Source organism: Modicisalibacter sp. MOD 31.J (assembly GCF_020147985.1).
In the GTDB taxonomy this organism is placed as follows: Bacteria; Pseudomonadota; Gammaproteobacteria; order Pseudomonadales; family Halomonadaceae; genus Modicisalibacter; species Modicisalibacter coralii.
On record NZ_JAGXFF010000001.1, the window covers coordinates 112,613 to 168,702 of the forward strand.

54 protein-coding genes (2 of these 54 running past the window's edge) are annotated in these 56,090 nt (G+C 68.4%); 28 read left to right on the forward strand and 26 right to left on the reverse strand.

What is annotated here, in order from left to right; all coding sequences use genetic code 11:
* A protein-coding gene (gene acnA, locus KGR00_RS00515) for an aconitate hydratase AcnA (RefSeq protein WP_129140658.1) crosses the window boundary here: on the reverse strand, window positions 1-431 show its 5' portion. The gene continues 2,323 nt to the left of window position 1, outside the view; 431 of the gene's 2,754 nt are visible here — the first part of the coding sequence; it begins with the start codon at window positions 429-431; its stop codon lies off the left edge, out of view.
* A 339-nt stretch (window positions 432-770) separates the two neighbouring features.
* Here acnA and KGR00_RS00520 point away from each other — a divergent pair, with 339 nt between their 5' ends.
* From KGR00_RS00520 to trxB, 3 genes are all read left to right on the forward strand, one after another.
* Complete coding sequence (locus tag KGR00_RS00520; protein WP_129140657.1) at window positions 771-980, forward strand: CPXCG motif-containing cysteine-rich protein; 210 nt, start codon at window positions 771-773, stop codon at window positions 978-980.
* A gap of 161 nt (window positions 981-1,141) precedes the next feature.
* Window positions 1,142-1,744, forward strand: a complete 603-nt coding sequence (locus KGR00_RS00525; RefSeq protein WP_129140656.1) for a peroxiredoxin — start codon at window positions 1,142-1,144, stop codon at window positions 1,742-1,744.
* Window positions 1,745-1,928: 184 nt separating this feature from the next.
* A complete protein-coding gene (gene trxB / locus KGR00_RS00530) occupies window positions 1,929-2,882 on the forward strand; it encodes a thioredoxin-disulfide reductase (protein WP_129140655.1) in 954 nt (317 codons plus the stop codon).
* Between the two features lie 96 nt (window positions 2,883-2,978).
* Here trxB and KGR00_RS00535 read toward each other — a convergent pair whose 3' ends face one another.
* Window positions 2,979-3,221 carry a SlyX family protein gene (locus KGR00_RS00535; RefSeq protein WP_224418109.1) on the reverse strand — a complete coding sequence of 81 codons (243 nt, stop codon included), beginning with the start codon at window positions 3,219-3,221 and terminating at the stop codon, window positions 2,979-2,981.
* Window positions 3,222-3,337: 116 nt separating this feature from the next.
* On the opposite strand from KGR00_RS00535, the gene KGR00_RS22390 reads away from it, so the two are divergent.
* Complete coding sequence (locus tag KGR00_RS22390) at window positions 3,338-3,802, forward strand: cold-shock protein (protein ID WP_129140653.1); 465 nt, start codon at window positions 3,338-3,340, stop codon at window positions 3,800-3,802.
* Window positions 3,803-3,871: 69 nt separating this feature from the next.
* Here the strand turns inward: KGR00_RS22390 and KGR00_RS00545 are convergent, their stop codons facing one another.
* The 8 genes from KGR00_RS00545 to map form a co-directional block, all read right to left on the reverse strand.
* Window positions 3,872-4,810: a cation diffusion facilitator family transporter gene (locus tag KGR00_RS00545; protein ID WP_224418108.1), complete on the reverse strand. Its 939-nt coding sequence runs from the start codon at window positions 4,808-4,810 to the stop codon at window positions 3,872-3,874.
* 48 nt (window positions 4,811-4,858) lie between these two features.
* Window positions 4,859-5,245, reverse strand: a complete 387-nt coding sequence (locus KGR00_RS00550; protein ID WP_224418107.1) for a hypothetical protein — start codon at window positions 5,243-5,245, stop codon at window positions 4,859-4,861.
* A 7-nt stretch (window positions 5,246-5,252) separates the two neighbouring features.
* Window positions 5,253-6,419 (reverse strand): succinyl-diaminopimelate desuccinylase, encoded by a 1,167-nt coding sequence (gene dapE / locus KGR00_RS00555; protein ID WP_224418106.1) that lies wholly within the window; start codon window positions 6,417-6,419, stop codon window positions 5,253-5,255.
* A gap of 51 nt (window positions 6,420-6,470) precedes the next feature.
* Entirely contained in the window at window positions 6,471-7,496 is a 1,026-nt protein-coding gene (dapD, locus tag KGR00_RS00560) for a 2,3,4,5-tetrahydropyridine-2,6-dicarboxylate N-succinyltransferase (RefSeq protein WP_129140649.1), read from the reverse strand.
* Window positions 7,497-7,533: 37 nt separating this feature from the next.
* Window positions 7,534-7,881, reverse strand: a complete 348-nt coding sequence (locus KGR00_RS00565; RefSeq protein WP_224418105.1) for an ArsC family reductase — start codon at window positions 7,879-7,881, stop codon at window positions 7,534-7,536.
* Window positions 7,882-7,894: 13 nt separating this feature from the next.
* Window positions 7,895-9,094 carry a succinyldiaminopimelate transaminase gene (gene dapC, locus KGR00_RS00570; protein WP_224418104.1) on the reverse strand — a complete coding sequence of 400 codons (1,200 nt, stop codon included), beginning with the start codon at window positions 9,092-9,094 and terminating at the stop codon, window positions 7,895-7,897.
* Between the two features lie 162 nt (window positions 9,095-9,256).
* A complete protein-coding gene (locus KGR00_RS00575) occupies window positions 9,257-11,932 on the reverse strand; it encodes a [protein-PII] uridylyltransferase (protein WP_224418103.1) in 2,676 nt (891 codons plus the stop codon).
* A 61-nt stretch (window positions 11,933-11,993) separates the two neighbouring features.
* Window positions 11,994-12,782 carry a type I methionyl aminopeptidase gene (gene map, locus KGR00_RS00580; protein ID WP_224418102.1) on the reverse strand — a complete coding sequence of 263 codons (789 nt, stop codon included), beginning with the start codon at window positions 12,780-12,782 and terminating at the stop codon, window positions 11,994-11,996.
* A 278-nt stretch (window positions 12,783-13,060) separates the two neighbouring features.
* Between map and rpsB the strand changes: the two genes are divergently transcribed.
* The 18 genes from rpsB to tilS all read left to right on the forward strand — a co-directional run bounded on the left by rpsB (window position 13,061) and on the right by tilS (window position 34,073).
* Entirely contained in the window at window positions 13,061-13,792 is a 732-nt protein-coding gene (rpsB, locus tag KGR00_RS00585; protein ID WP_129140199.1) for a 30S ribosomal protein S2, read from the forward strand.
* A 176-nt stretch (window positions 13,793-13,968) separates the two neighbouring features.
* Window positions 13,969-14,838 (forward strand): translation elongation factor Ts, encoded by an 870-nt coding sequence (tsf, locus tag KGR00_RS00590; RefSeq protein ID WP_224418101.1) that lies wholly within the window; start codon window positions 13,969-13,971, stop codon window positions 14,836-14,838.
* A 112-nt stretch (window positions 14,839-14,950) separates the two neighbouring features.
* Window positions 14,951-15,712 (forward strand): UMP kinase, encoded by a 762-nt coding sequence (pyrH, locus tag KGR00_RS00595; RefSeq protein ID WP_129140201.1) that lies wholly within the window; start codon window positions 14,951-14,953, stop codon window positions 15,710-15,712.
* Between the two features lie 4 nt (window positions 15,713-15,716).
* Window positions 15,717-16,274, forward strand: a complete 558-nt coding sequence (gene frr / locus KGR00_RS00600; RefSeq protein ID WP_129140202.1) for a ribosome recycling factor — start codon at window positions 15,717-15,719, stop codon at window positions 16,272-16,274.
* Window positions 16,275-16,332: 58 nt separating this feature from the next.
* On the forward strand, window positions 16,333-17,076 hold the full coding sequence (gene uppS / locus KGR00_RS00605) for a polyprenyl diphosphate synthase (RefSeq protein WP_129140203.1): 744 nt from the start codon (window positions 16,333-16,335) through the stop codon (window positions 17,074-17,076).
* Window positions 17,069-17,866 carry a phosphatidate cytidylyltransferase gene (locus tag KGR00_RS00610; protein WP_224418100.1) on the forward strand — a complete coding sequence of 266 codons (798 nt, stop codon included), beginning with the start codon at window positions 17,069-17,071 and terminating at the stop codon, window positions 17,864-17,866. Before uppS ends, KGR00_RS00610 begins: the two co-directional genes overlap by 8 nt.
* 10 nt (window positions 17,867-17,876) lie before the next feature.
* Window positions 17,877-19,094 carry a 1-deoxy-D-xylulose-5-phosphate reductoisomerase gene (gene ispC / locus KGR00_RS00615; RefSeq protein ID WP_224418099.1) on the forward strand — a complete coding sequence of 406 codons (1,218 nt, stop codon included), beginning with the start codon at window positions 17,877-17,879 and terminating at the stop codon, window positions 19,092-19,094.
* A 15-nt stretch (window positions 19,095-19,109) separates the two neighbouring features.
* Window positions 19,110-20,465, forward strand: coding sequence for a sigma E protease regulator RseP (gene rseP, locus KGR00_RS00620; protein ID WP_224418098.1), 1,356 nt, complete (start codon window positions 19,110-19,112; stop codon window positions 20,463-20,465).
* 278 nt (window positions 20,466-20,743) lie between these two features.
* Entirely contained in the window at window positions 20,744-23,077 is a 2,334-nt protein-coding gene (bamA, locus tag KGR00_RS00625) for an outer membrane protein assembly factor BamA (protein ID WP_224418097.1), read from the forward strand.
* A gap of 28 nt (window positions 23,078-23,105) precedes the next feature.
* On the forward strand, window positions 23,106-23,603 hold the full coding sequence (locus tag KGR00_RS00630; protein WP_224418096.1) for an OmpH family outer membrane protein: 498 nt from the start codon (window positions 23,106-23,108) through the stop codon (window positions 23,601-23,603).
* Window positions 23,604-23,638: 35 nt separating this feature from the next.
* The gene (lpxD, locus tag KGR00_RS00635) at window positions 23,639-24,676 is read left to right on the forward strand and encodes a UDP-3-O-(3-hydroxymyristoyl)glucosamine N-acyltransferase (protein WP_224418095.1); all 1,038 of its coding nucleotides are present in this window, start codon (window positions 23,639-23,641) and stop codon (window positions 24,674-24,676) included.
* A gap of 124 nt (window positions 24,677-24,800) precedes the next feature.
* Window positions 24,801-25,244: a 3-hydroxyacyl-ACP dehydratase FabZ gene (gene fabZ / locus KGR00_RS00640; protein WP_129140209.1), complete on the forward strand. Its 444-nt coding sequence runs from the start codon at window positions 24,801-24,803 to the stop codon at window positions 25,242-25,244.
* Window positions 25,241-26,011: an acyl-ACP--UDP-N-acetylglucosamine O-acyltransferase gene (gene lpxA / locus KGR00_RS00645; protein WP_129140210.1), complete on the forward strand. Its 771-nt coding sequence runs from the start codon at window positions 25,241-25,243 to the stop codon at window positions 26,009-26,011. Before fabZ ends, lpxA begins: the two co-directional genes overlap by 4 nt.
* Window positions 26,012-26,025: 14 nt before the next feature.
* Entirely contained in the window at window positions 26,026-27,207 is a 1,182-nt protein-coding gene (lpxB, locus tag KGR00_RS00650; RefSeq protein WP_224418094.1) for a lipid-A-disaccharide synthase, read from the forward strand.
* Entirely contained in the window at window positions 27,204-27,857 is a 654-nt protein-coding gene (gene rnhB / locus KGR00_RS00655; RefSeq protein WP_224418093.1) for a ribonuclease HII, read from the forward strand. The genes lpxB and rnhB overlap by 4 nt, the downstream gene beginning before the upstream one ends.
* A 38-nt stretch (window positions 27,858-27,895) precedes the next feature.
* Complete coding sequence (dnaE, locus tag KGR00_RS00660) at window positions 27,896-31,399, forward strand: DNA polymerase III subunit alpha (RefSeq protein WP_224418092.1); 3,504 nt, start codon at window positions 27,896-27,898, stop codon at window positions 31,397-31,399.
* Between the two features lie 124 nt (window positions 31,400-31,523).
* Complete coding sequence (gene accA / locus KGR00_RS00665; protein ID WP_129140214.1) at window positions 31,524-32,477, forward strand: acetyl-CoA carboxylase carboxyl transferase subunit alpha; 954 nt, start codon at window positions 31,524-31,526, stop codon at window positions 32,475-32,477.
* 294 nt (window positions 32,478-32,771) lie between these two features.
* Window positions 32,772-34,073, forward strand: coding sequence for a tRNA lysidine(34) synthetase TilS (gene tilS / locus KGR00_RS00670; RefSeq protein ID WP_224418091.1), 1,302 nt, complete (start codon window positions 32,772-32,774; stop codon window positions 34,071-34,073).
* On the opposite strand, the gene ppx is transcribed toward tilS, so the two are convergent.
* The gene (ppx, locus tag KGR00_RS00675; protein ID WP_224418090.1) at window positions 34,070-35,593 is read right to left on the reverse strand and encodes an exopolyphosphatase; all 1,524 of its coding nucleotides are present in this window, start codon (window positions 35,591-35,593) and stop codon (window positions 34,070-34,072) included. The two genes, tilS and ppx, sit on opposite strands and share 4 nt — an antisense overlap.
* Window positions 35,594-35,716: 123 nt before the next feature.
* Here ppx and KGR00_RS00680 point away from each other — a divergent pair, with 123 nt between their 5' ends.
* Together KGR00_RS00680 and rho are read left to right on the forward strand one after the other, a co-directional pair.
* On the forward strand, window positions 35,717-36,049 hold the full coding sequence (locus KGR00_RS00680; protein WP_162500853.1) for a thioredoxin family protein: 333 nt from the start codon (window positions 35,717-35,719) through the stop codon (window positions 36,047-36,049).
* 374 nt (window positions 36,050-36,423) lie between these two features.
* Window positions 36,424-37,683 carry a transcription termination factor Rho gene (rho, locus tag KGR00_RS00685; RefSeq protein ID WP_129140218.1) on the forward strand — a complete coding sequence of 420 codons (1,260 nt, stop codon included), beginning with the start codon at window positions 36,424-36,426 and terminating at the stop codon, window positions 37,681-37,683.
* A gap of 293 nt (window positions 37,684-37,976) precedes the next feature.
* Here rho and KGR00_RS00690 read toward each other — a convergent pair whose 3' ends face one another.
* Together KGR00_RS00690 and umuD are read right to left on the reverse strand one after the other, a co-directional pair.
* Window positions 37,977-39,257 (reverse strand): Y-family DNA polymerase, encoded by a 1,281-nt coding sequence (locus KGR00_RS00690; RefSeq protein ID WP_224418089.1) that lies wholly within the window; start codon window positions 39,255-39,257, stop codon window positions 37,977-37,979.
* 8 nt (window positions 39,258-39,265) lie between these two features.
* Window positions 39,266-39,706 carry a translesion error-prone DNA polymerase V autoproteolytic subunit gene (gene umuD / locus KGR00_RS00695; protein ID WP_129140220.1) on the reverse strand — a complete coding sequence of 147 codons (441 nt, stop codon included), beginning with the start codon at window positions 39,704-39,706 and terminating at the stop codon, window positions 39,266-39,268.
* 370 nt (window positions 39,707-40,076) lie between these two features.
* Here umuD and ubiD point away from each other — a divergent pair, with 370 nt between their 5' ends.
* From ubiD to KGR00_RS00715, 4 genes are all read left to right on the forward strand, one after another.
* Window positions 40,077-41,561, forward strand: coding sequence for a 4-hydroxy-3-polyprenylbenzoate decarboxylase (gene ubiD / locus KGR00_RS00700; protein ID WP_224418088.1), 1,485 nt, complete (start codon window positions 40,077-40,079; stop codon window positions 41,559-41,561).
* A gap of 35 nt (window positions 41,562-41,596) precedes the next feature.
* Window positions 41,597-42,403 carry an NAD(P)H-flavin reductase gene (locus KGR00_RS00705; RefSeq protein WP_224418087.1) on the forward strand — a complete coding sequence of 269 codons (807 nt, stop codon included), beginning with the start codon at window positions 41,597-41,599 and terminating at the stop codon, window positions 42,401-42,403.
* Window positions 42,400-43,107 (forward strand): dihydromonapterin reductase, encoded by a 708-nt coding sequence (gene folM / locus KGR00_RS00710; RefSeq protein ID WP_224418086.1) that lies wholly within the window; start codon window positions 42,400-42,402, stop codon window positions 43,105-43,107. The genes KGR00_RS00705 and folM overlap by 4 nt, the downstream gene beginning before the upstream one ends.
* Window positions 43,108-43,656: 549 nt before the next feature.
* Window positions 43,657-44,721: a 3-deoxy-7-phosphoheptulonate synthase gene (locus KGR00_RS00715; protein WP_224418085.1), complete on the forward strand. Its 1,065-nt coding sequence runs from the start codon at window positions 43,657-43,659 to the stop codon at window positions 44,719-44,721.
* A 4-nt stretch (window positions 44,722-44,725) separates the two neighbouring features.
* Here the strand turns inward: KGR00_RS00715 and KGR00_RS00720 are convergent, their stop codons facing one another.
* The 13 genes from KGR00_RS00720 to KGR00_RS00780 all read right to left on the reverse strand — a co-directional run.
* On the reverse strand, window positions 44,726-45,448 hold the full coding sequence (locus KGR00_RS00720) for a type II secretion system protein N (protein WP_224418084.1): 723 nt from the start codon (window positions 45,446-45,448) through the stop codon (window positions 44,726-44,728).
* A complete protein-coding gene (locus KGR00_RS00725) occupies window positions 45,448-45,990 on the reverse strand; it encodes a hypothetical protein (RefSeq protein WP_224418083.1) in 543 nt (180 codons plus the stop codon). The genes KGR00_RS00720 and KGR00_RS00725 overlap by 1 nt, the downstream gene beginning before the upstream one ends.
* Window positions 45,987-47,285 carry a type II secretion system protein GspL gene (locus tag KGR00_RS00730; RefSeq protein ID WP_224418082.1) on the reverse strand — a complete coding sequence of 433 codons (1,299 nt, stop codon included), beginning with the start codon at window positions 47,283-47,285 and terminating at the stop codon, window positions 45,987-45,989. Before KGR00_RS00730 ends, KGR00_RS00725 begins: the two co-directional genes overlap by 4 nt.
* Window positions 47,285-48,391: a type II secretion system minor pseudopilin GspK gene (gene gspK / locus KGR00_RS00735; RefSeq protein ID WP_224418081.1), complete on the reverse strand. Its 1,107-nt coding sequence runs from the start codon at window positions 48,389-48,391 to the stop codon at window positions 47,285-47,287. Before gspK ends, KGR00_RS00730 begins: the two co-directional genes overlap by 1 nt.
* Window positions 48,388-48,996 carry a prepilin-type N-terminal cleavage/methylation domain-containing protein gene (locus KGR00_RS00740; RefSeq protein ID WP_224418080.1) on the reverse strand — a complete coding sequence of 203 codons (609 nt, stop codon included), beginning with the start codon at window positions 48,994-48,996 and terminating at the stop codon, window positions 48,388-48,390. Before KGR00_RS00740 ends, gspK begins: the two co-directional genes overlap by 4 nt.
* Window positions 48,993-49,385, reverse strand: a complete 393-nt coding sequence (locus KGR00_RS00745; RefSeq protein WP_224418079.1) for a type II secretion system protein — start codon at window positions 49,383-49,385, stop codon at window positions 48,993-48,995. Before KGR00_RS00745 ends, KGR00_RS00740 begins: the two co-directional genes overlap by 4 nt.
* The gene (locus KGR00_RS00750; protein ID WP_224418078.1) at window positions 49,382-49,858 is read right to left on the reverse strand and encodes a GspH/FimT family pseudopilin; all 477 of its coding nucleotides are present in this window, start codon (window positions 49,856-49,858) and stop codon (window positions 49,382-49,384) included. Before KGR00_RS00750 ends, KGR00_RS00745 begins: the two co-directional genes overlap by 4 nt.
* Complete coding sequence (gene gspG, locus KGR00_RS00755) at window positions 49,855-50,295, reverse strand: type II secretion system major pseudopilin GspG (protein ID WP_224418077.1); 441 nt, start codon at window positions 50,293-50,295, stop codon at window positions 49,855-49,857. The genes KGR00_RS00750 and gspG overlap by 4 nt, the downstream gene beginning before the upstream one ends.
* 66 nt (window positions 50,296-50,361) lie before the next feature.
* Window positions 50,362-51,570, reverse strand: a complete 1,209-nt coding sequence (gene gspF / locus KGR00_RS00760; protein WP_224418076.1) for a type II secretion system inner membrane protein GspF — start codon at window positions 51,568-51,570, stop codon at window positions 50,362-50,364.
* 126 nt (window positions 51,571-51,696) lie between these two features.
* On the reverse strand, window positions 51,697-53,205 hold the full coding sequence (locus KGR00_RS00765; protein WP_224418075.1) for an ATPase, T2SS/T4P/T4SS family: 1,509 nt from the start codon (window positions 53,203-53,205) through the stop codon (window positions 51,697-51,699).
* Complete coding sequence (gene gspD, locus KGR00_RS00770; protein ID WP_224418074.1) at window positions 53,202-55,412, reverse strand: type II secretion system secretin GspD; 2,211 nt, start codon at window positions 55,410-55,412, stop codon at window positions 53,202-53,204. Before gspD ends, KGR00_RS00765 begins: the two co-directional genes overlap by 4 nt.
* A complete protein-coding gene (locus KGR00_RS00775; protein WP_129140236.1) occupies window positions 55,409-55,915 on the reverse strand; it encodes a hypothetical protein in 507 nt (168 codons plus the stop codon). The genes gspD and KGR00_RS00775 overlap by 4 nt, the downstream gene beginning before the upstream one ends.
* On the reverse strand, window positions 55,912-56,090 hold the 3' end of the coding sequence (locus tag KGR00_RS00780; protein WP_224418073.1) for a hypothetical protein. The gene runs 1,573 nt beyond the window's last position; 179 of the gene's 1,752 nt are visible here — the last part of the coding sequence; its start codon lies beyond the right edge, outside the window — the gene reads right to left on this strand; its stop codon occupies window positions 55,912-55,914. The genes KGR00_RS00775 and KGR00_RS00780 overlap by 4 nt, the downstream gene beginning before the upstream one ends.

A 56,090-nucleotide genomic window follows, 5' to 3' on the forward strand; every position in this document is an offset into this window, starting at 1 on the left:
TCCTTGAACGCCGAGGGGTCGCCGAAGTGGTCGACCATCACCGAGTGGTCGATGACCAGATCGACCGGCGACAGCGGATTGATACGGGCCGGATCCTCGCCGAGCTTGGCCACGGCGTCGCGCATCGAGGCCAGATCGACCACCCCGGGCACGCCGGTGAAGTCCTGCATCAGCACGCGCGCCGGGCGGTAGCCGATCTCGCGGGTCGAACGGGCCTCCTTCTGCCAGTCCACCAGCGCCTGCATGTCCTCGCGCGAGACGCTCTCGTCGTCGGCGAAGCGCAACTGGTTCTCGAGCAGCACCTTGAGCGTGAAGGGCAGGCGCGTCACGTCGCCCAGTGCCCTGGCCGCCTCGGGCAGGCTGTAGTAGTGATAGGTGGTGCCCCCGGCCTCGAGGGTACTCAGGGTCTTCGGCGTTTCGTCAGCGCTCATGGACTCCTCCTTATGCCTTGCATGGGCGTGGCTCGGGCGGTGCGGCGGACGTTCTCGTCGGTTGTCGGCGGCCGTCTTCATTGGCTGCCCGAGCGTCAGGTTCCCGGACTGGCTACGATACTACGCCAAGGGTGGTGATTGTCGACACTTCCATTGTAATCACGCCCTGTGACATGGACATGATAGGCGGTGAATTCAACCGGCGGCCATGTCGAATGGCCGCGCGGGCCGCGGCCGGGAAATTCGGCTACGCTGTGATCGTGTGTCCTGCGCCCCTTGAAAGCCCGTCCGGCGGGCCCCACATCGTGAACAGTCGCCGGGCCGGTCGCGGAGTCGGTCATGAACGAAGAAATGCTGGTCTCCTATCCGACTCACTGCCCCTACTGCGGGGCCGCCTTCGATCTGCTGGTCGACGCAAGCCAGGGCAGTCACGTCACCTGGGAGGATTGCCCGCGCTGTTGCGCACCGATGCAGGTCGGCGTCGAGGTGTCCGTCCTGGCGGACGAGATCGAACAGGTGACGGTGGCCCGCGACGACGACATCGTCTAGCGATCGTTCGTCTTCGCGGGCTGTCATGAATACGTCGCGATAGCCAGGCCCTATGCCGGTCATTGGGCTTATCAAATTGGCAGAATCGAGGGGCAACCTTAGTCTGTCACTGAAATTTTTCCTCGCAACGATCCCTTACCCATCATTCCAAGGAGCGTTACATGAGCGTACTGGTTGGACGTCAGGCACCGGATTTCGAAGCGGCAGCGGTACTCGGCGACGGTTCCATCGTCGAAGACTTCAAGCTCTCCGACAGCAACGGCAAGCTGCGCGTGCTGTTCTTCTGGCCGCTGGACTTCACCTTCGTCTGCCCGTCCGAGATCATCGCCCACGACAACCGCCTGGCGCAGTTCAAGGAACTGGGTGTGGAAGTCATCGGTGCCTCCATCGATTCCCAGTTCACCCACTACGCCTGGCGCAAGACCTCGCCGGACGCCGGTGGTATCGGTGAAGTCGGCTTCCCGGTGGTCGCCGACGTCAAGCACGAGATCGTGCAGGCCTACGGCATCGAGCATCCGGAAGCGGGCGTCGCGCTGCGCGCCTCCTTCCTGATCGACGAGGACGGTGTCGTTCAGCACCAGACCGTCAACAACCTGCCGCTGGGTCGCAACGTCGACGAGATGCTGCGCATGGTCAAGGCGCTCAAGCATCACCAGCAGCACGGCGAAGTCTGCCCGGCCGGGTGGGACGAAGGCCAGGAAGGCATGAAGGACACCGCGGAAGGCGTCGCCAAGTACCTCGGCGCGCACTCCACGGAGCTGTAAAGCCTGCGCGACGTCACGGGGCGGCCTGCGGGCCGCCCTTCGTCGTCCGGGACGGACAAAACGCGGTAGACTGCGATCTGCATTCGACGGGGTGACCGGTGTCGAGTCCAGATCACAGCCCACCCCGACACTTCAACGGCTGGTGTCGTCTCCGACGGCGCCCTTGCGGGAGAGGACTTTTTTCATGAGCGAAGCGCGTCATCAGCGACTGATCATCCTGGGGTCCGGCCCGGCGGGCTATACCGCCGCCGTCTATGCGGCACGTGCCAACCTCGAGCCGCTGCTGATCACCGGCATGGAGGCGGGCGGTCAGCTGACCACCACCACCGACGTCGACAACTGGCCGGGCGACGATACCGGTGTGCAGGGCCCCGAGCTTATGGAGCGCATGCGTCGCCACGCCGAGCGTTTCGACACCGAGGTGGTGTTCGACCACATCGACGAGGTCGAGTTGCGCAACCGCCCGTTCACGCTCAAGGGCAGCAACGGCATCTACACCTGCGATGCGCTGATCATCGCCACCGGGGCCAGCGCGCGCTACCTGGGCCTGGCTTCCGAGCAGCGGTTCATGGGCCAGGGCGTGTCGGCCTGCGCGACCTGCGACGGCTTCTTCTATCGCAATCAGGACGTGGTGGTGGTCGGCGGCGGCAATACCGCCGTGGAAGAGGCGCTGTACCTGTCCAACATCGCCTCCTCGGTGACCCTGGTGCATCGCCGCGACAGCCTGCGCGCCGAGAAGATCCTCCAGGACAAGCTGTTCGAGAAGGTCGACAACGGCAACATCCGCGTCGAGTGGAACCAGACCCTCGACGAGGTGCTCGGTGACGACACCGGCGTCACCGGCGTGCGGTTGCGCTCCACCCAGGACGACGGCACCCGCGAACTCAAGGCTCCGGGGGTGTTCATCGCCATCGGTCACACGCCCAACACCGGCATCTTCTCAGGGCAGCTGGACATGGCCGACGGTTACATCAAGGTGCGCTCGGGGCTCGAGGGCAACGCCACCGCGACCAGCGTGCCAGGCGTGTTCGCCGCCGGCGACGTCATGGACCACGTCTATCGTCAGGCGATCACCTCGGCGGGCAGCGGCTGCATGGCCGCGCTGGATGCCGAGCGCTACCTCGACGATCTGCCCTGAGGGGCCGTCGGTCACGCCGCTAGATCATCGCAACGGCGCCCCTCGTGGGCGCCGTCGGCGTTTTCGTGGTTCGAGGCTCGCGCTTTCCGGAGCTGCTCAGTAGTGCGGCGGACGCTCGTCTGCTGCCTCGGGACCGGAATCCAGGGCCTGCAGGGCCTGATGCTGTTCGCGCAGGCGTTGCTGCATCAGGTCGTTGACCCGCTCGAGCTGGGCCAGCCGACGCTCCTGACCGGCCACCGCCCGGTCGAGCGTATCCAGCCAGTCTTCCTGATGGGCCAGGCGGCTCTCGATGCCCTCGAGCCTGGCTTCCAGGCGGGTAAGCGCGTCATTTTCGATCATGCTAGAATCGCTGCCCTGTGTGTTGCCGTTCATCGCGACACCTTGAATGTGTGTGATATCGCCCGTCGCCGTCGTGCGCGGGCCGTTTCCGGTTACAACAAGAGAATCCGAGGTCCATGAATCGAAAGGTATTGCTACGTTGTAGTCTCATCAGTCTCCTGCTTGCCGCCCCCGCTCCGCTGTTGATTGCCCTGTTTGCCTCGCTGGCCGATGGCGCCCTGACCGGTGCCCTCGAAGAGGCGCTGGCACTCGATGGCATCGAGCGCGTCTACGTGGCCAGTTCGGTCGCCGTCTTCGTGATCCTGCTGGTCGCCACGATCGCCGTTAACATTCTCACCCCGCAACTGGCCAACCTGGCGGAGATCGAGAACGACGACCGTGAAACGGGCGAGGTCAAGTGGTTCAACGTCAACAAGGGGTATGGCTTCATCACCCGCGACAACGGCGAGGACGTCTTCGTGCACTTCCGGGCCATCCGCGGCAAGGGGCACCGCACCCTCGCCGAAGGCCAGAAGGTGCGCTATCACGTCGTCAAGAACGAGCGCGGGCTCCAGGCCGACGACGTCACCGTGATCACCTGACGCCGGGCATCGCCCCGTATCGACCCCATCGCCCCGGCCTCGGCCGGGGCGATGTCGTTGGGCGCCGGTTCACTGGCTGTCGCCATGGTCGGGGCGTTCGTCCACACCGGCCCGGGCCTCGGCCTCGACGAACACCCGCTTGACGGTGTCGACCTCGGCCTTGATGCGGCGATCGAGCTCGGCGATGGAGCCTTCGATGCGTTCGGCGGGCGTGCCGCGGGCGAAGCGAATGCTGATCGTGGCAAGGATGAAGTCCGGCCCCATGTGCATGGTCAGCACCTCGTTGACCGCCTCGACGCCGTCGGCCTCGCCGGCGAGCCGGCGAATCGCCTCGACGACCGAGCGATTGGCGCTCTCGCCGATCAGCAGCCCCTTGGTCTCGACCGCCAGCCAGATCGCCGTGCCACCGAGAATCAGGCCGATGACGATCGAGGCGATGCCGTCGAAGACCGGGTTGCCCGTCCACTCGCTGAGCCACACGCCCGCCAGGGCGGCGAGCAGGCCGAGCAGGGCGGCGGAATCCTCGAACACCACCACGAACATCGCCGGATCCTTGCCGCGGCGTACCGCCTGGACGTAGCTCCACTTGCCCTTGGTCTTGCGGAACTCGTTGAGGGCGAAGGCCCAGGAGGCCCCCTCGAAGAGGATCCCCAACCCCAGCACGATGTAGTTGATCAGCGGCGACTCCATCGGCTTGGGATGGAGCACGTGGCGTATGCCTTCGTACAGCGAGACCCCGGCGCCCACCGCGAAGATCAGCAGCGCGACCACGAAGCTCCAGAAGTAGACCTCCTTGCCGTGGCCGAAGGGGAACTGCTCGCTGGGCGGTCGGCTGGCGCGTTTCAGACCCAGCAGCAGCAGGACCTGGTTGCCGGTGTCGACCACCGAATGGATGCCCTCGGAGAGCATCGCCGAACTGCCGGTGAAGGCCGCGGCCACGAACTTGGTGACCGCGATCAGCAGATTGCCGCCCATTGCGGCATAGATGACCGGTTTGGATTCCGCCATGATCGATCGTCCCTGAGTGGCGTGTGAAGGCTCGACTGGCAGTCTGAATTACTGGCCCGAGTCCGGCCAGGTGATGGCGCCTTCCTGGCCGTCGGCGCGGACCTGCCAGAAGCGGTCCGGATCGTCGCCCGGCTGCCAGCCGCCCAGCGAGCAACGTACCTCGCAGCCCAGCGCCCGGGCGGCGTCGCGGGCGCAATCGATGTCGCGCGGCCAGGGGGTGGCGTCACTGTCGAACCACAGACTGGCGTAGCCGTCGGCGGCGTTCTCGACCAGCATGACGGGGATCGTGCGTGCCTGGCAATGGCCGTCGCTGCGCCATTGACGCTTGCCACGGCGCTGGAGCGGCGGCGCGTCGAGGCGACTGCCCAGCCACTCGTCGAGGGCGGTGATGTCCGCCTCGGCCAGGTAGATCTCGATGTCGGGATAACGTTCCATGGCAACCTCAGGTGAGCAGGCGGGTGACGATCGCTTCGTAGATGCGGCTCAGATCGTCGAGATCCGCCGCCCGGACCCGCTCGTCGACCTTGTGGATGGTGGCGTTGAGCGGACCCAGTTCGACCACCTGACAGCCCAGCCGTGCGATGAAGCGGCCGTCCGAGGTACCGCCGGCGGTGGACAGCTCGGGCGGGCGGCCGGTGACGGCCTCGACGCCGGCCACGGTGGCGTCGATCAGTTCCCCCCGGTCGGTGAGGAAGGGCTCGCCGTTGAGCGTCCAGTCTAGCCGGTAGTCGAGGCCGTGGGCATCGAGGAGCGCCTCGGTGCGCTGGCGCAGTGCCTCGTGGGTGACCTCGGTCGAGTAGCGGAAGTTGAACACCACTTCCAGCTCGCCGGGAATCACGTTGGTCGCCCCGGTGCCGGCGCGCACGTTGGAGATCTGGAAACTGGTCGCCGGGAAGAAGGTGTTGCCGTCGTCCCAGTGCTCGCGGCACAGGGCGTCGAGCGCCGGCGCCGCCTCGTGGATCGGGTTGCGCGCCATGTGCGGATAGGCGACATGGCCCTGCACGCCGTGGACGTGCAGCACGCCGCCCAGCGAGCCGCGCCGGCCGTTCTTGAGGGTGTCGCCGAGCCGCTCGCTGGAGGAGGGTTCGCCGACGATGCAGTAGTCGAGACGCTCGTGGGTCTCGAGCAGGTGCTCGACCACCGCGCGGGTGCCGTCGACCGCCGGGCCTTCCTCGTCGGAAGTGATCAGGAAGGCCAGCCGCCCGGGATGCTCGGGGTGGGCGGCGACGAAGCGTTCCACGGCGGTGACCATCGCCGCCAGGCTGCCCTTCATGTCGGCGGCGCCGCGGCCGCACAACTCGCCGTCATCGTTGATGCAGGGCTCGAACGGCGGGGTCTGCCATTGCGACGAGGGGCCGCTGGGCACCACGTCGGTGTGTCCGGCGAAGGCCAGCACGGGGCCGTGGTGGCCGCGCACCGCCCAGAAGTTCTCGACGTCGCCGAACGGCAGCCGCTGGATGCGAAAGCCCAGCCGCTCGAGGCGCGCGATCATCAGGTCCTGACAGCCGGCGTCGTCGGGGGTCACCGAGGCGCGGCGCATCAGCGCGATGGCCAGCTCGAGGGTCGGCGAATGGGCGGGCGTGGACACGTCGGTATCGGACGAAGACATGAAGGTTCCTGAGGCTGAAAAGCAGGGCGCCCGCGGGGCGGGCGCCGTGGGTCAATCGTTGGCGTGCAGCGCGTCGTTCAGCGCGATGGCGCTCTTGTTGGTGAGGCACTCGATACGCCCGTTGAGCGAATTGCGACGCAGCAGCAGGTCGCTCTGGTTGGCCAGCTCGCGTGCCGCCACGGTACGCACTTCCTGGCCGCGGTCGTCGAGCATCACCACCTTGGCGCCGGCGGTGACGTAGAGCCCGGCCTCGACGGTGCAGCGATCGCCCAGCGGAATGCCGATCCCAGCGTTGGCGCCGATCAGGCAGCCCTCGCCGACCTTGATCACCATGTTGCCGCCGCCTGAGAGCGTGCCCATGGTCGAGCAGCCGCCGCCCAGGTCGGAGCCCTTGCCGACCATCACCCCGGCGGAGATGCGCCCCTCGACCATGCCCGGCCCTTCGGTGCCGGCGTTGAAGTTGACGAAGCCCTCGTGCATCACCGTGGTGCCCTCGCCGAGATGGGCGCCGAGGCGCACGCGGGCGGTATCGCCGATGCGCACGCCCCTGGGCACCACGTAGTCGGTCATCTTGGGGAACTTGTCGACGCAGTCCACCGACAGCGCGCGACCCGCCAGGCGGGCGCGCAGGCGCCGGGCCGGCAGTTCCTCGACGTCGATCGGGCCCTCGCTGGTCCAGGCGACGTTGCGCAGCAGGCCGAACATGCCGGTGAGGTCGACGCCGTGCGGCTTGACCAGACGGTGTGACAGCAGGTGCAGCTTGAGATAGACCTCGGGCACGCTCTGCGGCGGCTGGTCGACCTCGAGGAAGGTGGCGACCAGCGGACGATGGCTGGCGGCCAGCGCCGCGGCGAGTTCGGCCTGCTCGGTGTCGCCGGCGGCCTTCAGGGCCTCGGCCAGGGCGTCGCAGTGCTCGGGCAGAAAGCTCACCGCGGCGTTGCCGGCGGGGGCGTCGAGCGCCTGGCGGGCGGCGTCGACCAGCGCGGCGTCGGGGGCGAACAGCGGCGTCGGATAGTAGACGTCCAGCCAGTCGCCTTGGGTGTTCTGGTTGCCGATCCCGAGGGCGAAACTCAGCATGTGGGGGTCTCCTGAAAAGGGAAGTGGAAAGGGGCGGTCAGGCCAGGCTGGCGTAATCGTCGCGCGCTCGGCCGACGATCAGCGTCTCGCCGGTGTCGAGCAGCGGGCGCTTGAGCAGCGTCGGGTGTGCCAGGATCAGCGCCCGGGCGCGCTCGGCGTCGTCCCGGGCGGCCTGGCGCTCGGTCTCGTCGAGCCCGCGCCAGGTGGTGCTGCGGGTATTGAGCAGCGTCTCGAGGCCGGTGAGGTCGATGAAACGTGCCAGCGTCCCGGCGTCGAGGCCGTCCTCGCGCAGGTCGTGATAGCGGTAGGCGATGCCGCGGGCATCGAGTGCCTTGCGCGCCTTGCGGCAGGTGTCGCAGCTCTTGATGCCGTAGAGCGTGTTCATGGTCGATTTCCGTTCAATAGCGGCGTTCGATGAAGGCGCGGATGCGCCGCGCGGCCTCGGCGGTGGCAGCGGCCTCGGCGACCAGGGCCAGGCGCACCCGCCCCGCGCCGGGGTTGCCGTTCGCGCCGTCCCGGGACATGTAGCGCCCGGGCAGCACGCTGACGTGTTCCGCGGCGAACAGCTCGCGGGTGAAGGCCTCGTCGTCGCCGCCCGGCACCGCCGGCCACAGGTAGAAGCTCGCCCGGGGCGCGGCGAAGTCCATCACCGGGGCGAGAATCTCGGTCACCGCGGCGAATTTCTCGCGGTAGGCGTCGCGATTGGCGCGCACGTGGGTCTCGTCGTTCCAGGCGACGATCGAGGCCTTCTGCACGTGCAGCGGCATGGCGCAGCCGTGGTAGGTGCGAAAGCGCTTGAACGGTTCGATCAGCGCGGCGTCGCCGGCGACGAAACCCGAGCGCAACCCCGGCAGGTTGGAGCGCTTGGACAGCGAATGAAAGACGATGCAGCGCCGATAGTCGTCGCGTCCCAGCCGCGCGCAGGCCTCGAGCAGCCCCGGTGGCGGTGCGGCCTCGTCGAGGTAGAGTTCCGAGTAGCACTCGTCGGAGGCGACGATGAAATCGTGCTCGTCGGCCAGACGGATGAGGGTCTCGAATTCCTCGAGCGGCGTCACCGCGCCGGTGGGGTTGCCCGGCGAGCAGACGAAGACCACCTGGACCTCGCGCCAGACCTCGGCCGGCACGGCGTCGAGGTCGGGACGAAAGGCGTTGTCGGCGTTGCAGTCGAGATACAGCGGCTCGCCGCCGGCGAGCAGCGCCGCGCCCTCGTAGATCTGGTAGAAGGGGTTGGGCATCGCCACCTTTGCCGGGCGGCGGCGGTCGATGGCGGCCTGGACGAAGGCGAAGATCGCCTCGCGGGTGCCATTGACCGGCAGCACGTGGCGCGCTGGATCGAGGCTGCCCGGGGCGAGGCCGAAACGCCGCGTCGCCCAGCCGGCGAGGGTCTCGCGCAGCTCGGGCAGGCCGGCGGTGGCCGGGTAGCGGGCGACGTCGCCCTCGTGGCGGGCGAGCGCCTCGAGCACCTCGGCGGGCGGGGCGTGCTGCGGCTCGCCGATGGTCAGCGCAATGGGCGATCGGTCGGCGGGGCGGACCCCGGCCTTGAGCGCGGCGAGCTTCTCGAAGGGGTAGGGCTTGAGGGCGTCTAGATCGGGGTTCATGAGGTGCCAGCGGCCCGTCTAGCGGGCATCGTGTCGTTATGAGTGCCGTGCGGCGCGAAGCCCTCGATTATAGGGAAGCCGTGGGGCCCCCTCAAATGCCGGGAATGTTTCCGGGACCTGGCTGCACTCGCCGCCTGTCCGGGCAAGTTCATGCCCGGGGCGTCACACGTCGAGGGTCTCGCACAGGCGCTGGCGCAACTGGGTCTGGCGTTCGGGGTCGGTGAGCGGCTCGCCGTTCTTGTCGGTGATGAAGAAGACGTCCTCGACGCGCTCGCCCAGGGTGGCGATCTTGGCCGCCGACAGGGCGATGTGCTGCTCCATGAAGATCCGTCCGACGCGGGCCAGCAGCCCCGGGCGGTCGGGGGCGATCAGCTCGAGCATGGTACGCGCGTTGGCCGGGTCCTGCTCGATCAGCACCTGGGTGGGCACGCGGAAGTGCTTGAGCTGGCGCGGCGTGTGGCGGCTGACGATCTGCGGGTAGTCGTCGGGATCGTCGAGCTCCTCGATCAGATGGTGACGGATGCGCTCGAGCCGGGCGGGTTCGCGGATCGGTTCGTCGTCGTCGTCGAGGACGATGAAGGTGTTGAGCGTCCAGTCGTTGCTCGAGGTGGCGATGCGCGCGTCGTGGATCGACAGGTCGAGCTGGTCGAGCGCCGCGGCGGTGGCGGCGAACAGATCATCGACCGAGCGGGTGTGGATGAACACCTTGGTGCCGCCCTCGCTGGTGTCCTCGGCGGGGGCACTGACCAGGATCATGGGCAGCGGCGAGCCGGCGTGGGCGAGGATGCCCTGGGTGTGCCAGACGATCTCGCTGGGCGTGTACTGGACGAAGTAGTCGTCGCCGAGGGTGTCCCAGAGTGTCTCGACCTCGGCCTCGTCGGCGCCCAGGGTGCGCAGCAGGGCGAGCGCCTCGGTGCGGGTCTCGCGGATCCAGTCGTCGCGGTCGATGGGGTTCTCCAGGCCGCGGCGCAGGGCGCGCTTGGTCTCGCTGTGCAACTGGCGCAGCAGCGCCGCCCGCCAGCCGTTCCACAGCGAGGGGTTGGTGGCGGTGATGTCGGCGACGGTGAGGACGTAAAGGTAGTCGAGATGGACCTCGTCGCGCATCTGGCGGGCGAACTCGCGGATCACGTCGGGGTCCGAGATGTCGCGCTTCTGGGCGGTCTTTGACATCAGCAGGTGATGTTCCACCAGCCAGGCGACCAGCCGGGTGTCGCGCTGGGTGAGGCCGTGGCGTTCGCCGAACTCGGTGACGTACTGGGCGCCGATCAGCGAATGGTCGCCGCCGTGGCCCTTGCCGATGTCGTGGTAGAGCCCGGCGATCCACAGCAGTTCGAGCTTGGGGAGTTGGTGGACCAGGGTGGCGGCGACCGGGAAGTCCTCGCGTCCACAGGGCTCGCGGAAGCGCTGGATGAACTTGAGCAGTCGCAGGGTGTGAGCGTCGACCGTATAGAGGTGGAACAGGTCGTGCTGCATCAGCCCCACCGCCTGACCGAATTCGGGCAGGTACTTGCCGAGGATGCCGTAGCGGTTCATGCGGCGGAGCTGGCGGGGCACGTTGCCGCCGCTGCGCAGCAGTTCCATGAACAGGCTCTGGTGGCGCAGGTCGTCGCGGAAGCCCGCGTCGATGAGATGGCGGTGATCGCGGATCAGGCGAATGGTCTCGGCGCGCACGCCCTCGATCTCGGGGTGCTGGGCCATCAGCAGGAACAGCTCGAGCAGCGCCCCGGGTCGGCGCCGGAAGACCCGCGGGTGGCGGGCCTGGATGTAGCCGCCCTTGATCTCGAAGCGGGCGTTGAGCGGGCGGGTCTCGAGCGCCTCGTCGGCGCGCAGGATCATCTCGTCGAAATGCTGCAGCAGCATGTCGTTGAGCCCGGCCAGGGCGGTGACGTGACGGTAGTAGCGCTTCATGAACTGCTCGACGCCCAGGCGTTCCGGCGAGTCGCGATAGCCGAACAGCTCGGCGACGGCTCGCTGGTGGTCGAACAGCAGGCGATCCTCGGCGCGGCCGGTGAGCATGTGCAGCGCGTAGCGCACCTGCCAGAGAAAGGCCTGCCCCTGGCTGAGAATCTGCAGCTCGGCATCGTTCATGAAGCCCTGGGCGACCACTTCCTCGTAGCGCAGCGGGCCGAAGTAGCGCTTGGCCACCCAGCCGATCATCTGGATGTCGCGCAGCCCGCCGGGCGAGCTCTTGATGTTGGGCTCGAGCTGGTACTCGGAGTTGTTGTGCTTGTAGTGGCGGGTGATCTGCTCCTGCCACTTGGCCTCGAAGAACTGCGCCGGCGGCCACATGTGCTGGCTCGACAGGCGTTCGGTCATCGCCGCGCGCAGCGGCTCGGGACCGGCCAGGGTGCGTGTCTCGAGCAGGTTGGTGATCACCGTGACGTCGCCCCGTGCCTCGCGCTCGCAGTCGGCCAGCGAACGCACGCTGTGGCCGATCTCCAGACCGATGTCCCAGAGAAAGGTGATGAAGGCGGTCAGCGGTTCGCGGTAGGGCGTGTCGTCATCGTGCTCGAGCAGCAGCAGCAGATCGATGTCGGAGTGCGGGTGCAGCTCGCCGCGCCCGTAGCCACCCACCGCGAGCAGGGCGACGCCGTCGTCCGGCCAGGCGTGACGCTCCCAGGCGATCGCCAGCAGCCGGTCCAGGCACCAGGCGCGGCCGTGGATCAGGTCGCGGATGTCGGTGCCGGCGCGAAAGCGCGCATCGAGGCGCTCCTGAAGCTCGCGCAGCGCCTGCTTGTACACGGGGATCGGCGCACGGCTGGTGTCGAGTTCGGCGCGAAAGGCGTCGACGTCGAACAGGGTTTCGTCGGGGACGAAGCGGTAGTGGTGCAGCAGCATGCGCGATGGCTCTCCGAGGATGGGGCGTGGCCGGTGGGGCGGGCGCAGCCCGGGCGGCGTGTCAGCCGTCGAGAAACGCCAGGTCCTCGTCGTGACGCGCCGTGGTGACGATGCAGCCGTCCTTGGTGACCACCAGCGTATGCTCCCACTGGGCCGAAAGGGACTTGTCGCGCGTGACCGCCGTCCAGCCATCCTTGAGCACCTTGGTCTGGTGCTTGCCGGCATTGATCATCGGCTCGATGGTGAGGCACATGCCTTCCTCGAGGACCAGGTCGTTGTGCGGCTCGTAACCGTCATAATGCAATACCTGCGGTTCCTCGTGGAAATTCTTGCCGATGCCGTGGCCACAGAAGTCGCGCACCACGCTGTAGCCGTTGTCTTCGGCGTGGGCCTGGATCGTCTTGCCGATGTCGGACAGGCGGGTGCCTTCCTTGACGATCGCGAGCGACTTGTACAGGCACTCCTGGGTCACCTGGGAGAGCCGCTCGCCCTTGATGTTCTCGCCGACCACGAACATGCGGCTGGTGTCACCGTAGTAGCCATCCTTTATCACGGTGACGTCGATATTGAAGATGTCGCCCTTCTTCAGCACCTTGCTGAAATCGGGTATGCCGTGGCACACCACATGGTTGAGCGAGATGCAGGTGGCGTGCTGGTAACCGTGGTAGCCGATGGTGGCCGATACGCAGCCCAGCTCCTGCTCCAGGTAGTCCTGGCACAGCTTGTCGATCTCGCCGGTCGAGATGCCCGGGCGGACATGTTCGGCGATCATCTCGAGCACCTGGGCGGCGCAGCGTCCGGCTATCTTCAGCTTCTCGATATCGTCGGGGGTATTGATCGGGACGTTCATGGAATCTCGGGTCGGGAAATGGGGGCGAGAGCCGCCGGGCAAGGCACCGACGGCTTCATCTGAGCATCATTCTATGGTATAAAGCCGCGCGCTTGACTGCAATGCGCTCACGGCCCGGTCGGGCAGCGCGAGCGGCAGGCGGCGATATCATCAACGCCTTGAAAACACACATGCACCGTCACATGGTCCCGGGTGCCGAGGTCGACGCCGACAGGCGTGCCGCGGTCGGATCCATGGGGTGCATGGAGGCCTAACCCGATTCATCAGGAGACATCCCCATGGCGCAAGTCAACATGCGTGACCTGCTCAAGGCAGGCGCCCATTTCGGCCACCAGACCAAGTACTGGAACCCGAAGATGAGCAAGTTCATCTTCGGTGCGCGCAACAAGATCCACATCATCAACCTCGAACACACCCTGCCGGCGCTCAACGACGCTGCCGCCGTGGTCGAGAAGATGGCTGCCGCCAACAACAAGATCCTGTTCGTCGGCACCAAGCGCGCCGCCAGCAAGATCATCAAGGAAGAGGCGTCCCGCGCCGGTCAGCCGTTCGTCAACCATCGCTGGCTGGGCGGCATGCTGACCAACTACAAGACCATCCGTGTCTCGATCAAGCGCCTGCGTGAGCTGGAAGCGATGCGCGAGGACGGCACCTTCGAGAAGCTGACCAAGAAGGAAGTCCTGATGGCGACCCGCGAGCAGGACAAGCTCGAGCGCGCCATCGGCGGTATCAAGGACATGGGCGGCCTGCCGGATGCGATGTTCGTGGTCGACGTCGACCATGAGCGCATCGCCATCAACGAAGCCAACAAGCTGGGCATTCCGGTCATCGGTGTCGTCGACACCAACTCCGATCCGGACGGCGTCGACTACGTCATCCCGGGCAACGACGACTCGATTCGTGCCATCCAGATCTACGTCCAGGCGATCGCCGACGCCAGCGCCAAGGCGAAGGAAGGGCGTCCCGACGAGTTCGTCGAAGTGACCGAGAACAACGAAGTCGCCGAGTGAGCGTGTCGCGCCTATCCTGACTGTCATCTTCGCCGGCTAGTCTGGCGCCGCGATCGGTCGGGGTACGCGAAGGGGGCCGAGGCCCCCTTCGTCGCGCAACCCACTCGTGTTTCGATACCTGGCAGAGGACTCTGCCTTTCGTTTATCCGACGTCGAATTTTCAGAGGTTTATCACTATGGCAGCTATCAGCGCATCGCTGGTCAAGGAACTGCGTGAACGCACCGGTCTCGGCATGATGGAGTGCAAGAGGGCACTCACCGAGGCGGGCGGCGACATCGAGCAGGCGATCGAGGACCTGCGCAAGAACTCCGGCCTCAAGGCCGCCAAGAAGGCCGGTCGTACCGCCGCCGAAGGCGCGATCGTCACTCGCGTCGCTGAAGACGGCACCTACGGCGTGATGCTCGAGGTCAACTCCGAGACCGACTTCGTCGCCCGCGACGACAACTTCAAGGCGTTTGCCGACCAGGTCCTGGCCAAGGTCTTCGAGACCAAGAGCGAGGACGTCGCCGGCCTGATGGACGGCGAGCTCGAGACCGCCCGCGAGCAGCTGGTCCAGAAGATCGGCGAGAACATCAGCGTGCGTCGCGCGGTGGTCGTCGAGGCCCCGGCCGACGGCGTGGTCGGTGCCTATGTCCACGGCGGCCGGATCGGCGTGCTGACCACCCTCAAGGGCGGCAACGCCGAGGCGGCCAAGGACGTCGCCATGCACGTCGCGGCGATCAACCCGTCGGTGGCGCATCCCGAGAACATGCCGCAGGAAGAGCTCGACAAGGAAAAGGCGATCATCCTGGCCCAGCCCGACATGGCCGGCAAGCCGGAGAACATCGCCGAGAAGATGGTCCAGGGCCGTCTCAAGAAGTACCTCGCCGAGAACAGCCTGACCGAGCAGCCCTTCGTCAAGGACCCGAACACCAGCGTCGCCGACTACGTCAAGTCGCAGGGTGGCGAAGTGGTCGGCTTCACCCGCTACGAGGTCGGCGAAGGCATCGAGAAGGAAGAAGTCGATTTTGCCAAGGAAGTGATGGAACAGGCTCGCCGTAGCTGAGGTCCTAGCTTCTGGTTGTCGCATGGCGTGCGCTTAGGGCGCACGCCATCGTGTATCCGGCCGGTGGTCAGCCACCGGCAGTCACATCCCGCCGTTACCAGGAGAATCCCGCATGCCTGCCATTCCCGACCGCAATGCCAAGTCACCGGAGCGTAGCGACAAGTCGAAGTACAAGCGTATTCTGCTCAAGTTGTCCGGCGAAGCGTTGATGGGCGACGGTGAGTTCGGCATCGATCCCAAGGTGCTCGACCGCATGGCGCTGGAGATCGGCCAGCTGGTCGGTATCGGGGTTCAGGTGGGGATCGTGGTCGGCGGGGGCAACCTGTTTCGCGGTGCGGCGCTGCATGCCGCGGGCATGGAGCGCGTGACCGGCGACCACATGGGCATGCTGGCCACGGTGATGAACGCCCTGGCCATGCGTGATGCGCTGGAGCGCTCGAACATCCGCTCGCGGGTGATGTCGGCGATCCCCATGAGCGGGGTGGTCGAGCATTACGACCGGCGCACGGCGATCCGCTATCTGACCTCGGGCGATGTGGTGATCTTCTCCGCCGGCACCGGCAACCCGTTCTTCACCACCGATTCCGCGGCCTGTCTGCGGGGGATCGAGATCGATGCCGACGTGGTGGTCAAGGCCACCAAGGTCGACGGTGTCTACGACAAGGATCCGGTCCATCACGCCGACGCCGTCAAGTACGACAAGCTCGGCTACGACGAAGTCCTCGACCGCAAGCTCGGGGTGATGGATTTGACCGCCATCTGCCTGGTACGGGACCATGACATGCCGGTCCGCGTGTTCGACATGACCAAGCCCGGAGCGTTGCTCAACCTGGTCGTGGGTGGTAAGGAAGGAACGCTGATAGACAGAGGTTGAAACCGTGATCAACGAGATCAAGAAGGATGCGGAAGTCCGCATGAAGAAGAGCCTGGAGTCGCTGCAGGCCAACTTCCACAAGATCCGCACCGGGCGCGCCCACCCGAGCATCCTCGATGCGGTGACCGTGGAGTACTACGGCTCGCAGATGCCGATCAACCAGGTGGCCAGCGTCAACGTCGAGGATGCCCGCACGCTCGCTGTGGTGCCCTGGGAGAAGTCGATGGTGCCCAAGGTCGAGAAGGCGATCATGACCTCCGATCTGGGACTCAACCCGGCCACCGCCGGTTCGGTGATCCGCGTGCCGATGCCGGCGCTGACCGAGGAAACCCGTCGCGGCTATATCAAGCAGGCGCGCAGTGAGGCCGAGAATGCCCGCGTTGCGGTGCGCAACGTGCGTCGCGACGCCAACAGCGACATCAAGGCGCTGCTCAAGGAAAAGGCCATCACCGAGGACGACGAGCATCAGGGCGAGGAGGCGATCCAGAAGCTGACCGACAAGTACGTCGCCGAGATCGACAAGCTGCTGGAAGGCAAGGAGCACGACCTGCTGCAGGTCTGATGCGCGCCCGGGCGGCGGCGCGCCGCTCGGGCAGGGATGGTGCCACGCGCGAGATACCATGAGTTCACAGCAGTCGCAAAACCTGCCACGCCATGTGGCGATCATCATGGACGGCAACAATCGCTGGGCCCGTGCGCACGGGCTGTCGGGCGTGCGTGGTCATCGGGCCGGCGTCGAGGCCGTGCGTGCGGTGATTCGCCGGGCGGCCGAACGGGGCATCGAGACCCTGACCCTGTTCGCCTTCTCCAGCGAGAACTGGAAGCGGCCACCCGCCGAGGTTCGCGCGCTGATGGAGCTGTTCCTGATGGTGCTCAAGCGCGAGGTCAGGAAGCTGCACGACAACGGCATCCGGCTGTCGGTGATCGGCGAGCGTGAGCGGTTCTCCGAGACCATCCAGCAGTACATCGCCCGGGCCGAGTCGTTGACCCGCGACAACACCGGCCTGCATCTGATCGTCGCCGCCAACTACGGTGGCCAGCGCGATATCGCGCTGGCCGCGCAGCGCCTGGCCCGGCGCGTCGAGGCCGGCGAGATGACGGCCGAGCAGATCGACGAAGCCTCGCTCGACGCCGAGATCGGTCGCGCCAGCGCGCCGCCGGTCGACCTGTGCATCCGCACCAGCGGCGAATTGCGGGTGTCCAATTTCCTGCTCTGGCAGCTGGCCTACTCCGAATTCCACTTCTCGTCGTTACTGTGGCCCGATTTCGGGGGTGATGCCTTCGACGAGGCGCTCGACGACTTCCGTCGCCGCCAGCGTCGTTTCGGCATGACCCAGGAACAGATCGAGGCTCAGGGTGCTTAGACAGCGCATCATTACCGCCGTGATTCTGGCGCCGCTGGTGCTGGCCGGGCTGTTCGGCCTTTCCGGCGGTGCCTTCGCCGTGTTCACCGCCGCCGTGATCCTGCTCGCCGGCTGGGAGTGGACCAATCTTGCCGGGGTCGCCGGTATCGCCGGGCGGCTCGGCTATGTTGCCTTGCTGGCGCTGCTGATGCTGGCGGGCTGGTACTCGGACGCCGTGAATGCCGCCTGGCCGCTGTGGGTGGCCTGTGCGGGCTGGTTGGTGAGCATCTACTGGGTCGCCGGCTATCCAGACCGCGGGCGCCAGTGGCGCAGCGTGACGGCCCGACTGGCGATCGGACTGTGGGTGCTGCTGCCCTGCTGGGCCGGTTTCGTGCAGCTGCGCGACAGCGGCGCCCAGTGGCTGCTCTATGTGCTGCTGCTGGTCTGGCTGGCGGACATCGGGGCCTACTTCGCCGGCCGTCGCTTCGGGCGTCGCAAGCTCGCACCCCGGGTGAGCCCCGGCAAGTCCTGGGAGGGAGTCTACGGCGGCATGGCGGTCACCGCGCTGCTGGCCCTGGGCTATGCCCTGGGGTTCTCGCTGTCGCCGGGCGACGGCCTGTGGCTGGTGGTGACCACCGTGGGGGTCACCCTGGTATCGGTACTCGGCGATCTGCTTGAGAGCATGTTCAAGCGCTGGCGGGGCATCAAGGATTCCGGGCGGCTGTTGCCGGGCCATGGTGGCATACTCGATCGTATCGACAGCCTCACCGCGGCGGTACCGCTGTTCGCCCTGCTCCGGCTGTGGCATTGAGGAGACCCCGATGAGTGAGCTTTCCACCGCGCGGGGCCCGCAGACGGTCACCGTGCTGGGGGCCACGGGCTCGATCGGCGCCAGCACCCTGGACGTCATTGCCCGCCATCCCGAGCGTTATCGCGTTCATGCCCTGACCGCCGGCACCCGACGCGAGGTGCTTCTCGAGCAGTGCCGTCGTCATCGCCCGGCGGTGGCCGTCCTCTCCCGCGAGGTGGATGCCGCCTGGTTGCGCGAACGCCTCGCCGAGGCGCGTCTGGCGATCGAGGTGCGTGCCGGTGAGCCGGCTCTGGTCGAGGTGGCCGAGGCCGGCGAGGTCGATGTGGTGATGGCGGCGATCGTCGGTGCGGCGGGGCTGTTGCCGACGCTGGCGGCGGTGCGCGCCGGCAAGCGTGTGCTGCTCGCCAACAAGGAGGCGCTGGTGATGTCCGGTGCCCTGTTCATGGACGAGGTCGCCCGCTGCGGTGCCCGGCTGCTGCCGATCGACTCGGAACACAACGCCATCTACCAGTGCTTGCCGCCCCCCGACGCCCGGACGAGCCTGGGGGGCGTGGGCGTGACCCAGTTGCTGCTGACCGCCTCGGGGGGGCCGTTTCGTGGCTGGACGGCACAGGCGCTGCGCGCCGTCACCCCCGAACAGGCCTGCGCGCACCCCAACTGGTCGATGGGCCGCAAGATCTCGGTGGACAGTGCCACGCTGATGAACAAGGGCCTCGAACTGATCGAGGCCTGCTGGCTGTTCGCCGCACGCCCCGAGCAGATTCAGGTGGTGGTTCACCCGCAGAGCGTGATCCACTCCATGGCGGCCTACAGCGACGGCTCGGTGATCGCCCAACTGGGCAATCCCGACATGCGCACGCCGATCGCCTACGGGCTGGCCTGGCCCGAGCGTATCGCCGCCGGCGTCGAGCGTCTCGATCTGTTCCAGATCGCTCGGCTCGACTTCGAGCCGCCCGACGAGGGTGCCTTTCCGTGCCTGCGGCTGGCTCGCGAGGCAATGGCTGCCGGCGGCACGGCCCCGGCGGTACTCAACGCCGCCAACGAGGTCGCCGTGGCCGCGTTCCTCGACGGGCGGCTGGGGTTTGCCGGCATCGCCGAGGTCGTCGAGTCGGTGCTCGAGGCGAGCCACGTACAGCCCGCGGACGAACTGGAGCGGATTCTCGCCGAGGACGCCCGCGCCCGGCGGCTTGCCGGCCAGCGCATCGCGTCGCTGGCGATGGCGCGTTAACGCGAGGAGAAACGGATGGACGCGATTCAGAACATCCTGGCGGCCATCGTGGTACTGGGCCTGTTGATCACCTTCCACGAGTTCGGCCATTTCTGGGTCGCCCGGCGTTGCGGGGTGAAGGTGCTGCGCTTCTCGGTGGGCTTCGGCAAGCCGCTGTGGTCGCGGGTCGACCGCCAGGGGACGGAATACGCGATCGCCGCGATCCCGCTGGGCGGCTACGTCAAGATGCTCGACGAGCGCGAGGGGCCGGTCGATGCCGGCGAGCGGCACCGGGCCTTCAACCGCCAGCGTGTCTGGAAGCGCATCGCCATCGTGGTGGCCGGACCGCTGGCCAACTTCCTGCTGGCGGTTGCCGTCTACTGGCTGCTGTTCATCATGGGCACCAGCGCCGTGGCGCCGGTGATCGGCGAGGTGACGCCGGACTCGCCGGCGGCGCGCGGCGGCCTGGCTGGCGGTCAGGAGATCGTGTCGGTCGAGGGCGACGCCACCCCCACCTGGGAGGCGGTCAACCTCGAGCTGCTGGCCGCCATCGGCACCGACCGCCCGCTCGACATCGCGGTGCGCGATGCCGACGCCGGCGGCGAGCCGCGCCTGCATCGGGTACCGGTCAGTCACTACCTGGTGGGCCAGGACCCGCCGCAGCCGCTGTCGAGCCTGGGGGTCACCCCGTGGCGCCCCGATACGCCGGCGGTGCTCGGGCGGATTCTCGATGAGGGCGCGGCGGCCCGGGCCGGACTCCAGGCCGGCGACCGCATCGTGGCCATCGACGGCCGGCCGGTCGCCGACTGGATGGCCTTCGTCGAGACGGTCCGGGCCCATCCCGGCGACTCGCTGACGCTGGACGTCGAGCGTGACGGTCACCACCGTCAGGTGACGCTGACCCCGGCGAGCCACGCGCAGGACGGGGAAACCATCGGTTACATCGGTGCCGGCGTGGCGCCGGTGAGCTGGCCCGAGGCCTATCGTCGCGAGATCCGCTACGGCCCGCTGGCGGCGGTCGGTCAGGCGCTGAACAAGACCGGGGAGATGACCTGGCTGACGCTGGATTCGATCCGCAAGATGCTGCAGGGGCTGATCTCGCCGAGCAATCTGTCGGGGCCGATCACCATCGCGCGAATCGCCGGCGACACCGCGCGCAGCGGTCTGGAGAGCTTCATCGGGTTCATGGCCTACCTGTCGATCAGCCTGGGCGTGCTGAATCTGCTGCCGATCCCGGTGCTCGACGGCGGCCATCTGGTCTATTACCTGATCGAGGCGGTGCGCGGACGTCCGGTGTCGGAGCGGGCCCAGGCGGCGGGGCTGCGTATCGGCATGGCGCTGGTCGGGACCCTGATGCTGATGGCGTTGTATTTCGATCTGATGCGGCTCTAGGCAATGCCTGAAAAGTACTGCGCTCGCCCATACGGCGTTAAAAATCGGCTCAAGATGCTCATTTACACCCCCGTAAACTCCGCTCTTTCGCCGATTTTTGCCTTGTCTGGCCTTCGCTCGTCGACTTTTCAGATAAAGCCTAGCGCCGTCATGAAGCGCTTGGCGTCGCTGCGCCGCGACAAGAGACACGCGTCGTGGCCAACCTTGTCAGCGGCCCAAGTAAATGTATAAGGTGCCTGTTCAGCGAGCTGGCGGAACAACTCGAGCGAAGCGATTGCATGAAACTCAAGATCATCGGATTGGCGGCACTACTGCTCTGTAGCACCCAGACGGCCCTGGCGGAATCGTTCACCGTGTCGGACATTCGCGTGGAGGGGCTGCAGCGCGTTTCCGCCGCGTCCGTCTTCAACGCGTTCCCGATCGCCGCCAGCGAGCGCGTCGATGACCGTGAATTGGCCGACGCAGCCAAGCAGCTCTTCGATACCGGGCTGTTCGAGGACGTCCGTCTGGCCCGCGACGGCGACGTGCTGATCGTCCACGTCGTCGAACGCCCCTCGATCTCGGAGATCGACATCGAGGGCAACTCGCAGATCTCCGACGATGACCTGCGCAAGGGCATGAAGGACACCGGGCTCGCCGAGGGCCAGGTCCTGCAGCGCGCCACGCTCGACGAGGTCCAGCGTCAGCTCGAGCAGCTCTATCATGCCCAGGGACGCTACAGCGCCACCATCGACACCGAGGTGGAGCCGGTGAGCCGCAACCGCGTGCAGGTGGACATCAAGGTCAACGAAGGGGCGGTGGCCAAGATCCGCCAGATCAACATCGTCGGCAACCAGGCCTTCTCCGACGCGACCCTGCGTGACCAGTTGCAGCTCGAGGATCGTCCCGGCTGGTTCTTCGGCTGGTTCTCCGACGATGAGTATTCTCGCGAGAAACTGTCCGGCGATCTGGAGTCGCTGCGCTCCTGGTATCTCGATCGCGGCTACGTGAACTTCGCCATCACCTCCACCCAGGTGGCGATCAGCCCCGACAAGTCGAAGATCTTCGTGACCATCAACGTCAACGAGGGCAAGCGTTACCGCATCGATCAGATCAAGTTCGCCGGGGACTTGAAGATTTCCGAAGCCAAGGCGCGCGAGCTGATCACCGCGAAATCCGGCGACGTCTATTCGCGCAGCACGCTGACCGCCTCGGCCGAGGCGCTGCGCCAGAAACTCGGCGCCGAGGGCTTCGCCTTCGCCAATGTCGAGAGCGTGCCCGAGGTTGACAAGGACGGCGACACCGTCGACGTGACCTTCCTGGTCGAGCCGGGTGACCGGGCCTACGTGCGGCGCATCAATTTCGAGGGCAACACCACCACCCAGGATGAAGTGCTGCGCCGCGAGATGATTCAGCTGGAGGGCGCGCCGGCGTCCACCGACAAGATCAGCCAGTCCAAGCAGCGCCTCGAGCGGCTGGGCTTCTTCAAGCAGGTCGATGTCGAGACGCGCCCGGTATCCGGCGAGCCCGATCAGGTTGACGTCACCTACAACGTCCAGGAACAGCCGTCCGGCTCGATCTCGGCGAGCGTCGGCTTCTCGCAGACCGCCGGGGTGATCTATGGCGCCTCGCTGTCGCAGAAGAACTTCCTCGGGACCGGCAATCAGGTGGATATCGGCGCCCAGCGCAGCGACACCTACACCAGTCTCAACTTCGGGTTCACCGATCCGTACTGGACGCTGGACGGCATCTCTCGCGGCTTCAACGTCTACTACCGCGAGACCGACTACGAAGATTCCGATATTTCGACCTATTCCACCGATACCTTCGGCGGCGACATCAACTTCGGTTATCCGATCAACGACATCACCCGGCTGAACTTCGGGGTGGGCCTCGAGAATCTGTCTGTCAAGACCTATGACGACACGCCCTATGAGATCGTCGAATACGTCGACAGCCAGGGCAAGGATGCCGCCAGCTACAAGCTGACCAGCAGCTGGACGCGCAACAACCTCAACCGCGGCATCCTGCCCACCGACGGCAGCTATCAGCGCGTCTCGCTGGAGACGGCGGTGCCCGGCTCCGATGCCCAGTACTACAAGCTGCGCTATCGCGGTCAGAAGCTGTTCGAGCTCTCGCCCGACTGGTCGCTGAAGTTCGCCTCGACGCTGGGTTACGCCGACACCATCGGCAACGATCCCTATCCGTTCTACGAGAACTTCTACGCCGGGGGCCTGGGCTCGGTGCGCGGCTTCTCCGGCAACACCCTGGGGCCGAGGACCACCAAGCGCAACGACGGCGACGACGATACCCTCGGCGGCAACGTGCTGCTCGAAGGCTCCGTCGAACTGATCTATCCCTTCCCGTTCGTCGACGATCATCGCTCGCTGCAGACCAGCGTGTTCCTCGATACCGGCAACACCTTCCTCACCGAGTGCTATGACGTGCCCGACGGGGAGAGTTCCAACTGTGAAAGCGGGGTCCACCTCGACGAGCTGCGCTACAGCGTCGGTCTGGGCCTTTCCTGGCTGACCCCGGTGGGGCCGTTGACCTTCAGCGTGGCCAAGCCGCTCAACGACAAGAGCGGTGACGATACCCAGGTCTTCCAGTTCTCCCTCGGCCAGACCTTCTGAGGCGGTGAGACCCAACAAGGAGAAAAGCATGCGCAAACTGACCGGGGCCCTGTGCCTGCTCGGTGCCCTGGCGGCGGTGCCCGCCTACGCGAGTGACGTCGCCGTGCTCGACTGGCGCGAGGCGCTGATGCAGTCCGATGCCGCCCAGCGCTCGATGAACGAGTTGCGTAACCAGACCAGCGCCCAGCGCCAGCAGGCCGACGACCTCGGCAAGCAGCTCCAGCAGCTCCAGCAGAAGCTGCAGAAGGACGGCGCGGTGATGTCCGACAACGAGCGCCAGAAGGTCCGGCAGGAACTGAGCGAGAAAGGGCAACGCTTCCAGCAGTTGCGTGCACAGATCCAGCAGACCCAGCAGGAGAAGCAGCAGGCCTTCCTGCAGTCCGCCAAGCCGCGGCTCGACAAGGCGATCCAGAAGGTGGTCGACGAGCACCACGTCAAGGTGGTGCTCGACCGCGATGCCGTGGTCTACCGCGACGACAGCCTGGATCTCACTCAGGAAGTGACCCGCATCCTCAATGCCAACTGATACGCCGGGCGCTCGCCGCCCGTCTCGCCGATGACATGAAGACAGCCAAGCCCTTTTCCAGCTCCCTCGCCGATCTGGCCCAGCGTCTGGGAGCGACCCTCGTCGGCGACGGCGAGCGCCGCGTCAGCGGTCTCGCCACGCTCAGCGATGCCGGCCCGGAGGACATCAGCTTTCTGGCCAACAAGGCCTATCTGAAATACCTGCCCCGGACCCGGGCCGCCGCGGTGCTGATTCATCCGGCGCATGCCGCGGAGTGCCCGGTGCCGCGGCTCGAGCTCGACAATCCCTATCTGGCCTACGCCGAGCTCTCGCGGCTGTTCGACCCCATGGCGGCGCGGCCGGTCAGCGGCATCCACCCCTCGGCGGTGGTCGCCGACGGCGTCACCCTGGGGCGCAACGTGAGCGTCGAGGCGCAGGCGGTGATCGAGAGCGGCGCCGAACTGGGTGACGACGTGGTGGTCGGCCCGGGCAGCGTGGTCGGGGCCGACTCGGTGATCGGTGCGGGATCACGCCTCTACGCCAACGTCACCGTCTATCACGGCGTGGTGATCGGCGAGCGGGCGATTCTCCACAGTGGTTGCGTGATCGGCGGCGATGGTTTCGGTTTCGCCCACGACGGTGGCGGTTGGCACAAGATCGCCCAGCTCGGCGGCGTGGTGCTCGGCGATGACGTCGAGATCGGCAGTTGCTCGAGCATCGATCGCGGGGCGCTGGGCGACACCGTGATCGGCAACGACGTCAAGATCGACAGCCAGGTGCAGATCGCCCACAACGTCCGGATCGGCGATCACAGCGCGCTGGCCGGCTGCGTGGGCATCGCCGGATCCACCAAGGTCGGCCGCCACTGCATGCTCGGCGGTGGCGTGGGGCTCTCCGGTCATCTGACGATCTGCGACGGCGTGCAGGTCACCGGCATGAGCCTGGTCACCAACTCGATCACCGAGCCGGGTGTCTACTCCTCGGGCACCGGTGCCATGCACAACGCGCTGTGGCGCAAGAATGCCGTGCGTTTCAAGCAGCTCGACGACATCGCCAAACGCCTGACACGGCTGGAGCGTGACAGCCGCCCGTGACGGCGGCTGCCAGCCCGTGTCGGCGACGCTATAATCCGGCGTCAAAATCAACGCGGCGGGGGAGGCCCCGCCCGGCAATGCCTGCCCTGCGAGCAGGCATCCCGCACATTCAGAGGTCGCATCGATGGTAATGGACATCAACGAAATTCGTGAGTATCTGCCGCACCGGTATCCGTTTCTTCTGGTCGATCGGGTGGTGGAACTCGAACTCGGCGAATCCATCGTTGCCCGCAAGAACGTCAGCATCAACGAGCCGTTCTTCAACGGCCACTTCCCCCACCATCCGATCATGCCCGGCGTGCTGATCATCGAGGCACTGGCCCAGGCCGCCGGTATCCTCGGCTTCAAGACCGTCAACAAGCTGCCGCGCGACGGCTACGTCTATTATTACGTGGGCAGCGACAACGTCCGCCTCAAGCGCCCGGTAATGCCCGGCGATCAGTTGCGCCTGGAAGCGCGGGTGATCTTCGCCAAGCGCAGTATCTGGAAATTCGCCTGTCGCGCGACCGTCGACAATGAACTGGTCTGCGAGGCCGACATCATCTGTGCCGAGAGGAAGGTCGCTTGATTCATCCAACCGCCATCGTCGACCCCGCCGCACGTCTGGCCGACGACGTCGAGGTGGGACCGTTCACCGTCATCGGCGCCGACGTGGAGATCGGCGCCGGGAGCCGGATCGGCCCCCATGTGGTGCTCAAGGGGCCGACCCGGCTGGGCGAGCGCAACCGTATCTTCCAGTTCGCTTCCGTCGGCGAGGACTGCCAGGACAAGAAGTACGCCGGTGAGCCCACGCGTCTGGTGATGGGCGACGACAACGTGGTGCGCGAGGGCGCGACCCTGCATCGCGGCACCGTTCAGGATCGTGGCGAGACCACCATCGGCAGCCGCAACCTGTTCATGGCCTATGCCCACGTCGGCCACGACTGCGTGATCGGCGACGACTGCATTCTCGCCAATCAGGCCACGCTGGGCGGCCACGTCACCCTCGGCGACTTCGTGATCCTTGGCGGTCTGACCGCGATCCATCAGTTCTGCCACATCGGCGAGCATGCCATGTGCGGGGGGGGGTCCATCGTCACCAAGGACATCCCCGCCTACCTGATGGTCAACGGCAATCCGGGCCAGGCGCATGGGCTCAACCTGGTGGGGCTCAAGCGTCGCGGCTTCTCCCGGGAGGCGCTCAAGGCCCTGTCGGAAGCCTATCGGGTCGTCTACCGCCAGGGGCTGACCCTCGAGCAGGCGCTGGACGAGCTGACCGCCCGCTATGCCGGCCAGGACGCGGTCGCGACCTTCATCGCCTCGCTCAGGGCCTCGACCCGCGGCATCATCCGCTGAGCGGCGCCACTGCGATGCGTGTCTATCTGGTGGCCGGCGAACTCTCGGGGGACAACCTGGGCGTGGGGCTGATGCGCTCGCTCAGGGCGCGTCATCCGGACGTCGAGTTTCGCGGCATCGGCGGTCCGCGGATGATCGCCGCGGGCCTGGAGAGTCTCTATCCGCTGGAGACGCTGTCGGTGATGGGGCTGGTCGAGGTGCTCAAGCACCTGCCCGGGCTGGTGAAGGTCCGGCTTCACCTGAAGCGTGACGCCCTGGCCTGGCGGCCCGACGTGATGATCGGCATCGATGCGCCCGACTTCAACCTGGGGCTGGAGCGCCAGTTGCGCGAGGCGGGCGTGCCCACCGTGCACTACGTCAGTCCCTCGGTGTGGGCCTGGCGGCAGGGGCGGATCAAGGGCATCCGGCGCGCGGTGGATGCCATGCTCACCTTCCTGCCCTTCGAGGCCGCCTTCTACCGCCGCCACGCCGTGCCGGTGGCCTTCGTCGGTCACCCGCTCGCCGACGAACTGCCATTGACCAACGATCGCCTCGCCGCGCGCCGTGAACTGGGGCTCGACGCCGAGTCGCCGGTGCTGGCGCTGTTGCCCGGCTCGCGCGGCAACGAGATCCGCTTTCTGGGGGCGACCTTCCTCGATGTCGCCGAGCGCCTGAGCGCCGAGACCGAGGCCCTGCAACTGGTGATCCCCGCCGCCTCGCCGCAGCGACGCCAGGAACTCGAGGCGCTGCTCGCGACGCGCCCCGGGTTGCAGGCGCGCACGCGATTGCTCGACGGCCGCGCCCGCGAGGCGATGGTCGCCAGCGACGCGGTGCTGCTGACCTCCGGGACGGCGGCGCTGGAGGCGATGCTCTGTCATCGGCCGATGGTGGTCGCCTACCGCATGGCGCCGGCGACCCACTGGCTGGCCCGGCATCTGGTCAAGACCCCGTGGATCTCACTGCCCAACCTGATCGCCCGCGAGTCGCTGGTGCCCGAGCTGATCCAGGATGCCGCCACGCCCACGGCGATCGTCGAACACTTGCGCCCCTGGTTGAACGACGCCAAGGCACGAGCCGCCATGGAGTCGCGCTTCGCCGCCATGCACGCCGAACTGCAGCGCGGCGCCAGCGCCCGTGCCGCCGCGGCCGTATTGGCGGTGGCGGCAGGCAGGGCGTTGCCGGCCGAGGACACCGGGCGCGTCGAGGCGGGCGCATGAATCGGCCGCTGTCGTTGCAGCCATGTCGCCACGTCATCGCCGGCTATCGGGGCGGCGCGGAGATCGTCCTCGACTACACCGGCGAGCGTCTCGCCGGGGTCGACGAGGTCGGTCGCGGTCCACTGGTGGGGTCGGTGGTCGCCGCCGCGGTGATCCTCGACCCGCGGCGGCCGATCGATGGCCTGGGCGACTCCAAGGCGCTCAGCGAGAAACGTCGTCTGGCGCTGGACACCGCGATCCGCGAGCAGGCGCTGGCCTTCGCCATCGGCGAGGCGTCGCCGGACGAGATCGACACGCTCAACATCTATCATGCCACCCACCTGGCCATGCGCCGGGCGGTCGACGCCCTGAGCGTGGCCGCCGAATACCTGCTGGTGGACGGCAATCGCCTGCCCGGGCATCATGTTCCCGGCCAGGCGGTGGTCAAGGGCGATGCCCGTCATCCGGCCATCGGCGCCGCGTCGATTCTCGCCAAGGTGGCCCGCGATGCCCAGATGGTCGCCCTCGACGCGCGCTTTCCCGACTACGGATTCGCCCGTCACAAGGGCTATCCGACACCGCAACACCTGGCGGCGCTGGAGCGTCTGGGCCCGCTGGCCGAGCATCGCCGCTCCTTCGCCCCGGTGAAGAAGCAACTCGATCTTTTCTAGCGGGCGGCCCGCCCGATATTCAACATCGCGAGTCCGTTATGACGCCCCCTTTCGTTCACCTGCGCGTGCACAGCGAATATTCCCTCGTCGACGGCCTGGTACGCCTCAAGCCTCTGGTGAGCGCCACCGCCGAGGCTGGCATGCCGGCCCTGGCAGTGACCGACGAGGCCAACCTGTTCGGTCTGGTCAAGGGCTACAAGGCCGCGCTGGGCGCTGGCCTCAAGCCGATCATCGGCGCCGATCTGTGGCTCGAGAACCCCTTCGACGAGAGTCATCCCTACCGGCTGACGCTGCTGGCGATGAACGATACCGGCTATCGCAACCTCACCGAACTGATCTCGCGGGGTTGGCAGGAGGGGCAGCAGCAGGGCAGCGCGCTGCTCAAGAAGGCCTGGATCTTCGCCCAGAGCGAGGGCCTGATCGCGCTGTCCGGGGCCCGGGAGGGCGAGATCGGGCGCTTCCTGCTCGCCGATCACCCGGGCGAGGCCCGCGAGCTGCTCGCCGAGTGGGAGCGCCACTTCCCGGGGCGTTTCTACCTCGAGCTGCAGCGCACCGGGCGCCAGTACGACGAGGAGTGCGTGCACCAGTCGGTGGCGCTCGCCACCGAGACCGGCACGCCGGTGGTGGCCACCAACGACGTGCGCTTTCTGACCCGCGAGGATTTCTGGGCCCACGAGACCCGGGTGTCGATCGGCGAGGGCAAGGCGCTCGACGACCCGCGCCGCGAGCGCAAGTACAGCGAGGAGCAGTACCTCAAGAGCCCCCAGGAGATGGCCGAGCTGTTCGCCGACATCCCCGAGGCGCTCGAGAACACGGTGATGATCGCCGCGCGCTGCAGCGTCGACGTGCGTCTGGGCGAGATATTCCTGCCCGAGTTCCCGATTCCCGAGGGCATGACCCTCGACGAGTTCTTCCGCAAGGTCTCCCACGACGGCCTCAGCGATCGCCTGGTGCAGCTCTTCGAGGGCGACGACGCCATCTACCCGGATCGCCACCGTGCCGACCACGAGGCGGCCTACCGCGAGCGGCTCGACTTCGAGCTCGACATCATCATCAAGATGGGCTTCCCCGGCTACTTCCTGATCGTGATGGACTTCATCCAGTGGGCCAAGGACAACGACATCCCGGTGGGCCCGGGACGCGGCTCCGGGGCCGGCTCGCTGGTCGCCTACGCGCTCAAGATCACCGATCTCGACCCGCTGGAATACGACCTGCTGTTCGAACGCTTCCTCAACCCGGAACGCGTCTCGATGCCCGACTTCGACGTCGACTTCTGCATGGAGAAGCGCGACCGGGTGATCGACTATGTCGCCGAGCGCTACGGCCGCGACGCCGTCTCGCAGATCGTCACCTTCGGCACCATGGCCGCCAAGGCGGTGGTGCGCGACGTGGCGCGAGCCCAGGGCAAGCCCTACTCGCTGGGCGACAAGCTCTCCAAGCTGATTCCCTTCGAGGTCGGCATGACCCTGGCCAAGGCCCACGAACAGGAAGAGGCGCTGCGCGACTACCTCGCCAACGACGAGGAGGCCCAGGAAATCTGGGACATGGCGGTCAAGCTCGAGGGCATCACCCGCGGCACCGGCAAGCACGCCGGCGGGGTGGTGATCGCCCCCACCAAGCTCACCGACTTCTCGCCGCTGCTCTGCGAGCCGGACGGCAGCGGTCTGGTGGTGCAGTTCGACAAGAACGACATCGAGGACGCCGGGCTGGTCAAGTTCGACTTCCTCGGTCTGCGCACCCTGACCATCATCGACTGGGCGCTGGAGATGGTCGACACCGTGCGCGCGCGCCAGGGGCAGGGGCCGCTCGATCTGGACACCATCCCGCTGGACGACGTGCCGACCTTCGACATGCTCAAGAAGGCCGAGACCACTGCGGTGTTCCAGCTCGAATCCCGCGGTATGAAGGAGCTGATCAAGCGCCTCCAGCCCGACTCGCTGGAGGACATGATCGCCCTGGTCGCGCTGTTCCGTCCGGGGCCCCTGCAGTCGGGGATGGTCGACGACTTCATCAACCGCAAGCACGGCCGTGCCGAGCTGGCCTTCCCGCACCCCGATTACCAGCACGAGCTGCTCAAGCCGGTGCTCGAGCCCACCTATGGCGTGATCCTCTACCAGGAGCAGGTCATGCAGATCGCCCAGGTGCTGGCCGGCTACAGCCTGGGGCAGGCCGACATGCTGCGCCGCGCCATGGGCAAGAAGAAGCCCGAGGAGATGGCGAAGCAGCGCGCCGGCTTCATGGAGGGCTGCGCCGCCAACGGCATCGACAAGGACCTGGCGGGCAACCTGTTCGACCTGGTGGAGAAGTTCGCCGGTTACGGCTTCAACAAGTCGCACTCGGCGGCCTACGGTCTGGTCTCCTACCAGACCGCCTGGCTCAAGGCCCATTACCCCGGCCCCTTCATGGCCGCGGTGCTGTCCACCGACATGGACAACCTTGACAAGGTGGTGCCGCTGATCGAGGAGTGCCGCAACCTGGGGCTGACGGTGACGCCGCCCGACGTCAACGTCGGCGGCTTCAAGTTCACCGTCGACGAGCAGGGGCGGGTGGTCTATGGCCTGGGTGCGATCCGCGGGGTCGGCGAGGGCCCGATCGGTGCGATCGTCGAGGCCCGCGCCGACGGCGGCGCCTTCAACGACCTGTTCGATTTCTGCCGCCGGGTCGACGCCAAGCGCATGAACAAGCGCACCCTCGAGGCGCTGATCCGCTCCGGCGCCCTGGATACCCTAGGGCCGTCGCGGGCGGTGCTGGCCGCCGCGCTCGACGACGCCCTCAAGGCGGCGCAGCAGAGCACCGCCAACGCCAACCTGGGCATGATGGACATGTTCGGCGAGGCGTTCAGCGAGCCCGAGGCCGGCGACGCCTATGCCGATTACCGCCAGGCCCGTGAATGGAGCGACAAGGAGCGCCTGGCCGGCGAGAAGGACACCCTGGGGCTGTACCTGACCGGCCACCCGATCGACGAGTACGAGCAGGAGCTCGCGCGCTTCGTGTCGACGCGGATCAGCGATCTGAAGCCGTCCCGCGAACCCCAGCGGGTCGCCGGCCTGGTGGTGGCCATGCGCACCATGAAATCCAAGCGCGGCGACACCATGGCCTTCGTCACCCTCGACGACCGCACCGGGCGCATCGAGGCGTCGCTGTTCGGCGAGCTGTTCGATCAGGTGCGCGGCCAGCTCGATACCGATCAGGTGCTGATCGTCGAGGGCGAGGTCTCCAGCGACGACTACTCCGGCGGGCTGCGCCTGCGCGGCAAGACGGTCACGCCGATGGTCGACGCGCGCACCCGCTTCGGCGAGGCGGTCGAGCTGTCGGTGGATGGCGCGCGCTGCAACGGCCGCTTCGTGTCGAGCCTGCGCGCCAGTCTCACCCCCTGGCGCAACGAGACCGGCCTGCCGGTGCGCGTGCGCTATCGCAACGATGCGGCCAGCGGCTGGCTGGAGCTGGGCAGCGACTGGAAGGTCGCCCCGGCCGACGAACTGCTCGCCGCGCTGCGCGACGTCGAGGGGCAGGACGGCATTCGCCTCAAGTACCGTGGCTGAGCCGTTGTCTTGCGTGAGGCCGCCAAGCTGCGATAATGCGCGGTTACCGCGCGCCTATCGGGACGGCGCTGCAAGATAGCCGTGGCCTCAGGCCGATTGTGCCTATTTCAAACAGCAGAAGCCTATGAATCCCAATTATCTGGACTTCGAACAGCCGATTGCCGAGTTGCAGGCCAAGATCGAGGAGCTGCGGCTGGTCGGCAACGACAGCAAGATCAACATCAGCGACGAGATCGCCAAGCTCGAGGAGAAGAGCAAGAAGCTCACCGAGTCGATCTTTCGCGACCTGTCCGCCTGGCAGGTCTCGCAGCTGTCGCGTCACCCCCAGCGCCCCTACACGCTCGACTACCTCGAGATGATCTTCGGCGACTTCGACGAACTGCACGGCGATCGCCACTTCGCCGACGACGCGGCGATCGTCGGCGGCATCGCCCGGCTCGACGACAAGCCGGTGATGGTCATCGGCCACCAGAAGGGCCGCGACGTCAAGGAGAAGGTGCGCCGCAACTTCGGCATGCCGCGTCCCGAGGGCTACCGCAAGGCCTGCCGCCTGATGGAGATGGCCGAGCGTTTCCGGATGCCGATCCTGACCTTCATCGACACGCCCGGGGCCTACCCCGGCATCGACGCCGAGGAGCGCGGTCAGAGCGAGGCGATCGCCTACAACCTGGCGGTGATGTCGCGGCTCGAGACGCCGATCGTCGCCACCGTGGTCGGCGAGGGCGGCTCCGGCGGCGCGCTGGCGATCGGCGTGTGCGACGAACTGACCATGCTGCAGTATTCCACCTACTCGGTGATCTCCCCCGAAGGCTGCGCCTCGATCCTCTGGAAGAGTGCCGAGAAGGCCTCCGAGGCGGCCCAGGCGATGGGCATCACTGCCGAGCGCCTCAAGGAACTCGGCTTCGTCGACAGCCTGATCGAGGAGCCGCTGGGTGGCGCGCACCGTCATCCGCAGACCACCGCCGACCGGCTCAAGACCTCGCTGCTGGCGAGCCTCGACCGGCTGGGCAGCCTGGATACCGAGGCGCTGCTGGCGCGGCGGTATGAGCGGCTGATGTCCTACGGCGCCCCGGCCTGATCGGTCAGAGCCTGCTGCGCTCGCCAATACGGCGTTGAAAAAGACCTCGGGATGCTCATTTACGCTCTTGTAAACTCGCGTGCGAGCCCAGTCCGCGCCCTTGGTCTTTTTCGCCTGGCCTGATCGTCGCCCGAAGAGGCCTCTGCGCCGATCCGGTGTCGAGACGATCATTGCGATGATGCTTGATGTTTGGCCGTCGCTCGAAGAGGGCGAGACTGCGGTGGGCGCCGCGTATGATTGTCGGCTGACGGGTGGAGTCAGCGATGACGCATCCACCGAACTGTGTAGCTGCCCATGAGCCGTGAGCCCCATTCCCTGCAAGCTACCATTGATCGCGCCCTGGCCGAGACAGCGCCGGGGCGCGTCGTCTGGGTAGCGCTGTCCGGCGGTCTCGACTCCTGCCTGCTGCTGGCGCTCGTCGCCGATGCCGCGCGGCGTCATCCGCGACCCATCCACGCCCTGCACGTCGACCACGGCCTGCAGTCTGCCGCCGCCGATTTCGAGCGTCACTGCCACCGGCTCTGTTCGCGGCTGGGCGTACCGCTGTTCGTCGAGCGCGTCAGCGTCGAGCTCGCCGGCGAGGGGCTGGAGGCGGCGGCCCGCGAGGCGCGTTACGCGGCCTTCGCGCGGCGCGTGGCCCCGGGCGAGGCCCTGTGGCTGGCCCAGCACGCCGACGACCAGGCGGAGACCTTCCTGCTCGCCGCGCTGCGCGGCAGCGGCGTGCGCGGACTGGCGGCGATGCCCGAGCGGCGCGACTGGCGAGGACGAGACCTGGCGAGGCCGTTGCTGGGGCTCGGTCGCTCCCGGCTCGCCGCGGTCGCCGCCGACCTGGGTCTGAGCTGGTGCGAGGACCCGAGCAATGCCGACACGCGCCTCGATCGCAACTACCTGCGCCACGCTGTGCTGCCCCGGCTGGCCGAGCGCTGGCCGCAGGCGGCGCGCTCGCTGGGCGAGTCGGCCCGCCGCGCCGCCGAGGCCGACGGGTTGCTCGACGAATTCGCCGCCATCGACCTGCGCGGGGCCGGCGGCGATCCGGCGCGGCTCGGCGTCGCCGCCCTGACCGATCTGTCACGCCCCCGGCAACGCCTGCTGGTGCGTCATGCCTGCCAGCGGCTGGGCCTGCCCACGCCGCCGGCGGCACGCCTCGAAGCATTGCTCGATCAGCTCGCGGCACGCGAGGATGCCGAGGTGCACGTGGTCTGGCCGGGGGGCGAAGGGCGGCGCTGGCGCGGGCGTCTCTATCTTCAGGCGCCCGCCGAGCCACTGCCCGTGGGCTGGCGTGCGCCCTGGAATGGCCAGCCGGGGCGGGTGGGCGCAACCGCGGCGGACCCCGGGGTGCGCGTCGACTGGCGGTTGACGCAGGAATCGGGCGCGGTCGGCGAACTGCGTCTCACCGGGCGGCGCGGCGGCGAGATGCTGCGTGTCGCCGGCCGCGGCCGGCGCGACGTCAAGCGGCTGTTGCAGGAGGCCGGCATCCCGCCCTGGCGGCGTGGCGGCTGTCTGCTCGCCTGGCAGGGCGAGACGCTGGTCGCGGTGCTGGGCGTCGCCGTGGCCGAGGGGTGGTGCCAGGCTTACTGTCCGACGGCGAGCGGTTAGACCTCGACCGTCACCGGGTCGACCGCCAGCTTGTAGCCGGCGGCGCGCTGGTAGTCGATCTCCTGCTGCAGGTCGTTGAGCAGCAGCGACTGGTCGGCCAGGGCGTCGGGCAGCACCAGCAGCAGGTCGTCGCCGTCGGCGCTCAGCTGGAAGTCGGTGATCGGCTGCTCGGGACGCGAGTGATTGAGCACCACGGCCAGGCGCAGCAGCCGTGCCAGCCGTGCCGCGCGGGGCTGCGCCGGCGACGGCAGGGCCTCGAGTTCCTTGACGGCGAACTTGCGCCGGTGAGCGCGTACCAGAAACGCCAGCAACTGCTGCTCGGGACGCGAGAAGCCGGGCAGGTCGCCATTCTCCAGCAGGTAGGCGCCATGCCGGTGGAACTGGCTGTGCGACACGGCCAGGCCGATCTCGTGCAGCTCGGCGGCCCAGGCCAGGAAGGGGCGAATCTCGTCGCTGAGCTGCCAGGCGTCACGCACCTGATCGAAGGCGGCGGTCGCCGTGGCGGCGACGTTGGTCGCCTGGCGGGTGTCGGTGGCATAGCGTCGCGCCTGTCCGGCGAGGGTCTGCAGGCGCGGGTCCTCGGCGCTGTTGCGCCCGATCAGGTCGTAGAGCACGCCTTCGCGCAGGGCGCCGTCGGCATAGCGCATGTGCTCGAGCCCGAAGGCCTCGAACACCGCCCAGAGAATCGCGACCCCGGCCGGGAACACCCGCGCGCGATCGGCCTTGAGGCCATCCATGGCGACCTTGTCGAGCTGCTTGCACTTGATCAGCCGCTTGCGTAGCTGCCAGAGCCCCTCGCGGGTGATGGTGCCTTCGGGCGCGTCGCCGGCCCCGGCGATCACCGCGGCGGCCGCCTTGATGGTGCCGCTCGAACCGATGGGGTCCGACCAGCCCAGGGACAGATAGTGACGACGGATGTTGGCCAGTTCGGAGAGGGCGGCGAGTTCGGCCTGGCGGAAGCGCTTCTCGCTGATCTCGCCGTCGTCGAAGAAGCGCCGGGTATAGGCCACGCACCCCATGTGCAGGCTTTCCAGCGCCTCGGGCACGAAGTGCTCGCCGATGATGAATTCGGTGGAGCCGCCGCCGATGTCGACGATCAGCCGCTTGCCGTGCACGTCGGCCAGGGCGTGGGCGGCGCCCAGATAGATCAGTCGGGCCTCCTCGCGACCGCCGATCACCTCGATCTCGTGACCGAGCAGGGCTTCGGCACGCTCGATGAAGTCGCGGCTGTTGGTCGCCGCGCGCAGGGCATTGGTGCCCACCACGCGCATGGCGTGGGACGGGATGCCTTCGACGAAGGGCGCGAAGCGTTCCAGGCAGGCCAGGGCACGCTGCATGGCGGCTTCATTGAGGGTATCGTCGTCGTCGAGGCCGGCGGCCAGCTGGACCTTCTCGCCCTGCTTGGCGACCACCTGCAGGTCGTCGTCGACCTGATTGGCCACCAGGAGATGGAAACTGTTGGAGCCCAGGTCGATGGCCGCCAGCCGGCGCGGTTGTTGAGGGGCAGGCGTCCTGCTCATGGGGCATTCCCTGTCGGTGGCAATTAGCGCAAGGTTGCTGGCGCTCCGATGGCTTGTCAATCGGCCGTCATCGTCGTCCAATGGAACGTTGCGCATGTCATCAACGAGACGCGAGGGGGCAGCATGGCCGACAGCGCCATCGAAAGGATTTCCGGGGCACGCCTCGAGGCGGATCTCGAATCGCACGAGACGCTGCTGGTGGCGTTCGTCGCCGAGTGGTGCGAACCCTGCCAGACGTTGGTGCCGCGGCTGGAACGCCTGGCCGCACGCCATGAGGGGCGCTTTCGCTGCTATCTGGTGGATGTCGACCGTGAGCCCGATCTGGCGCAGAAGTACGGGGTGCGTGGCATGCCCACGCTGGAACTGTTCGAGGACGGCGATCTCGAGGCGACCCGGGTCGGGGCCCTCGACGACGACCAGCTCGAGCAGTTCGTGACCGCCACCCTGGACAAGTGAGCCGCGTTGCGCCGGGGCTTGCGTTTGCCGCCGGGCTTAACTAACATCGAGACGTTCGCCTGTTCCGAAAGCTTCCCGACCGTCGCGCGGTGCCACCGACGCGGTCATCGTCAAGTCGTCAGTTAGCCCGCTGTTCACCCTGCCACCGTTTTTGGCAGATTCCAGTTGTAAGGAAAGTAACGTCAGGCGAAAGGAACAGCGCCTCCCTCGATTCCGATAGTGCCCATGGCCTCGCCGCGAGCCGCCATGCGACAGCCATATCCGGCGAGAGGCTCACACCGGGCTCTGAACGCACCGCGCGGCGTACCGTCACCGCCTCCTGTCCTATCGGCCCGCAAGCCGCCACGCTGACAAGAGCTATTTCTGAACAAACGATGAATCTAACCGAACTCAAGCAAAAGACCGTTCCGGAGCTGCTGGAGATCGCCCAGCAGATGGGCATCGACAACCTCGCCCGCTCCCGCAAGCAGGACATCATCTTCGCCATCCTCAAGAAGCACGCCAAGAGCGGCGAGGACATCTACGGCGATGGCGTCCTGGAAATCCTTCAGGACGGTTTCGGCTTCCTGCGCAGCGCCGATAGCTCCTATCTGGCCGGGCCCGACGACATCTACGTCTCGCCGTCGCAGATTCGCCGCTTCAACCTGCGCAAGGGCGACTCGATCTCGGGCAAGATTCGACCCCCCAAGGAAGGCGAACGCTATTTCGCGCTGTTGAAGGTCAACCAGATCAACCTCGACAAGCCCGAAAACGCCAAGCACAAGATCCTCTTCGAGAACCTCACGCCGCTGTTCCCCCAGGAACGGCTGGTCATGGAGATCGGCAACGGCTCCACCGAGGACCTCACCGCCCGCATCATCGACCTCACCGCCCCCATCGGCAAGGGCCAGCGCGGTCTGCTCGTCTCGCCGCCCAAGGCGGGCAAGACGCTGATGCTGCAGAACATCGCCACCTCGATCACCCGCAACAATCCCGAGTGCCACCTGATCGTGCTGCTGATCGACGAGCGTCCGGAGGAAGTGACCGAGATGTCGCGCACGGTGCGCGGCGAGGTGGTCGCCTCGACCTTCGACGAGCCGCCGGCCCGCCACGTGCAGGTCGCCGAGATGGTGATCGAGAAGGCCAAGCGCCTGGTCGAGCACAAGAAGGACGTGGTGATCCTGCTCGACTCCATCACCCGCCTGGCGCGTGCCTACAACACCGTGGTGCCGTCCTCCGGCAAGGTGCTCACCGGCGGTGTCGACGCTCACGCCCTGGAGAAGCCCAAGCGCTTCTTCGGTGCGGCGCGCAACATCGAGGAGGGTGGCAGCCTGACGATCATCGCCACCGCGCTGGTCGACACCGGCTCGAAGATGGACGAAGTGATCTTCGAGGAGTTCAAGGGCACCGGCAACATGGAAGCCCACCTCGACCGCAAGCTGGCCGAGAAGCGCGTCTACCCGGCGCTCAACATCCGTCGTTCGGGCACCCGCCGCGAGGACCTGATCGCCTCCGAGGACGAGATGCAGCGCATGTGGATCCTGCGCAAGCTGCTCAACCCGATGGACGATACCGCCGCCACCGAGTTTTTGATCGACCGTCTCAAGGACACCAAGACCAACCTGGAGTTCTTCGAGGCCATGAAGCGCCGCTGATTTCGGCCGGTCGGCTGTACAAGCACCCGCCTCGCCATCGCCAGCGAGCACACTAGCCCGGGTGGTGAACGCGAAGGGGCGGCCTGCCAATGCCGCCCCTTCTGCCGTTCGGGCAGGCGGGTTCTCGCCTCACCGGGGTATTGTCGGCAATCTCTTACACGGCGTGGCGTCTTGCGCTGACATGAAGACCGGGTCATCGGTCACTATGCTGAAGTTGTCGCAGCATTGCTGCCGCATCACTCCAGAAGTTGCCCCACCCCCCGTGGGGCTTTTTTCGTGTCGATGCCCGGTGGTCAGCGGAGCCTGACGCGTGGCAATTCCTCCCAGCGTGTCGTCCAGCGGTTCGTGCGGTTTGCGCAGCGCAGGTGCCAGGCGGCATCGGGACTGGGCATGCCGAACTTCACCGTGCCGCGCCCCATCGTCCTGTTGAGCGTGTCGAGGGTGGCCATCAGGCGCTCGCTGCGCTGTCGGTCGGCGTCGCGCTGCGGCGTATCGAGCAGCGAGAGCTGCTGACGGTGAGCGTCGACCAGATCCAGCAGCATGACCCCGGCCTTCATGTAGCGGTGCCCGTCGCGCTGAATGCGCTGGAGTCCGAGCCGGGCGGCATGCAGGATGTCGCGACTGTCGTCGGTGGGGCGATCCAGTTCGACGATCAGGCTGGGGGAAGACTGGGGCAGGCCCTGGCGGTGCGGGTTGGTCTTGAGGAAGACGAGCACGGCGCGGCACAGGCTGTGCTGCTCGCGCAGCTTCTCGGCGCCGCGCTGGGCGTGTTCGCGGATGGCCTCGCGGAGCTCTCCCGGGTCCTCGGTGAGGCGTCCGAAACTGCGCGAGGTCATGATCCGCTGTCGGGACTCGGCGACGTCGTTCATCTCGATCGCCGGGACGCCCTGGAGCTCGAGCACGGTGCGCTCGAGGACCACGCTGAAGCGGCGGCGGATGCGCCGGGGGTCCTGGTTGCGCAGGTCCCAGGCGGTGCGGATGCCCATCAGGTGCAGGCGCTCGACGAGCCGGCGGCCGACCCCCCAGATGCCGTCCAGTGCGGTGCGCTGGAGCAGCCCCCGGGTCTCCGGGCCGGCGGCGGCGAGCACGCAGACGCCGGCTTCGCCGGGCGCTTGCTTGGCGGCGCGGCTGGCGAGCTTGGCGAGTGTGCGGGTGGGCGCCACACCGACCGAAACGGGGATGCCGGTGTACTGGCGCACCCGCTTGCGCAGCCGGCGGCAGTGCGCGTCCAGGGCGGGGGGCGAGAAGCCCTCGAAACGCACGAACATCTCGTCGATCGAGTAGGGCTCGACCGTGGGGGCGAGTTCCTCGAGGACGGCCTGCACCCGCGAGGCCATGTCGCCGTAGAGCTCGTAGTTGGAGGAGAGCAGCACCAGGCCGTGGCTGCGCACCATGCCCTGGAGCTGGAAGGCGGGGGCGCCCATCGCGACGCCCAGCGCCTTGATCTCGGCGGAGCGGGCGATCACGCAGCCGTCGTTGTTGGAGAGCACGCCGACCGGGACGCCTTCCAGGTCCGGGCGGAAGACCCGCTCGCAGCTCACGTAGAAGTCGTTGCAGTCGATCAGGCCGATCATGGCACGCCTCACACCGGGTATTCGTGGATGACCGCGCGGATCACGCCCCATACCTGGCAGTCGCACGAATCCAGCGGGATCGGGGCATAGCGTGGGTTGCCGGAGGTCAGGCAGTGGCGCGTGTCGAGGATCTCGTAGCGCTTGACGATCAGCTCGCCGTCGACGAGGGCGGCGACGATGTGTCCGGGCCGCGGGTCCAGCGAACGGTCGATGATCAGCAGGTCGTCGGCGTACATGTCGAACGCTTCCATCGAGTCCCCGGTGACGCGCATGAAGAAGGTGGCGCTGGGGCGCTTGATCAGATGTTCGTTGAGATCCAGCTGGCGGCCCTCGTAGTCCTGGGCCGGAGAGGGAAAGCCCGACAGCCCGGCGCGGATGAGCGTTTCCGGATAGGGCAGCCCGAGGGCGCTGGCCGGTCTTTGCGGCCGGTAGAGGGTAGGCGGTGACATGGGGGTTCCCCGTCGGTATCGGTAACTGTATTTATGTACAGTATTCAACGAAGACAGCGCTTAGGCAAACACCAACCCCGTATCCGGCAGGGGCTTCGACGCTGGCGACGGGGAGGCGCGCCAACGACCCGGACCCCAGGCCGAGCATCGCGCACGGCACCACGCAGGATGGGGGCGGCGGGTCGGCGCGATCGGTCGTGATTTCCATTCGGCGTTGGCTGGCTGGTCATGACTCGGGCGCGTAGAATCCCGCCCAGTGCCTGCTGTCGTCCCCGCGCCCGGTGCCCGTGGTGGCAGGCTGACGGGCGACGTCGCGACATTCGCCGGGGTTCTGCATGACTATCAATCGCTGGGTGGCGTTACCGTTATCATGAAGTACAGGGATTTACGCGAGTTCATCGCGGCGCTCGAGACGCAGGGCGAACTGCATCGTGTCACCGCCGAGGTCGACCCCTACCTGGAGATCACCGAGATCTGCGACCGGACGCTGCGCGCCGGCGGGCCGGCGCTGCTGTTCGAGAACGTCAAGGGCCACGACATGCCGGTGCTCGGCAACCTGTTCGGCACCCCGCGGCGGGTGGCGCTGGGCATGGGACAGGACAGCGTGACGGCGCTGCGCGAGGTCGGCGAGCTGCTGGCCTTCCTCAAGGAGCCGGAGCCGCCCAAGGGCTTTCGCGACGCCCTCGACAAGCTGCCGGTGTTCCGCCAGGTGATGAGCATGGGGCCCAAGACGCTGCGCAAGGCGCCGGTGCAGGAGGTGGTGCACGAGGGCGAGGCGGTCGATCTCGACCGCATTCCCATCCAGCACTGCTGGCCGGGCGATGCCGCGCCGCTGGTGACCTGGGCGCTGGTGGTCACGAAGGGGCCCCACAAGACGCGCCAGAACCTGGGGATCTACCGCCAGCAGAAGCTGGGGCGCAACCGGCTGATCATGCGCTGGTTGAGCCACCGCGGCGGCGCGCTGGATTTCCAGGAATTCCAGCGGGCGCATCCCGGCGAGCCGTTCCCGGTGGCGGTGGCGCTGGGCGCCGATCCGGCGACCATCCTCGGCGCGGTGACCCCGGTGCCGGATACGCTCTCCGAGTACGCCTTCGCCGGGCTGCTCAGAGGCTCGCGCACCGAGCTGGTCAAGTGCGGCCACGCCGATCTCGAGGTGCCGGCGTCGAGCGAGATCGTCCTGGAAGGCTTCATCTATCCCGACGATGTCGCCGAGGAGGGCCCCTACGGCGATCACACCGGCTACTACAACGAGGTCGAGACCTTCCCGGTGTTCACCGTCGAGCGCATCACTCACCGCCGCAAGCCGATCTATCACTCGACCTACACCGGCCGGCCGCCCGACGAGCCGGCGGTGCTGGGGCTGGCGCTCAACGAGGTGTTCGTCCCCATCCTGCGCAAGCAGTTCCCGGAGATCGTCGATTTCTACCTGCCGCCGGAAGGCTGTTCCTACCGCATGGCGGTGGTGACCATGAAGAAGCAGTATCCCGGCCACGCCAAGCGGGTGATGATGGGCGTTTGGAGTTTCCTGCGTCAGTTCATGTACACCAAGTTCGTGATCGTGCTCGACGACGACGTCGACGCGCGCCGCTGGGAGGACGTGATCTGGGCGATCACCACGCGCATGGATCCGGTGCGTGATACGGTGATGGTCGAGAACACGCCCATCGACTATCTCGACTTTGCCTCGCCGGTCGCCGGGCTGGGCTCGAAGATGGGCCTCGATGCGACCAACAAGTGGCCGGGCGAGACCGATCGCGAGTGGGGCCAGCCGATCGTCATGGACGAGAGCGTCAAGACGCGCGTCGACGCGCGCTGGAATGAACTGGGCATCCCGCTGCCCGACGAGGATCGCTGAATGCCAGCGCCCGCATCCATCGACATGAGGACAGCATGACGGCAAGGACCCTGACCTTTCAGGTGGCGTCGGTGGAGGATCTCACTCCCGACGTCTTCCGCGTGCGACTCGAGGGTCGCGCCGAGGCGGTGACTCATGCACCGGGGCAGTATCTCGAGCTCAAGCTCGATGACCAGACCTGGGTGCCGTTCTCGATCGCCAACGCCCATCGGGGCGACGGCAGCATCGAGCTGCACATCCAGCACTGGCCGGAGCGCGCCAATTCGCAGCGGCTGCGCGAGCTCATGCAGCATCTCGCCCGGCTCACCGTGCGCCTGCCGGGCGGCGAGTGCGTGCTCGACGCCGACAGCAATCGGCCGCTGCTGCTGATCGCCGCAGGTACCGGTTTCGCCCAGATGAAGGCGCTGCTCGAGGCGGCCTTCGCCGCCGACGATGCGCTGCCGGTCGAGTTCTGGTGGGCGGTCCGCGAGCGTCGCGACTTCTACCTCGAGAGTCTGGCCCGCGACTGGGCCGCGCGTTACCCCAACTTCCGCTTCCACGCCGTCGCCGAGGAACCGCTCGAGGCCGGCTTCGAGGCCGAACGGGTCTTCGCCCACCAAGGGCGGGTGGATGCCGTGCTGGCCGAGTCGGTCGACGACGTCTCGGGCTATGATGTCTACCTGTCCGGCTCGCCGGGCATGGTCTATGCCTGCGTCGACGCCCTGGCGACGCGCGGCCTGGACACGGCCCGCGTGTATTCCGACGTCTTCGCCTATGCGCCGCGGGACCCGCTCTTTCCGCCGCTCGAGCCGGTGGCCTCCGTGCATGACACCACGCCCGACCTGAACGGGACGCGGTCGTGAGCGTCGCGCCGATTCTGATCACCGGCGGCGGCCAGCGCATCGGCCGGCACTGCGCCGAACGGCTGGCCGACGACGGGCATCCGGTGATCGTCAGCTACCGCCGCGAGCGCCCCGAGCTCGAGGCGCTGCGTCGGCGCGGCGTGGTGACCCTGCAGGCGGACTTCGCCGAGGCGGCCGGGATTCTCGATTTCATCCGCCGTCTGCGCGACGAGACCGACGCCCTGCGGGCGATCATCCACAACGCCGCGGCCTGGGTGGCGGATGACGACGATCCGGACGGCGCGCGCTTCGAGCGGCTGTTTCGTGTCCACATGCAGGCGCCGTACCTGATCAACCGGCATTGCCGGGACCTGCTCGAGGCATGCAGCGAGCCGCAGCGCGACATCATCCACATCACCGACCACCTGGCCGGCGGCGGGATGAGCGAGCATGCCGCCTATGCCGCCACCAAGGCGGGGCTCGAGAACCTGACGCGCTCCTTCGCCCGACGCTATGCGCCGAGTATCCAGGTCAACGCCATCGCCCCGGGGCCGGTGATGCTCGGCGGCGACGATGACGAGGCCATCGCCGAGGCGGTGCGCCGGCGTTCGGCGATGGGCCTGGTGCCCGGGCCGGGCGTGATCTATCAGAGCGTTCGCTACCTGCTCGACAACCGCTTCACGACCGGCATCACGCTGCCGGTGGACGGCGGCCTGGAAGCGTGAGCGGCACCGGGCCCCGACAGGGCGCCGGGCCGATCGCCGGGGTTGCCAAACCCCGTCCAGCGTGTAGGATGAAAGGCGAGACTCACGGAGACGACCCATGCCCCGCCAAGCCCTTGCCGACATCGCCAGCGCTGCCCGCTTCCGGGTGGACGCCTGCGCGTGCCTCGGTCATGGCTATTGGTATTGGTTTACCGGCGGTGCGCCCGCCGGCTCGGCCACCTAGCCCGAGCCGGAGCGCACCCTGAACCGCAGGGTTGCCTCCCGAAAGAACCCCCGTCGGCAACCCGGCGGGGGTTTTTTCATGGGCACCAACCGATTGCATGACCGGCGAGTGCCGGACGCTCACGACCAGGAGACTGACTCATGACCCGCATGCCCTTCGTCCATCACGGCTTCGACACCGACTATCGCGGCGAGGGTTATTGGCGATTTAGCGACGCCCGGTCAGCGCAGTCAGCCACCTCTGGCCGGGTGACCCTGGGTGGCCAACGAACGCCCCGATGTCCCCGAATCCGCCATTGACGCGGACGCGCCAGGAAGTGAATCGCCATGAACGCACCCATGACCCTCGATCTCTCCGCCGTCGACTCCCCTCGGACGGCCACCCATCGTCCCCTGCCCACCCCCGCCGAGCTGCGCCGCGAACTGCCGGTCGACGCTGAACTCGCCTCACGCCTCGCCGACCAGCGCCAGGCTGTTCGCGATGTCCTCGCCGGGCGCGACGAGCGCCTGCTGGTAGTGGTCGGCCCGTGCTCGATCCATGATCCCGACGCCGCGCTGGAGTACGCCGAACGCCTGGCCGCGCTGCAGGCCAGCGTGGCCGATCGTTTGCTGCTGGTGATGCGGGTCTACGTCGAGAAGCCGCGCACCACGGTGGGCTGGAAGGGGCTGGCCTATGACCCGCACCTGGACGGTAGCGATGACATGGCGGCGGGGCTGGCCAGCGCCCGGCGGCTGATGCGCGATGTCGCCGCGCTGGGCCTGCCGGTGGCCACCGAGCTGTTGCAGCCGATGGCCGCGGCCTATTTCGACGATCTTCTGAGCTGGGTGGCGATCGGCGCGCGCACCACCGAGTCGCAGATCCACCGCGAGCTGGCCAGCGGGCTCGACGCCTGTGTCGGCTTCAAGAACGGCACCCAGGGCAATGTCGACGTGGCGGTGGCGGCGATGCAGTCGGCGGCGCACCCGCATCGCCACTTCGGGGTCACCGCCGCGGGCACGCCGGCGATGATCGAGACCCCGGGCAACCCCTTCACCCATCTGGTGCTGCGCGGGGGCCAGGACGGACCCAACCACGATGCCGCCAGCATCGCCGCCAGCCGCCGCGCGCTGGAGGCCGCCGGGCTGACACCGCGGCTGATGGTCGACTGCAGCCACGCCAATTCGCGCAAGGATCACCGCCGCCAGACCGAGGTGCTACACAGCGTGGTCGACCAGCGCCTGGCCGGTGAGCGCGCGCTGATGGGAGTGATGCTCGAAAGCCACCTCTTCGAGGGCAAGCAGCCGCTCAACCCGGCCGCGCTGCGCTACGGCGTCTCGATTACCGATGCCTGCCTGGGCTGGGAGACGACCGCGCAGCAGCTCATGCGTGCCGCCGAGCGTCTGCGCGGCTGACGCGCTACCAGCGGAAGCGCTGCTCGATGCGCTCGCCGCGGGCGTCGGGGTCGAGACGCCGGCGCCACTCGGCCAGCGGATGGCTATCGGCGATGCGCCCGCGCAGCTCACCCTGGCGGTTGTCGGGGTCGAGCGTCAGCGCGAGCGCCAGGGCCTGACCCTGTTCCAGATTCAGCCGCAGCTCGGGGGTGCCGCCACGGCATGTGAGCTGCAGTTTGGCGTGACCTAGTTCGACCCGGGTCGGGGCGAGCAAGGTCACGCTGGAGGCCGTCAGCGCGCCGTGGCTGGCGAGACAGCGGGTGCCGCGCAGGGTGACCTTGAGCTGCCCCTCCCAGCGCCCCGCCAGCGCCAGCGGCAGACGCGAGAGATCGAGCGCGTCGAGGCCGCCGCCGCTGAGCGTCCAGTGGGTGTCGAGGCCGTGCCAGGCGCCGCGGGCATGCCAGGCGCCGCTGCCTTCACCGAGGGTGAGCGTCAGCCGCCCGGGCCAGGCCAGCTGCCAGTCGAGGGGGCCCAAGGCCAGTGGCCAGCCAGCGGCGCGCCAGGCGATGCGCGCCACGCGGCCCGCCACCAGTGTCCCCGAGGGGGCGGCCAGAGTGACATCGTGGGCCACCGCCGCCCGCGGGCCGAGGGTCGTTAGTGGCCAGGTCAGGGCCAACGTCGAGACGAAGACGAGGGCCACCGTCAGCCCCGCGCCGAGCATGCCCAGCACACCGATTGCGCGTCGCATCAGCGGCTCTCCGTCGCGGTCGCGGTGGTATCCAGCGGTGCCGATTCCGCCACCGGCCCTGAGTTCGACTCCGCCCCCGACGCTGGCTCAGATGCCGGCCTTTCGAGCTGACTGCGCCAGTGCGCTGCCAGCGCCAGGCTCTGCCCCTCGCGGCGTTCGAGCTGCCAGGCCACCGCCCACCAGCCGTGCTGTGCCGCCCAGCGCGCGAAGTCGCTGAACGCCTCGGGCGAGGGCGCCTCGCCGTGGGTCGTGATGCCGCGCGCCGTCACCTCGATACGGGTCAGCGCCAGACCCTGTTCCACCGCGGCGCTGCGCCAGGTTGCGGCGTCCACCGGTGTGATCGGCGGCAGCCGCAGCAGGTTCGGCCCCGGCTTCGCCGCGGCGAACGGCTCGCTACCCGCGGGCAGAGACGAGAGCGCGGCGTGGCCGGCGTAGGCCAGCACGCCGACCAGTGCCAACACCAGGAGTCCTTTCTCCCGCCCCGAGCGTGCCGCCCACAGCGGCGCCAGGCGAGCGGGCAGACGGGGGGCGAATCGGCTCATGGCGTGGGCTCCGGAGTGTCGGCGGCGAGGGAAAGCTTCAGGCTCAGCTCGCCCGGCAGCGCCTGCCACTGCGCCTCACCCAGCGTGGCGAGGGCCTGGCGGGCCCGGTTCAGCACCACCGGCGCCGGCGGCTCGGGGTAGCGCCAGGCCAGGGTCGCCCGATTACCGCTGACCGCCAGCCGTGATAGCTGCCAGGGCGTGGCGGCGAGCTGTGCCGTGGCCGTTGCCAGGGCCTCGCTGAGCTGATGATTGCGCCGGGCCAGGGCGTCGATGGCATCGGCGCGGCTGGCCAGCGCCGCCTGGGCGTCGGCCGGCGCTGGGCCGACGAAGCGCGCGGCCAGCGCCGCCGCCTGACGCTGGCTCGTCGCGGCGTCTTCGCGCCAGCTCGTGGCCAGCCACAGCGAGGCGTCGAGCAGCGCCAGCAGGGCGATGGCACCCGCCAGCCAGCGCGTACGTCGCTGCAGCTGCCAGGTGATCCCTTGCCGGCGCGCGCCGCTGTCATCGGCGAACGGCAGCGCGGCGGGAGGCTGAGCCGCCAGCCAGGTGAGGCTGCGGCGTCGGGCCTGCTCGACGACCGCTTCGCCGCCATCATGCTGTTCGTCATCGTCTCTTTCGCCATCGCCATCGCCATCGCCATCGACTACCTGGCACTCACGCTCGCGCCAGGCCGGCGGCAGCGGCCAGTCACGCGGCCACGCCAGCCACTGGCGAGTCTCCGGTGCGCCCGGCGCCACGGGCGCGGCCAGCCCCAGGCACAGCCGGTGGCTGCCGTCGTCGAGGGTGGTGATCTGATCCGGCCTCGCCGGCCGTGGCAGCGCCAGGAAGGCGCAGCTCCAGCCCGTCGGTGCCAGGCCGAGGCGCTGCGCCCAGGCGTGCCAGGCGGCGAGTTCGGCCCGCGGCAGAGCGATCAGCTCCAGGTGGCCGCGACCGCGCTGCAGCGCCTGCAGGTGGAGCTGGTCGACCGCCTCACTGGTCACCGTTTCCAGCAGCAGCGGCCATTCGCGGCGCTTGAGCCCGCGCGGTGCGGCGAGATGGAAATGGCTGACCGCATCCGCCGCCAGCAGCAGGGTGACCGGGTGGCTGGCGGCCAGCCGCGTCAGCGCCTGCCACGCCTCAGGCGGGCTGGTGTCGCTCAGGGTGTGCGGCGTGGCGCCCTCCAGGCACCAATCGACACGAAGCCGGGTGTCGGCGTCCGTCTCTGTTTCAGCGCTGGCATCGATGAGCGGCGCGAGGCGCTGGCGCGGGGCGACCAGCAGGCGGATAGCGGCGCGCGCCGGGCGTGCGGATCGGCGCATCAGGGTGACTCCTGGGTAAAGACGTTGTCCGCCGCCGGCTCGGCGGCGTCGGTCGAGATAGCGTGGGTCGAAATAGCGTCGAGGCGGGCGCTGGGGTAGCCGCTGCGGCGGCTCAGCACCCGTACCCGCGCCGCCGGCTGGCGGGGATAGAAGGCGCTGGTGCCCTCGGCCAGCAGCAGGCGCTGGAAGTCGTAGTGGCGATCCGCCAGGCGGATGCGGATATCCAGCGCCACATAGTCCGGGGTCAGGCGCAGGCGGTTGCCGTAGCGTTCGAGCCAGGGGGCATCGCCGCCCAGCGCCTGGCGCACCGCGTCGAGGTCCGTGTAGCCACCCGGCGGGCGGGCGCGCAGCAGCGTGGCCAGGGCGCCGCGGTCGACCTGGCCGACGAACAGCGCATCCAGCAGCGGCAGATCGCCGGGGCCCAGGGCGTTGAGATCGAGCCGCCAGGGGCCGTCGTCGGGCAGCGCGCAGAGCTCGTCGAAACGCCCGGCGCGGCGGCTGTCCAGCGGCGCCAGCCAGTTGATCTCGCTGGGATCGCGCAGCCAGGTGTCGGCGCTCGTCCGGGGCGGGTCGAGGCGCGCATAGTCGGCACCATCCATGCCGCCGACCCGGGCGATGTTGTCGGGATCGATCCAGTCGGCGAGACGGGCGACGAAGGTATCCGGGGTCATGCCTACGAGGCGCTCACTGGCATAGGTCGCCACCCAGTAGCGCAGCTGCTGCTGGGCCAGCGCCGCCTGGCTGCCGCCCAGGGCGTTGAGGTTGAAGCAGGTGCGCAGGTCGTGCACCACCAGGCGCAGCTCGCCGGCGTCGGTGGGGTAGCGCAGCGGCCGCCCGGCCAGGGTCTGCCACCACAGGTCGGCGTGGCGCACCGCGGCATCGGTGAGCGCACGGCGGGCGATGATCTCAGCGCCGCGGGCGTAGAACTCGGCCTGGGTCTCCTGCTGCAGCAGTTCGAGACGGGTCAGCTCGCGCCGCCCCTGCAGCGTCAGCGCACTCAGCGTGATGCTCACCAGCGCCAGCGCCAGCAGCACCATCAGCAGCGCCGCCCCGCGCTGGCGCGGCGCCCCCGCGGGCTCACGCCGGGCTGGCGGCGACACGCTCATGGCAGCAGCTCCGGCAGGACCACGGTCAGCGTCACCGGGCGCCCATGACGCTGCCACTGCACGCGTACACCCTGGGCGATGCCGTTCGGCGGCGGCGCGGCGAGCCAGCGCCCGGCGACGAAGAACGCGAACGTCAGGGAATTGACGCCTTCGAGTGCCGCCACCCGCTGCCACTCGGGCTCACCGGCGGCATCGAGCAGCCCGCTGGAATCGAGCGTCAGGGTGGCACTGTCGCGATCCCACTGCAGGCGCTGGCGGCGCAGGCGAGTGTAGAAATCGCCCACCGGCAGCGACACCGCGCCCAGCGAGACCCACTCCAGCCGTGCCAGGTCGGCACGATAGGCCAGCGGCAGGTTGAATAGCTGCCGCCCCCCGGCGTGCACCGGGCGCTGCACCAGCGCCTCCAGACGCCGTGAGAGCAGGCGGCTGATATCGATCTCCGCGTCCAGCGGCGCCGGTTCGGCGAAGCGCTCGCGCGCACTCACCAACTGCTCGACCAGCGCCGCCACGCCGATGCCGATCAGCGCGGTCAGGGCGATGGCGATCATCACCTCGAGCAGGGTGAAGCCGCGCTGGCGCGGCGTCGTTGGGGTCGGCGGTCTCATGGCGGTGCCAGATAGAGCGTGAAGGTGAGTATCGGATGCGCCCGGGCCGGGGTGTCGTAGAGCGCCAGGCGGCCCTGACGCAGCCGCTGGATCGGCGTGGCGCTCACCGTCAGCCGCCACCAGCAGGTGTGCCCCGCCTGACTCAGCTCGCCCTGCTGGGTCCCCAGGCGCGGCCAGTAGTGGTCGAGCGCCGCACGGCTTTCGAACTCCCGCGCGCACAGCAGCATGGGCGCGCGGCGCGCCGCACTCTCGGCGATGCGTACGCGCTGCTGCACCCCCTGGGCGACGATCGCCGCGATCAGCGCCAGGATGAACAGCGCCACCATCACCTCGAGCAGGGTGAAGCCGCGCTGGCATGGGGCCTCGTGGTCGCCGGGCCTGGTGCTCATCGCCCACGGCCTGTCACGCTGACCCCGAGCGCGTCCACCGCCAGGGTGCGGCGGGCGCCGTCGCTGGCCAACTGGATATGCGCACCCACCACCTCGCCATCGGGCAGCCACACCAGCCAGGGCGTGGTGGTATCGGCGGCCGGCGGCTGACGGCTGGGCCGCAGCGGCGGGTCCCAGCGCTGGGCGGCCAGTCCCAGGCGCTCGCCGAAGGCCTGCCAGCCGTGGCCGGGCTGCCAACTGACGAAGCGATAGCCGTCGCCCTGCGGCTGCCAGCCGATCACCCGCTGGCGCGCGCGGGCGACGTCCGCGGCCAGGCGGAAGGTGCCGGCCAGGTCGCGCGCCTCGCGGTCGAGCCGCTCGCCGGGGCGTGTGCCCGCCAGCCAGGCCACGGCGAGGCTTGCGCCGAGGGCGATGATCACGATCACCACCAGCAGCTCGATCAGCGAGAAGCCCCGGGCAGCGCGCGCGCTCACAGCATCCAGTTGCCGATGTCGGCATCGATGCCCTCGCCGCCGGGCTGGTCGTCGGCGCCCAGGCTGTAGAGATCGACCCGCCCGTGCTGGCCGGGGCTGGCATAGTGGTAGGGGTGGCCCCAGGGGTCTTCGGGCAAACGCCGGATATAGCCGCCTTTGCGGTAGTTGTCCGGCTGCGGGTCGCTGCTGGGGGGGCTGACCAGTGCCGCCAGCCCCTGCTGGGTGGTGGGGTAGCGGTAGTTGTCGAGACGGTACATGTCGAGCGCCTGCTCGAGGGTCGAGAGATCGGCGCGCGCCTTCTGCTGCATGGCGTCGTCCTGGTTGCTGAGCACGTTGGGGGCGACGATCGCCACCAGCAGACCGATGATGAAGATCACCACCATGATCTCGAGCAGGGTGAAACCGGACTGGTGGCCGGGGTGGGGAGCGCGTGTCATGCCGTTGCCTCTCTCGTCGTTGTCGTATCAGTCGTTTGCGTCATGGCTTGCGGGCCTGCCGGGGCGCTACAGCGCCACGCTGCTGTTGAGCTGCATGATCGGCAGCAGGATGGCCAGCACCACGGTCAGCACCACCGCGCCCATGACCAGGATCATCAGCGGTTCGAACAGCGCCAGGGCCATGTCGACGCGGCGGTTGAAGGTGCTCTCCTGGGCGTCGGCGATGCGTTCGAGCATGCGGTCCAGGGTGCCGCTGGCCTCGCCGCTGGCGACCATGTGCAGCAGCGAGGGCGAGAAGCGCCCCGACTCCTGCATCGCCCGGTGCAGGCTGATCCCGCTTTCGACGCGCTGCTCGATCAGCGCCACCGCCTCGCGCATGCCGTGGTTGCCCAGGGTGTCGCGGCTTACCCGCAGTGCTTCCAGCAGGGCGATGCCGCTGCGCGTGAGGATCGCCAGGGTGCGGGTCAGGCGCCCGGTATCGAGCAGCCGGATCAGCTCGCCCAGGCGCGGCAGGCCGAGCAGCAGGGCGTCGAGCCGCGCCCGCGGCGCCGGGCGGCGCAGTATCCGCGCCGCCAGCGGCACGCCCAGCAGCAACAGCGCGAGCAGCCACGGACCCAGGCTCAGCATCAGATGGGAGAGGCCGATCATCAGCCGGGTCAGCCACGGCAGTGCCATGTCGGAGCGCTCGAACTGCTGTGCCAGGCGCGGCACCACCCAGGTCATCAGCCCGCTCACCACCGCCAGCGAGACCCCCGCCAGCACCAGCGGATAGACCAGCGCGGTGCGCGCCTTCTGGCGCTGCGCCTGGACCCGTTCGAGGTGGTCGGCCAGGCGTTCGAGTACCAGCGCCAGGCGCCCGGCGCGCTCGCCGGCGGCGACCAGCGAGCGGTAGAGCAGATCGAAGCTCGCGTGGGGCTTCAGGCTGTCGGCCAGCGAGTGGCCCTCGCGCACCCGGTTGCCCACCGCCAGCAGCAGCGCGCGCTCGCGCTGGCGCTCGGCCTGGCGGGTGAGGGCGTCGAGGGCGTCGCTGAGCGGTATGCCGGCATCGATCAGGGTCGCCAGCTGGCGCGTGAGCAGCGCCAGGCTGGTGGTATCGAGGCGCCCGCGGCCCGCGCCGCGGCCCGGGGCCTCGGCGCCACGCACCAGCGCCAGGCGGCGCGGGAACAGACCGCGTTCGTGCAGTAGCTGGCGCGCCTGACGTTCGCTCTCGGCCTGCAGCACGTCGCGCTGGCGGCGGCCGTCGGGGCTCAGGGCGACATAACGATAGGTGGGCATCGACTCTCCCCAGTAGCGATGTCGATATGGCGCCCGTCACGCATCGCGACGGTCATGACGGGCATCGATGGCGCCATAGTCTGCAGCCCGGACGATGGCAGTTTGAGGTCAGCGCGGGGGGCAAGCTCAGCGGTGGATCGCACGCAGTACCTCGTCGAGGGCGGTCTCGCCCGCCGCCAGTCGCGCCAGTGCCGCCTGCGCCAGACTCTGGGCGCCGGCCTGGCCGAAGGCGTACTCGGCCAGCGCCGCCTCCGGGGCGCGTTCGTGGATCAGGCCGGCCAGGTGGGCGTCGACAGGGATGAACTCGTAAAGGCCCAGGCGCCCGCGATAGCCACTGTGGTCGCAGCTTTCGCAGCCCTGGGGCTCGGCCAGCCGCGGTAAGGTCTCGAGGCCGGGCAGCCACTGGGCGTCGTCGGCGCGGCGCGGGCGCCACTCACTGCACGCCGGGCACAGCCGGCGCACCAGGCGCTGCGCCATCACCCCCTTGAGGCTGGTCGCCAGCAGGAACGGCTCGATGCCCATATCGCGCAGCCGCGCGATCGCCCCCAGCGCGCTGTTGGTGTGCAAGGTCGAGAGCACCAGGTGGCCGGTCAAGCTCGACTGCACCGCGGTGGCGGCGGTCTCCAGGTCGCGGATCTCGCCGATCATGATCACGTCCGGGTCCTGGCGCAGAATGGCGCGCAGGCCGCGGGCGAAGGTGAGTCCGGCTTGGGGATTGACCGGGGTCTGGCCGATACCCGGGATGGCGTACTCCACCGGGTCCTCGACGGTGAGGATATTGCGGCTACGGTCGTTTAGCGCATTGAGGCTGGCGTAGAGCGTGGTGGTCTTGCCCGAACCGGTGGGCCCGGTGTTGAGCAGGATGCCGTTGGGCTGCTGGAGCACCCGGCGATAGCGTTCGAGCACCGCCGGCGGCATGCCCAGCCGGTCGAGGTCGAGCAGCGCGGCGTGCTTGTCGAGCAGACGCATCACCACCCGCTCGCCGTGGATGCCGGGCAGGGTGGAGACGCGGATGTCGACGTCACGCCCGGCGGCGCGCACGGTGATGCGGCCATCCTGGGGCTGGCGCTTCTCGGCGATGTCGAGCCGCGCCATCACCTTGATCCGCGAGATCAGCACCGGCGCCAGCACCCGCGGCGGCCGCAGCGCCTCGCGCATGGCGCCATCCACCCGCAGGCGGATCACCAGCTCGCGCTCGAACGGCTCGACGTGGATGTCCGAGGCGGCCAGGCGCAGGGCCTCGGAGAAGACGCCGTTGATCAGCCGGATCACCGGCGCTTCGTTCTCGCTCTCGAGCAGATCCTCGGCCCGCGGCAGCTCCTGCATCAGGCTGTCGAGGTCGACGTGCTCGGCCAGACCCTCCAGCAGCGCCGCGTTGTCGGCCCGCTCGCCGTCGTGCAGCGCGGCCAGACGCGCCTCGAAGGTATCGCCGTCGAGCCACTCGCAGCCCTCGGCGCGGCCCAGACGGCGCTGGATGTCCTGGAGCACCTCGAGCTGCAGCGGCGACGGCGTGTCACGACACACCAGGCGGTAGCCGTGCTTGCCCGGCGCCAGCGCCACCCCGGCGCGCTTGGCCAGCCGGTAGGGCAGCGGCGCGAGATCGTCGCCGGCGGTGAAGGCTTCGGTCGCGGTCATGGCGCCAGGCTCCCCAGGCGGCTGCGCTGGTCGGGGAACAGCGTGCTCCAGCGCGTCTGGCTCGATGTGCTCGGCGCCGGGCCATCGCTCGCCGCACTGGCCGTCGACCAGGGCGCCAGCGCCTGGTCGTCGTCGAAGCCGGCGAGCAGCTGCTGGGCGCGCATGTAGCGGTACTTGTCGGCGGTGGCGCTGTCCATCTGGGCGGCGTCGCGCAGCACCCGGGCGCGGATGAACACCATCAGGTTGCGCTTCTCGTGCTCGTCGCGCTTGTACTGGAACAGCTTGCCGAGCAGCGGAATGTCGCCCAGCAGGGGTACCTGCGCCGCGCTCGAGTTACCGGTGTTGCTGATCAGCCCGCCGAGCACCACGATGCCGCCGTCGCGGGTGACCACCGAGGTCTCGATCTCGCGCTTGTTAGTGACCACGTCGGAGGCCTGGACGTTGGGGTCGATCGACGACACCTCCTGAACGATGTCCATGCGGATGGTGTTGTCGGAGCTGATCGAGGGGCGGATGCGCAGGCTGACCCCGATGTCCTCGCGCTGGATGATCTGGTAGGGATTCTCGTTGAAGGTGGTGGAGCCGGTGACGAAAGGCACCTCCTGGCCCACCAGGATGTAGGCCTGGGCGTTGTCGAGGGTGGTCAGCGAGGGCGTCGACAGCAGATTGGTCTCGCTGTCGCTCTGCAGCGCGCCGAGCAGGGCGGCGAAGCTCACCCCACTGTCGCTGATCCGGCCCACCCCGGCGCTGGCTCCGGTGATGCTGCCGAGCAGCCGCGCCAGCTGGCTGGTGTCGTTGCGCGCGGCGGCGCCGGCGATGGCGTTGATCCCCGGCTGGCCGTCGGCGGCGTAGTTGAAGCCGCCCACCGGTACCGTGCCGCTGCCGGAGAGATCGCCGAACAGCCACTGCACGCCCAGGCGCTTGGCGCGCGACTCGGTGATCTCGGCGATGATCGCTTCCACCGCTACCTGGGCGCGGCGGATATCGAGCTTCTTGATGATGCTGGCGTAGGCGTCGAGCCGCGCCGGCGGGCCGATCAGTACCAGGGCGTTGGTCGAGGGGTGGACGGCGAAGCCGACCGCGTCGTCGCCGCTGCCGAGGGTGCCGGCGAGCGCGGCGTTGCGGCTGGTGGCGTCCGGTAGCGCAGGCAGCCCGCTGCCGCCGCTGCCCGTGCCGTTGCTTGCGCTGGCGAGGCTGCCGCCCTGCAGGGCACCACCTCCGCCACCACCGCCGGCGCGCTGCAGCAACTGCTGCACCTGGTTGGTGGCGTCGGCGCTGCCCGCGTTCTGCGGGCGTTCGCCGGTCAGCCCGCCGAGCACCGAGACCACCGATTCGGCGCTGACGTTGTCGAGATAGATCACCCGGGTGTTGCGCTGCTGCGCCTCGGCCTGGGGCTTGTCCAGCGAGGCGGCGAGCTGGCGCACCCGGGCCAGCCCGGCGGGGTCGCCGTAGGCCACCAGGGCGTTGGCACGCGGATTGGCCACCACCTTCACCTGACTGCCACCCTCGCGCTGCATCAGCGTGTCCAGGGTGCCGGCGAGCTCGTCGGCGGAGGCGTGCTTTAGCGGCAGTACCGCGGCCTGGAGATCGCGCTGGCGGTCCAGGCGTTCGGCCAGCTGGGTCAGCCGGCGGAGATTGTCGCGCCAGTCGGTGACCACCACCAGGTGGCTCTCCGGCCACGGCGTGACCGTCCCCACCTGGCTGTCGACCAGCGGTTGCAGCACGCCGGCCAGGGTGGCGGCGTCGAGGTTGCGTGTGGCGATCACGCTGGTGGCGACATTGGCCCCCTGGGCGGCGTCGCCGAGCGGCAGCGGCTGGGTGCGCGAGGCCTGGGCCGGCACGATGCGCACCTGGCCGTCGGCGAGCGGTACCGTGGCGTAGCCGTTGATCTGCAGTTCGTTCTGGAACAGACGGTAAAGCTCGTCGGCGCTCAGCCGACGCTGGCTGGTCAACGAGATGTTGCCCTGCACCCGCGGGTCGACGATGAAGGCGTGGCCGGTGATCCGACCGACGCTGTCGATGAATTCGCGCAGGCTGGTCTGCTGGAAGTCGACGTCGTAGCGCGGGGTGGCGTCCGCCGCCGTGGCGCTGGTGTCATCCGCGGGGGGCTGGGGCTGGGGCTGGGGCTGTGACTGGGCCAGGGCCGGGGTCGGGAGCAGCAGGGCCAGTAGCAGTGTGACCACCAGTCGATACGGCAGGGGCCTCATGGGGATGACTCCGAAAGCGTGGATGAAGCGGCGGCAGGCGTGCCCGGCTCGACGCGGACGATGGCCCCGCGGGGCGTGGCGTCAGGCTCCGGCCAGGCCAGGCGCTCCAGACGTCCGTCGCGCGAGAGCACCACGCCCTCGCCATCGATACGCGCCAGGGTGATGCCCGGGGCGATGCGATCCCCCGGCATCAGCGCGCTCTGGCCGTCGGGGGTCGCCAGCACCACCAGCGAGTTCGCGCCCCGGCTCAGCGCCCGGCCGACCACCTGGTAGGGCAGGTCGGTGAGCGGGATGCGCCGGTCCGCCATGGTGGCCTGCGGCTGCCATGCGGCGGGCAGCGGTGGCAGCGCGGCGGGGTCGAGGATGAAGGTTGTCGGTGCCGCGACGGGGGCGGCGGGGGCCAGCAGACGCGCCGTGCCGCTCAGCGCCTGGGCCGCCAGCCACGCCAGCAGACACAGCGCCAGCCACCGTGCCGGGGCGCTCAGCCAGGCCGGGGGCGTCATACGCTCAGGCGCGCCTGTGGATGCCAGCCGGGATGGCCCTCGACGTAGCGCGCCTCGACGCTCGGCGGCGTGGGAGCCGGCGGGGTGCCGTCGTGGTCGCCGAGATAGCGCTCCAGGCGTTGCCACAGCGGCTCGCCGCCGGCCTGGGGGCGGGCGCTGAAGCTGCGCCAGGTGA

Coding starts and splice junctions, on each gene's coding strand:
- KGR00_RS00520 (WP_129140657.1), top strand. CDS start 771: ATGAACGAAGAAATGCTGGTCTCCTATCCGACTCACTGCCCCTACTGC.
- KGR00_RS00525 (WP_129140656.1), top strand. CDS start 1,142: ATGAGCGTACTGGTTGGACGTCAGGCACCGGATTTCGAAGCGGCAGCG.
- trxB (WP_129140655.1), top strand. CDS start 1,929: ATGAGCGAAGCGCGTCATCAGCGACTGATCATCCTGGGGTCCGGCCCG.
- KGR00_RS00535 (WP_224418109.1), bottom strand. CDS start 3,221: ATGATCGAAAATGACGCGCTTACCCGCCTGGAAGCCAGGCTCGAGGGC.
- KGR00_RS22390 (WP_129140653.1), top strand. CDS start 3,338: ATGAATCGAAAGGTATTGCTACGTTGTAGTCTCATCAGTCTCCTGCTT.
- KGR00_RS00545 (WP_224418108.1), bottom strand. CDS start 4,810: ATGGCGGAATCCAAACCGGTCATCTATGCCGCAATGGGCGGCAATCTG.
- KGR00_RS00550 (WP_224418107.1), bottom strand. CDS start 5,245: ATGGAACGTTATCCCGACATCGAGATCTACCTGGCCGAGGCGGACATC.
- dapE (WP_224418106.1), bottom strand. CDS start 6,419: ATGTCTTCGTCCGATACCGACGTGTCCACGCCCGCCCATTCGCCGACC.
- dapD (WP_129140649.1), bottom strand. CDS start 7,496: ATGCTGAGTTTCGCCCTCGGGATCGGCAACCAGAACACCCAAGGCGAC.
- KGR00_RS00565 (WP_224418105.1), bottom strand. CDS start 7,881: ATGAACACGCTCTACGGCATCAAGAGCTGCGACACCTGCCGCAAGGCG.
- dapC (WP_224418104.1), bottom strand. CDS start 9,094: ATGAACCCCGATCTAGACGCCCTCAAGCCCTACCCCTTCGAGAAGCTC.
- KGR00_RS00575 (WP_224418103.1), bottom strand. CDS start 11,932: ATGCTGCTGCACCACTACCGCTTCGTCCCCGACGAAACCCTGTTCGAC.
- map (WP_224418102.1), bottom strand. CDS start 12,782: ATGAACGTCCCGATCAATACCCCCGACGATATCGAGAAGCTGAAGATA.
- rpsB (WP_129140199.1), top strand. CDS start 13,061: ATGGCGCAAGTCAACATGCGTGACCTGCTCAAGGCAGGCGCCCATTTC.
- tsf (WP_224418101.1), top strand. CDS start 13,969: ATGGCAGCTATCAGCGCATCGCTGGTCAAGGAACTGCGTGAACGCACC.
- pyrH (WP_129140201.1), top strand. CDS start 14,951: ATGCCTGCCATTCCCGACCGCAATGCCAAGTCACCGGAGCGTAGCGAC.
- uppS (WP_129140203.1), top strand. CDS start 16,333: ATGAGTTCACAGCAGTCGCAAAACCTGCCACGCCATGTGGCGATCATC.
- ispC (WP_224418099.1), top strand. CDS start 17,877: ATGAGTGAGCTTTCCACCGCGCGGGGCCCGCAGACGGTCACCGTGCTG.
- rseP (WP_224418098.1), top strand. CDS start 19,110: ATGGACGCGATTCAGAACATCCTGGCGGCCATCGTGGTACTGGGCCTG.
- bamA (WP_224418097.1), top strand. CDS start 20,744: ATGAAACTCAAGATCATCGGATTGGCGGCACTACTGCTCTGTAGCACC.
- KGR00_RS00630 (WP_224418096.1), top strand. CDS start 23,106: ATGCGCAAACTGACCGGGGCCCTGTGCCTGCTCGGTGCCCTGGCGGCG.
- lpxD (WP_224418095.1), top strand. CDS start 23,639: ATGAAGACAGCCAAGCCCTTTTCCAGCTCCCTCGCCGATCTGGCCCAG.
- fabZ (WP_129140209.1), top strand. CDS start 24,801: ATGGTAATGGACATCAACGAAATTCGTGAGTATCTGCCGCACCGGTAT.
- lpxB (WP_224418094.1), top strand. CDS start 26,026: ATGCGTGTCTATCTGGTGGCCGGCGAACTCTCGGGGGACAACCTGGGC.
- rnhB (WP_224418093.1), top strand. CDS start 27,204: ATGAATCGGCCGCTGTCGTTGCAGCCATGTCGCCACGTCATCGCCGGC.
- dnaE (WP_224418092.1), top strand. CDS start 27,896: ATGACGCCCCCTTTCGTTCACCTGCGCGTGCACAGCGAATATTCCCTC.
- accA (WP_129140214.1), top strand. CDS start 31,524: ATGAATCCCAATTATCTGGACTTCGAACAGCCGATTGCCGAGTTGCAG.
- tilS (WP_224418091.1), top strand. CDS start 32,772: ATGAGCCGTGAGCCCCATTCCCTGCAAGCTACCATTGATCGCGCCCTG.
- ppx (WP_224418090.1), bottom strand. CDS start 35,593: ATGAGCAGGACGCCTGCCCCTCAACAACCGCGCCGGCTGGCGGCCATC.
- KGR00_RS00680 (WP_162500853.1), top strand. CDS start 35,717: ATGGCCGACAGCGCCATCGAAAGGATTTCCGGGGCACGCCTCGAGGCG.
- rho (WP_129140218.1), top strand. CDS start 36,424: ATGAATCTAACCGAACTCAAGCAAAAGACCGTTCCGGAGCTGCTGGAG.
- KGR00_RS00690 (WP_224418089.1), bottom strand. CDS start 39,257: ATGATCGGCCTGATCGACTGCAACGACTTCTACGTGAGCTGCGAGCGG.
- umuD (WP_129140220.1), bottom strand. CDS start 39,706: ATGTCACCGCCTACCCTCTACCGGCCGCAAAGACCGGCCAGCGCCCTC.
- ubiD (WP_224418088.1), top strand. CDS start 40,077: ATGAAGTACAGGGATTTACGCGAGTTCATCGCGGCGCTCGAGACGCAG.
- KGR00_RS00705 (WP_224418087.1), top strand. CDS start 41,597: ATGACGGCAAGGACCCTGACCTTTCAGGTGGCGTCGGTGGAGGATCTC.
- KGR00_RS00715 (WP_224418085.1), top strand. CDS start 43,657: ATGAACGCACCCATGACCCTCGATCTCTCCGCCGTCGACTCCCCTCGG.
- KGR00_RS00720 (WP_224418084.1), bottom strand. CDS start 45,448: ATGCGACGCGCAATCGGTGTGCTGGGCATGCTCGGCGCGGGGCTGACG.
- KGR00_RS00725 (WP_224418083.1), bottom strand. CDS start 45,990: ATGAGCCGATTCGCCCCCCGTCTGCCCGCTCGCCTGGCGCCGCTGTGG.
- KGR00_RS00730 (WP_224418082.1), bottom strand. CDS start 47,285: ATGCGCCGATCCGCACGCCCGGCGCGCGCCGCTATCCGCCTGCTGGTC.
- gspK (WP_224418081.1), bottom strand. CDS start 48,391: ATGAGCGTGTCGCCGCCAGCCCGGCGTGAGCCCGCGGGGGCGCCGCGC.
- KGR00_RS00740 (WP_224418080.1), bottom strand. CDS start 48,996: ATGAGACCGCCGACCCCAACGACGCCGCGCCAGCGCGGCTTCACCCTG.
- KGR00_RS00745 (WP_224418079.1), bottom strand. CDS start 49,385: ATGAGCACCAGGCCCGGCGACCACGAGGCCCCATGCCAGCGCGGCTTC.
- gspG (WP_224418077.1), bottom strand. CDS start 50,295: ATGACACGCGCTCCCCACCCCGGCCACCAGTCCGGTTTCACCCTGCTC.
- gspF (WP_224418076.1), bottom strand. CDS start 51,570: ATGCCCACCTATCGTTATGTCGCCCTGAGCCCCGACGGCCGCCGCCAG.
- KGR00_RS00765 (WP_224418075.1), bottom strand. CDS start 53,205: ATGACCGCGACCGAAGCCTTCACCGCCGGCGACGATCTCGCGCCGCTG.
- gspD (WP_224418074.1), bottom strand. CDS start 55,412: ATGAGGCCCCTGCCGTATCGACTGGTGGTCACACTGCTACTGGCCCTG.
- KGR00_RS00775 (WP_129140236.1), bottom strand. CDS start 55,915: ATGACGCCCCCGGCCTGGCTGAGCGCCCCGGCACGGTGGCTGGCGCTG.